Genomic DNA, 57230 nt, shown 5'->3' on the forward strand with positions numbered 1-57230 from the left:
AAATCCATCGGCAAAATGATCTGATTCATGTTATAATCTTTAAACATAAGGATACCTCCGGTTTTGTTATGACTTGGTCGTTCTAGCTTAACCTGAAGGTATCCTTTTTTTATCGAGAAATCAAGACCGTACGGTCTTTATCATGGGTTGATCGTGAAAAGACAAGAGACGCCTGCGGGAAAAGCAAGGGCTGAAGATCCACCGCCGCTGTTTTTGCGGCGGTTAGCTGAAGCCTTGCCCGCGGCAAGCGATTGGCATTGGAAGGATCAATCCCCCTCGTACAGAAAGCCCTTACCAAAAAATGGTAAGGGCTTCTTTTGATTATGGTTTTGTCCCAGCCTCCTTCCGTCGCGGGGAGATGAATGGAGGAGACCATCGTCTTCCGCGGCGACAGCCTGCTGCCGTCCTTCCATGACGACCGGGGTCATCGTACTGCATTTCTTCACCTGCCTGTGCCTCGAAAAATTGTCTCGGCTTCCGTTTTTGCTGGTTCGAATGCCGGTTTCTGAAACAGATACATTGTCTTTTTTCCCAGGAGACATAGGAAAACACAGCCGGCGGACGACGGAGCAAGCAGTAGACATCCTCCACGGCAGGTCTGCTGTGCTGCAGTGGCGGTTCTCTGCAGGACATGAACCTGGAAACGAGGGTAACAAGGAAAACGCTCCTGACCCCAGGTTCAGCCTGGATCATCAGGAGCGTCTGCTGTGCTGTTATAGAACAAAAGCGCAGAGCGCCTTTTGGTCGGAACGGCGTGTGGAAGCGCTGCAAGCTTTTTGAGGGAAGAAAACGTTCTTTGTTTCTTCCCGAGCAGCGCATGGAGCCGCCGTTACACTGTATGAAAACTTATACATTCTTATACTGGAACAAAAGCGCAGAGCGCCTTTTGGTCGGAACGGCGTGTACCGCAGGTTCTTTGAGGGAAGCATAGGTTCTTCATGCTTCCCGCGCACCGGGCTTCGCCGTCGTCCTACATGAAAACTTATCCATTTCTATCATCTAAAAGAAATGTGGTGCCTTCCCCGCCACTAGCTTTTCTTGTTCCTTTTCATTACTTCGGGGAGCCGCTTCTGTATTCCATACAGATAGATGATTCCTGCTCCTGCCGCAGCGGCTGTCATGTTCTCCCAGGAAGGCAGGGCGGCTGCCAGAAAGAACAGCGTCTGCACGATACCGGCCCGGAGCATCCAGTACTGCATGCCGGCGTCCTTCCCTTCCGGAGGCACCGGATACAGCGACACCATATCCATCGTATCGAAGTGCCTGTGCAGCGTTTCCAGCTGCAGCAGCGTCATAAAGGCGAACAATGCGGCAGCCACCGCACTTCCCCACCACGGTTCCACTGCTGTCACAAAAAGAATCCCGATGAAGGTCAGCCTCGCATAAATACCGAGATAGTCCCCTGCACGAAGAAAAGCTCTGCCGAACAAGTAACGGTACACCGATCCCGGCCGGAACGGAGGACGACGGAGCACAAACTGAAGCCAGTTCCGACGCTTCACGTGCTGCTTCAAATGCGGCACGTCGGTGAAATTGTTCGCAATTCGGAAAAACATCCTGACTGTGTTCATTTCAACGGCAATCAGGCGTCCCCATGCGAGCGGGTACCGGATGGGACGGAACCAGGCGAACCAGGCTGCTGCAAAGACAGCCGCTGCTGCTGCAGACAGAACGAGGGACTGACTGAAAACGGCCCAGGCAGCAGCCCCGTTGAGCAGCAGTCTGCCTGCTTTGTGCAGCGTCACCTGCCGATCATCAGGCAGCCGCATCTCCTGAAACCCTGCTGCGAGATTCCACAGCTTGAGAAGAGAAAGAGACCCGAGCACAAGCATAAACGTACCAAAGTCCCCGGCGATCCTGTCCAGGAACAGAGGCAGAAGAACAAACATTGCTAAAAACAACCAGAATGTCTCCATCATCCAGCTGTAGCGGAAGGAAGCCCGAAAGTACGATTTCATCCTGCTTTCCATCGGCAGGAGAAAGACGAGATCTGCTTCCTTCAAAAATGTACGTACTCTTCCCCTCGTCAACAAGAGCGTAAAAAGCAGCGTAAAGAACAGGACAGCAGGAAATGCCTCCGGAAGCCACTCCAAAAATTCGCCGTAATAAATACTCCCGAATAAAAAAAGGAGATACAGCGTAAAAACAAAGCCGCTGTTGGCAATCAGGCGGAGGTATTTTACAGCAAGGGTCCAGTATTCCCGCACCCGGCTGGACCAGAGAGATGCAGCATCACGCATCGTCATGTTCCTCCGTTACTGCAACATAAATATCATCAAGATCGGCCCCCGGCATCCCAGCCTGCTCCTGCAGCTCGCGGAGGGTTCCCTGCATCCGTACCCGTCCATGATCCAGAAAGACGAAGCGGTCGCAGTACTTTTCCGCAGTAGCGAGAATGTGGGTGGACATCAGCACCCCGCACCCCTGATCCCGCATTTCCTGCATTCGTTTCAAAAAGCTCTGAATCCCCACTGGATCGAGACCGACAAAAGGTTCATCCGCGATGTAGAGATCCGGTTCAAGCAGGAAAGCACTCATGATCATCACCTTCTGCCGCATGCCTTTGGAAAAGTGATCAGGAAACCAGTGTTTCATTTTCGTCATTCTGAATTCCTTCAGCAGTGCTTCAGCCCGTTCATGGAACGTGTCTTCCGGTACTTGATACGCCATGGCGGTCACTTCCAGATGCTCCCACAGCGTCAGTTCTTCATAAAGAATCGGCGTCTCCGGTATATAGGCGATCTGCCTCCGATACGCATCAGGGTCCTCCAGAATCGTTCTGCCGCCGACCGACACATCTCCCTGGACAGGCTGCATCAGCCCGAGAATATGTTTAATGGTTGTACTTTTACCGGCGCCGTTCAAGCCGATCAACCCTGTAATTTCTCCTCTTTCGACAGTAAAGGAGACATCATGAAGTACCGGTCTGGTACGCTGATAGCCTCCGTCCACGCCGTTTAGTTCAAGCAGTGCCATGGTCTTCCTCCTCTCGTCACTGCTTTTACTATAACGGAAAAACATCCTTATTGAAAAGAGATAGCAGGCTGTCGCAGCCGCCGGTGGTTTATGATATGATAATCGTTAACGTTTCAAAATTTTTCGACTCCGGGGTGATCGTATGTCTGAACAATCCTGTATATTCTGCAGCATTATTAAGGGGGATATCCCTTCCGCGAAAGTGTATGAAGATGAGCACGTTTATGCGTTTCTCGATCTCAGTCAGGTAACAAAGGGGCACACCCTGCTCATTCCAAAAAAACATGAACAGGACATTTTTCATCTAGAACCAGAAACAGCGTCCCGCCTGTTTCAAGCAGCTCCTGTTGTAGCCAAGGCACTCGATCGTGCGTTTGTTCCTGCCGGCCTCAATGTGCTGAACAACAACAAAGAGGCTGCAGGGCAGTCGGTGTTCCATTATCACCTGCACCTCATCCCGCGCTATGATCAGAGCGACGGGTTTCAACCAACTTGGGTGGAACATGGCGGAGACTATTCCCAGGAAGAGCTGCAGCAGCTGGCAGCCGAAGCGGCTTCTTACATTTAGAACGGAAACAACGTCCGCCGGATGACCCAGCGCCTGGACGAGGTGACGCTCGAATCCGTTTTTAGAAATGAACAGATTCATGCGTATAGTCAACAGCGGCAGGGGGACCGCCGCATGCTTCATGAAAGCGTCGGCCCTCCGTGATTTTCCTTGCTCTACTGCACCAATTCGATGCACACTATCTTTGTACATGACTACTTGAGGAGGCCGACCAGATGACGACCGTGTATAATTTCAATGCCGGACCGGGCCCGATCCCCGACCCGGTTTTAAAACAGGCACAAACCGAAATGTTCAGTTTTGAACAAACGGGAGCAGCAGTGATGGAACTGAGCCACCGCAGCGCTCCTTACGAAAAAATCCATTTTCAGGCGATGAAGCAGATCCGAACGATTCTCGACGTACCCGACGACTTTGACATTCTTTTTTTACAGGGAGGGGCTACGCTCCAGTTCTCCATGACCGCACAGAACTTCCTTCGACCAGAACAGCGGGCTGCCTTCGTGCTGAGCGGTTCATGGTCGGAAAAAGCAGAGAAAGAAGCTTCCGCGTTCGGCAGCACGACCATTCTCGCATCGACAAAAGAATCTCAGTACCGCTCCGTCCCGGAGATCGACCTTTCCTCGGCACCGGAGGACACTGCCTACGTACACCTCACATCCAATAACACCATTTTCGGCACCCAGCTGCAGCAGTTTCCAAAGAAAGCAGCAGCGCCGGTCATTGTGGACATGTCCAGCGACATATTGAGCCGACGCGTTCCGTGGAGCGATGTCGATTTCGCCTATGCAGGTGCCCAGAAAAACGCCGGCATGGCTGGAGTAACGATTGTGATTGCCAGAAAATCACTCCTCGCTTCTGGAAGTGACGCTCTGCCACCTTCCATTTCCTATAAACAGCACGCTGATAAAGACTCTCTGTATCACACGCCTCCGACCGGGGCCGTCTACATGACAAAACTCGTGACAGACTGGATTCTGGCTGAAGGAGGAATCGATGCGATTGCAGAGGCCGCTTCTAAGAAAGCGGAAGCGCTCTATGCCGCCATCGATCAATCCGATGGGTTTTATCGTGGACATGCTGACGCGGGCTCCCGCTCATCCATGAATGTCACGTTCCGCCTCCCGGATGAAGACCTGGAAAAGCAGTTTCTGCAGGAAGCAGCTGACGCAGGATTTCTCGGCCTGAACGGGCACCGGAGTGTCGGTGGATGCCGTGCCTCTCTGTACAATGCCGTACCGTTCCATCATGTAGAAGTACTCATCGATTTTATGGAGAAATTCCGCCATCGGCACAGCTGATCCCTCTTGGATTGCCTGTCCAATGGAAAGAGCCGCCTCATTCCGATGAGAGGCGGCTCTTTCTGGTTCTTTCGATTCCATCAGATTCTGCAAGACGTACATACGAATCGCAGCGTTCCGGTAATCCGCCTCAACCGGGTGGGACCGGCCATCGTCGGGCAGCAGCACCTTCGCTCTTTCCGAACAGCAGATGTAGAGACTTCCACCTTTTGATCGGAACGGCGTGCGGAGTCACCGTCTCCCTCGATGAGAACGTATATTCTCTCCTTCTATGAAAAACGTTGATTTTCTTCATCGACTAGAAAAACCAGGGCGCAGCAGGCGTCGTCTCCTGCTGCTTTTCTCCACGTCTGCTTCCCGGCCTCTCATTGTCGAATCCCCACAGCCGCGATACCTGCGCCGAATAAGCTTGTACAATAATATTCAAAGAAAATAAATAAACGCTCACCTATTTCCCCGCCTTCCTTCCCGATATTCGACATAATCCGAGAGCAGGACTACAGAGAGGGAACCGTGTATTTTTCAGAAAATACTGAAATGATATTGTGGCGTGCTTCTCTACTGTGTTATTATATGCTTATCATTTTCTTAATAAAGCTTTGAATGGGAAGAACGGAGGCGACGGCAAATGGATAAAGAATCACCGCATTCCATGAAGGAATCGATCATGTTTAGTCACAAGCTTGCCCAGCTGAGCAAAGCGCTCTGGAAATCCATCGAAAAAGACTGGCAGGCATGGATCAAACCATACAACCTGAATATCAACGAGCACCATATTTTGTGGATCGCCTACCATCTGGAAGGAGCTTCTATTTCCGACATTGCCAAGTTCGGCGTTATGCATGTTTCCACGGCGTTTAACTTCTCAAAGAAACTCGAAGAACGGGGCCTCCTCACGTTTTCTAAACAGGCAGACGATAAACGGAATACGTATGTCTACTTAACGAAAAAGGGAGAATCCCTTCTGCTCGAAACTTTTTCCTCCTATAATCCTGATACGTACAGCGTGTACACAGGCTCTCTGCCGATCAAGGAACTGTACGGGAAGTTTCCAGAGTTCTCCGAATTAATGAGTATCGTCAAGCATGTGTACGGTCCCGAGTTTATCGAGTTGTTTGAAACGTCTATGGAGAAATTTGAAGAAGATTTCTCCGAGAAAGAAGGAGAGCTGCATCCTGCTCCGAAACAGAGTGAGCCGACGAACGGCTGATTTCGTCAGCTGGCAACCTCTTTTACGGATACCGTCCCCTGCCGTCCCGTCAGAAGAAAAACTTCTGACGGGATTTTTTAGTCCTCCCCCTCACGAGAGGGACCTCCTGCTGGAATCTCGGTTCCCGGAAGAGATTTCATATGATTTTTGGAAAAAGGATTGATTTTTTTATCCTCAGGGAGTACATTGTCTAAGTATTGATGTTATATAACTTGCCAGCAAGGGAGGTTGTTCATGATGAACTGCCTGAAAACAGTCTCTATCGCGAAAGAAATCGGCCAGGGGCGTATGTGGAGTTTATCGCTTTTGGTGATGCTCCTGTACTTCCTGCTTTTCTATACACTTTTTCAAACGTTCGGCGCACAGACGGCACTTGTCGATTACGGCTTCTTGACTTTCACAGCCGGATTCGTTCTCATCATGCCTGTCCACCTGCTGCTGCACTGCCTGCCTCTCTGGTTAACCGGAAGACGCGCGTCTATCGGCGTCCGCAGGTCCCAGTGGCCTTACTTCTACTATTCTGTGAAAAGACCGACAGCAAGGATTCCTGGACTGACAGCAACACTCTGCCCAGCCGTTGTTATTACTGCTGCAGCCGTGCTGCTTGCCTTCCTATTCCCGGCGCACACGCACTTTATTGCGATCATTTCAGCTGTTAACTTTGGTCTGAGCACGTATGATTTCTTTGTTGCACGACAGATGTTCGCTGCACCGAAAGAAGCGTTGATTGAGGAAAACCCAACTGGATTCCACGTCATTCAGCAGACGGCAGAAGCGAAAGCGAAAGCCGAAGCGAAGACACTAAGCATCTGAAATCCCAGCTGAGTTCTCCGCATACGCAGAGCTTGGACAAAAAAGCTAGAACGAAGGTCGAAGACGCCGCATCCTTCTCGGTCAGTGGAAGAGAGCGATGCCGTCGGCAGAACCATCTGCCGCATGGTATGCTCTTCAAACGTAAAGATACCTCCGGTTCTGTAACGACTCGGTCGTTCCCGCAGAACTTGGAGGTATCTTTTTTATTTGATTTCCCTGTCTGCGTTCTTCTGCACGGAGACGGGGCGTCTGCTCGTCCAACGGTCAGCGGAAGTCCTGTCCGCAGCAGGCGGCTGCCCCGCGGGACAGTCAACCTTCCTGATACGCAGGGCCCTCACCAAAACACGGTGAGGGCCCCTTCCATACTGTTTTTCTTCCCGGTATCGACGGGATATACAGGCGAGCATCTTACCGTGGGACGGCAGCACCGGTTCAGGAAGCGGTAATGCTGAGCTCGATACCTTCTCCACGCAGGTCAATATCCTCTGCCTGAATGATATAATTATCAGTATCAAATTCACGAAGATCGATATAAAGAGAAGCTTCAGCTGCGTCAAGCGTCATAAAATCAGGGAGATCGATGTTGTCCCCAATCAACTGAAATACTTGATCTGCAGGGAGCTCAATAAATCCAAGTCGAAATCCGTCTTCCCTCAGCCATAAGTTTCCTCCGTCCGCCATTTCCGGTTCGAAGTCTATTTCAATCGGCACGTCTATACCGAATGCAGCCACCGAGGTTTGAAAGTGGACCTGTTCATCCAGATACAAATCAAAATCTTCTCCGTTTTCTTCTTCCAGCTCCCGCTGAAGCCAGGCATTCGCGTCTTCTGTAGAAGCCTGTACAAGAAAAGAAGGTCCTTCCACCGTTTCCGGTTCAGGAGCCTCGAAAGTTGCTGCCTCTTCGTCCGGCATCTGTGCCTGCAGCCAGAGCCATCCGCCTGCAACTGTCAGGACGATCAATCCGAGCAGCGAGAAAAAAGCTATTTTCCATACGTTCACAGCCACACCTCTTTTCTATTTGATTCATTTCCATTTTACATGGATTTTGGTACACTGAACATATGCAGTTATCATACCCGCAAATCCACCCTGTCAATCTTACATGAACGGATTATTCTTACTGCATGCAGGAGGCACATTATGTACATTCCATTTATATTATTTGCTTTGTTCTATTTGTTTGTGATTAACACAATGACGAATAACTTCTGCGTTTCGAAAGAGATTCCTGAAGAGAAACAGACCAAGATTTTTCGAACAGTGAACATTTTAATCACGATCCTGATTACCTCTTCTTTCTTTCGCATCTACTACACGTAAAAGTCCAGAAGCTGAAGTCCGGTGTCTCGTTCAAGCAGGGGCACCTTTTTTGTATCTTAATCTACGGGTTCAGGGAAGGGAGGCAGCGCTGTGCGGATTCCTCTGATCATGCTGTCAGCGGTTATGCTCCTGCTGACCGCTGCATGCACCAACGTTAATCAGACAGACAATAGTCAGGAGGAGCAGCCCCCTGACGTCAATGAAAACAATCCCGGTGAAGAAGAGAACGCAGAATACGAAGAAAACGAGCAGCACGAAAACGAACCGGCTGACAGCCGCGAGGAAGAGGAAGAGGAAGAAGCCGAACTCACTGCGGAGACAGAGGCTGGGGAGATATTCCGGGATGACTTTCTCGATACCCTCGAGGCAATGTATGGAGAGGAAGTGCTCCGCTTGATGATTACCCTCCACATGCTGGAACAGGAAGCGGAAGCGGCAGGAATCACAGAAGCCGATTATGAAGCAGAAATAGAGAGAATGCTCACCTCGATGGGACTGGAAGGGGGAGCAGGCACAGAAGCAGCAGTCGCTGCGGCTGGAGTGCATCATGAGAAAGAACTGCGCGCTGATATTCTGAAGCGCCTCGTTATTGAGGAGCGTCTCGATATCGAGACTGACATCGCCGAAACGGACCTGCAGGAAGCTTACGAAAAGGGAAGCGAAGCCAATGTCCGCCATATCCTCGTTTCCGAGGAAGAGCGGGCAGAAGAGCTTCTCGAGGAGCTGGAAGCGGGCGCTGACTTTTCAGAATTGGCTTCTTCGTACTCCCAGGACCCGGCTACCGCTGCAGAAGGTGGAGAAACCGGCTACTTCCGGCGCGGCACAATGACACCGATGTTCGAGCGGGCCGCCTTTTCGCTCGAGGAAGGAACGTTCTCTGATCCAGTGCCGAGCACATTCGGGTATCATATTATCGAAGTGATCGACAGACTGCCGTTTGAAGACTCGTACGAAGAAGTCAGTGACCAGCTCTATGCCTCGCTTCAGGAGCAGGTCATGTATGAAATGAGCGTGGAGGAAACCATCATGATGGATGAATTCGATGTATCCATCTATGATGAAGCCTACGACCATGTATTGGACGATGACGGCACGCAGCCATAGCGGCCCCTCCTTTCCTGCGCTTATGATGATGCGCCTCTTCGTTTTTTCCGCTGATGTTTGAATTTCCAGACGAAGGGAATAAGACCAGTACTAAACAATGGAGGGATCATCCATGCATACCACACCTTTGAAATCCTTGTCGTACGGTGAGTTTCAGCAGTTTCTTGTAGAAGAAGTGATGAACAAAATGACGACGGAATCTGTTGAAAGCCCGCTCGTTCATTTTCCTGCAGCCCATGACCATGTTGAAGGATTTCTCCTCGTACACTGGAAAGAAGTCTTTGAACACTGCCGGGACATGACTATTGAAGAATGGAAGCAGTCGCCGTGTTACGAGGTTTTTGAAAATGAGGTGCTGGAAGCCTTCAACAGCGGATATACGGCCTACTCTGTCCCACAGGAACAGTAAGCGTGGCTGTACGACATGGATCTGCAGCCACTAAAAATACGTTAAAACAGCCGGAGAAAGCTGCTGCACGTCATGCAGTGTTTTCTCCGGCTGTTTTTTATTTGCTGTCCGTGCTGCTCGATGGATCTTCCGGCTCTGACTGTTCCAGCGTCTTGGATAAGTACATGGTAAACGACACCCCGTCCTCCTCGTTCTCCACAACGGGATAGCCTTCATGCAGTTCACAAATCCGCTTGACGATCGCAAGTCCCAGTCCAAACTGTCCTTTGTTCCCCTTTCGGAACGGAGTGAACAGATGATCGATTTCATCATCCGGAATATTTTCTCCATTATTGCGTACACGAATAAACAAAGCATCTTCTGTTTCTCCAGCATCCATTTCAATCCAGTCGTCTGCATAGCGTAATGCATTCTCGGCAAGATTTTCGACGAGTACATAAATCTGATCTTTATCGCCGTATATCTCGGTTTCAGCCCCGTGAATGGTAAAACGGACGTTTTCTTTCGCCAGGCGGAAACGCTGTTCCACCTTATAAGCAATCGATCCGAAGGGGAACGTCGTCATCTCCATCGGCGTTTCTTTCAGCGAATCGAGCTTGGTATAGTAAAGCATGTCCCTCACTCGTTTCTCCATTCTATCGGCTTCGTCAATGATCACATCCATCGTCTCGTCCATGTTCTCTTTCGTCGTCACACCATCTTTAACAGCCTGCGCATAGCTTTTCACGACCATCAGCGGCGTTTTCAATTCATGGGACGCGTGCTGCATGAATGTTTTCTGGGCGGAATCGTAGCGGATCAGGTTCTGCCTCATTTTTTCGAACTGATTCGAGAGCTTCTCAAAATCTTCATCGCCACGCCAATGAAAAGGCTCTTTCCAGTTACGCTCGGCGATCTGTTCGAAATGGTTCCCCAGCGAGATGAGCGGCTGACGCAGATAATGCTTCAGCCAGAAAGCCGGCAGCAGACTCATCAATCCGGCGAACAGCATGATGTAGCTGAGTCTTCCCCACAGCCGGTCCACCATCTGGTCGCGGTACGTATCCCACATGTAGGAAATGTGGTACGCTTCCCCACTCGTCGTATAGACTTTATAGACAACGTAAAAAAGCGTTGCTTCGTTATATGTTAATTCGTAGCGGCCGCGCCGGGTCATCTGGTCCTGTGCACTCTGGGCCATTTCCTGAAGCACTTCATTCGGTACCGGATCCCCTTCCAGCGTCGCCATTTGGTTCATCAGAAAAAAATGAAACACGGAACGTTCCTGTTCTCTTCTTTCTATGAATTCAAGCTCGGATTCGGGCGGAATGATGTGTTCTCCCTGAGGGTCCGCAAAACGCATCTGTTCCTGCTCGATGATCCGATACGTCTCTTCTGTTAATGCTCCCTGCAGCGACACCGGATAAATAATGCCAATCAGAAGCGCAACCAGAAGAAGGATCGAAATAAAAGAAAACCAGATGCGCTGCGTCAGATTGAGCCGGATCATGAAGAGAGGACCCGGTACCCATAGCCGTACAATGTTTCCAGGTGTATGCGTGGAAGTTTCTTACGCACCCGGCGGACGACATCGTCAACGGCCCGCTCAGAGCCGAAGTAATCTGTGCCCCACACATATTCAATAATCGTTTCACGGGAGAGGGCATCGCCGATATGCGATGTCAGCAGGATGACCAGATCCATTTCCTTCGTCGTTAGTTCAATGTGCTCTTCCCCATCATGGACCGTTCTCGACGTGGGGTCGATCGTATAGCCGTTCAGCGTAATATCTTCCTTCTGCTGCTCTTCCGGAGGATAGAAACGCGCCAGCATTTTTTTTGCACGGATCACCAGCTCTTCCGGCAGGAACGGCTTGGCCAGGTAATCATCGCTGCCAAGCTCCAGTCCGAGAACCCTGTCCAGGTCCTTGTCCCGTGCTGAGATGAAGATGACAGGGGTGTCTGCCTCTGCCTTGATCGACTTGAGCAGCTGATACCCGTCCATGCCCGGAAGCATGATGTCGAGAACCCAGAGATGCGGCTGATCATCGATATGTTCGGAGGCTTCCCTTCCGTCTGTAAACAGCGAAACGGACCACCCCTCTTTTTCCATGTATGCTTTGATGACTTTTCCGAGGTTTTCTTCATCCTCAACTAGATTTACCTGAAAGTTTGCCATCGTACCCCTCCTATAGCCTATCTTTTTCTATATTTTAATACACTTTTAAGGCTTTTTGAAAACATCCATCTTGTTTTACATGATATTCGAGACTTTTCGACAGCTGGTGCCTGCTTCTCTTCCATCCGCATCCCTGCTGTCAGCTGTGTGCTGTCATAGAAGGTATTCTCTTCCAGAAGCGGCTTCTCTCCATTCCTCCTGCAGGTGCTCGTGGCAGGTGAAGAACAGCATCTGCACAGGAAGATCAGCAAGTTCCTTCCAGAGTGCCGCTCTGCGCGGCGCATCCATATTGACTAGAGCTTCATCCATGAAAAGCGGAAGCACCGGATTTTCTTCGACAAGCGCCAGCCGCAGGCTGAGATAAAGCAGCTCTTTCGTTCCCCGGCTGAGCTCTTCCGGCTGGAACGACACTCCGTCGCTGCGGTGGACAGTAAACTGTCCGTCGTCCGGACCCGCCGTGATTTGTTTGTATTCCGTCATGCGGGCAAACCGGTCCGCTGCTCTCTGCAGGACGGCAGGCTGCTTCTCTTCTTCATACCGCTTTCTCAGCGTTGTCGTTAAAGCCTGCGCTGCTTCGATCACCATCCACCGCTCCAGCAGGTCATCCAGCAGTCGTTTCTCTGTTGTGTACTGCTGTCGTATTTTTTCGTACGTTCCTTCTTCTTCCATTTCTTTCAAGGAGAGAGAAATGCTCGTTTCCTCTTTAACCAGTTTCTCGCGTTCCGCTGCAAGTGCGGTCTGCTGTTCATGAATGTTCTCCGGGGAGGGCATCTGATCTTCATCAATGAGCTGCAGCACCCTCGTCCGCTGTGATTCTACAGGAATCAGCGTGCAAATGCGGGTCCAGATATCTCTTACTTCTGCCTGGCGCTCCCGAAGTGCTTCTGCTTCTTCCACTACTGCCCAGAAATGATCTTCATCGGTCCCGGCTTTCTCCAGCCAATCCTGCTTCTGCGCTTCGCGGAAGGCGATCTTCGTTTCAATTTCATGCTGGCGCTCCTGCAGCCAGTCCCTTCGCTCCACGAGCTGTGTAAAGGTTTTTTCCTCCTGCTTCGAATCCTCCCACCGCTGCTTGACGTAGGCAGGAACATCTGCAGAAGAAGTTCCAGGCGGCAGGAAGGCATCCGCCTGCTGCCGGTATTCGTCCATCCATGCCGAAGCCGTCTGGCGCTTTCTTTCGTGGTACCGCCGCTGGTCGAGAATGCCTGAGGCCGTCTCCAGCATGGACACTGCTTCCCGGTACTCGGTCAAATCCCACCCAGGTGGTAACCCGCTTTTGCGGCACCACTCATCCACTTCTTCATAAAATTGATCCCAGGACCGTTTTAATCCAGCCATCTCCGAATCATGGAACGTGAAGAGCGAGCGGCGCAGCAGCGTAATCGTTCCCGCCAGCGCGGCAAGGAACAAGGCCCCCGTCCAGTCTCCGAACAATAGGGCTGCAGCGAGCAGTACATACGGCAGAATCAGGACCGTTCTCGCTGCATTCGATACTGGTAATGTTTTCGGTCTCTTTTCCATTTCCTGTTCCTGCTTTTTCAGCTGGTCCTTCTGGTCAAAAAGGCGCTGCAGCTGTTCTCTCGCAGCGCTGCCCGCAGTGGAAACAGTTAAATCGATTTTTTCCGGCAGGGGCTTCTGCAGGTCTTCTTCTTTGTCCTGCAGTAGTTCCAGCTCGCTGCCTGCTTCATCATACTGCTGAAGACACATATGAAAATGGGAGGCATCCTCATGCAGTCTCTCCAGCTGGGCTGCCTCCTCTTTCGTTAAGGAGGGAGCACTGATGTCAGGAAACTGCTCCTTCACGACAGCTTTTTCTTCACTCAGTTCCTGAATGATTTCTTCGATGGTCTCCATTTCTCTTCTAGCATGCGAGGGCAGCCGCGGTTCTTTTTCCAGCAGCTCCTTTTCTTCTTTCCATCTCGTATACAGAGCAGCGGTCCGCACCGCTGTTTCCGCCTCTTCCTGCTTCGTCCGGAGAGAAGCTGCTTCCTCATCAATTTGAGCCATTCTTGTTGAAATAGTATCTTTCCGCTGGTTCAGCAGTTTGTATTCGTCAAGTTTGTCCTCCCAGCGGCTGATGGACGCAGCAAGCTCATCGAGCGAGACAGCCGTCCGATTCGCTTCTGCTTTCTGTCCTCTCGGCTTAAATAATTTTTCTCCTTCTTTCCGCAATGCTTCCGAGCGCTGCAGTACCGGGGCTATCCCTGCAAGCGACGTGTCCAGCAGCATCCGGTTCATGTCATCCGGACTGAGGTCATCCATCCGCTGAAGCTGATCGAGATCAACCCTGCACGTTAATTGGAACGATTTCCGCGTCATGCCCTGAAAAAATTCTTCCTCTTTTACTGTTTGTCCATCCTTCGTGATGCGGAGATCCCCCGACTTCGTGCGGCCCTGACGCCGCTCCAGCAGCCAGATGCTCCCATCCTTCCCGACAAACTGCAGGGAGCCGGCTGAACGGGCTTCTGTGGAAACAGTGAAGCCGAAAAAAACACTCTCAATAAACGAGAGAATGGTGGACTTCCCCGCTTCATTCCAGCCAAAGAACAGCGTCGATTTTTCGTCGGCTTCCCACGTCTGATGCTTCCACCTTCCAAAGGATTCAATATGAATTCGATACAGCCTCATTCTACCTCCTCCTCCAGTGTGAGAAGCAGTTCGTCGGCTGCCTGCTTCAGCAGTTCTTCTTTCGTTTGTTCATCCGGAAAGGCCGCGTGGCGGCGGATGCTGCCATGCATATGAAGCCCCTCCAGGCGCTGGTCCAGCTCTTTTCGCGTCTCTTCCCTGCCGCTCAAGTCCAGAATATCCTGAACAACGGGAGAATTCGTGTCTCTCGTCGATGAAGCGGTCTGGACATCCAGCCGCATCAATGTGCAGGAGAAGGAATGCAGCTCCGATTCGAGCACAGCAGCCGTTTCTTCCCGCTGCTGACGGAACAGCTGGTGCAGTCTCCCGCTGCCTTTCACCTGCACCGTGAGTAGGATATGAGCTTCGGTCTCCGGCAATGCCCGTTTGACGGATTGAATCCATTCGTCCATGTGATAGAGGTGCTGGATGCTGGTGACAACAGTGTGCTGAAGGACATCCGCGCATGGCAGGAAGTACAGATCCGGCCGACCGGACGATGGCATCCTGACTTCATAAACCCCTTTTTCTCCTGTTTCTTTCCTCGTCAATCCGGTCAAAGACCCTGGATACACGATCGGTGGGTCTTCCATCAGCAGCTGACGTTGATGAATGTGCCCGAGTGCCCAGTAATCCATCTGCAGCTGCCGGAGTTCAGACGGCTGAAACGGAGCGTAGGGAGCGTGGCTCGTATCCGAACCCGCCTGTCCATGGAGCAGGGCAATATGGAAGTCTCCGCCGTGCTGCTTTATGTAATGGTGATACGGCGTCTCTGTATAGGCCGGCTCAGGATAGCTGAAGCCGTAGATCCATCCGCCCCCCGTCTTTGTCCAGTGCCAGACAGCCTCCCCTTCTGGAGGGAATACATGCACATTGGCGGGGAGTTTGAAATAGTTTGTCCCTGCTGATACCGGGTCGTGGTTACCGTGTATCATGTAGACGGGAATGGCAGCATCCGACAGGCGTACCATCTGGTTTCGGAATGCCCAGAATGCGTGAACCGACCGATCGGCTTTATGGTAGATATCCCCGCTGATCAGCACGAAATCAACCTGTTTTTTCACCGCTGCCGTCACCGCTTTTTCCAGTGCGCGCAGAGGCGCTTTCCTCAGCCAGTCCTGCTTGTCGTCATCAAGGCCCGGAGGCAGTGGCAGCGGGCGGTCCAGATGCAGGTCTGCCATGTGAAGAAAATGTACCAAAAGATCACCAGCTTTCTTTTAATAAGTCAAAAAAATATCAGGCACAAAATGAATGGTCGTTCATTTTGTGGTACACTCATATGTACAGAGAAGAGGAAGGAGATGATCTGCAAGTGTCCATTTACTACTTAACTGCCTACAGTAAAAAAGGGGAGCACCTGCTCAACGAGACGCTGGAAGCCTCCAGCGACAGCGAAGCAAAAAGCGCAGCCGTTCAGCGGCTGGAAGAAGAATCACTGTCGGACATGCCGAGCCGGCTCGTCCGTTCTGAAGCCGGCCTCGTCCATTTTCACCCTTGATCAAGGGCGTAAAAAGTTCCAGTGATCACACTCATCAAGTTGTCTTCTTCATCGTAGATGCTGCACTCCGTAAACTGAATGTTCTTCCCCTTCTTTAAAAAAGAAGCCTCCGCGCGGAGAGTGCCTGATTTCTTGGAACGCAGAAACTGCGTTTTCAGTTCAAGCGAAACAGATGGAGTCTCTGTAAAGGCCGCACAAAGATGTCCGAGTGCAGAGTCTGCGATATAGGCGATCAGGCCGCCGTGGATAAAACCGATCGGATTGAGCATCATTTCCGTCACCGGCACGTGCAGGTGGACTCGTTCCTGCTCGGTGTCGTAATCAAAGGCAAAGTCAAACAAGGAATATAGGAATACATCCGGCCCGCCGTCTCTATGAGCTTCCAGAGCGGCGGCTGTCTTTTTCTGCAGTTCTTCTTCTGTCATCGTTGTCACCTCTTTCCTTCTATTTTATCACGAAAATGTGTTCCCGCGCGACGGCTCCTGCCAAACAAAAGCCACCTTTTCCTGCGGGAACACTTGAAGATGCAGAGATAGACCAAAAAGAGCGAAGCTCCTTTTGGTCGGAACGGTGCGCGGAATCGCTGCAAGCTTTTCGAGGGAAGAAAAAGGTTCTGTTTCTTCCCGTGCAGCGCATGGAGTCTCCGGCACCTTGTATGAAAACTTATACATTCTTATACTTTAAGCTCTGTTAAAGGCTGGTGTTGATATAAAAAGGACGCCTGCAGCTCCTTTTTCTTCGCTTGCCGCGGAGAAATCCTTCCGCTGTCCCTTCCTTTCGTCCGGGATGATCGTCACGCTTTCTTTTTCCGCAGGCGTCTCGAAACATCGCCCTGCCTGGCTTTTTTGATAGAAAATGGGAGAAAGAGATCACCTCTGTCTTTCTATTGCAAAGCAAGAACGAAGCGGAAACCGGCGGAGCTCATCCACGGCAGGCATGCCGAGTGGAAGGGAAGGATCCTTGTATCAACAAGGAACAGGAACAGCGCCTTTTATTTAAAGCTGCCTTGAAAATAGAACATAGCAGTCTATGTTCATCTATCATGGTGCAACGAGGTTGCATGAGTGTCTCTGTGCAAGCTTGTTGTTGTTATTTGATGAAAGCAGCAATAGGCGGCGACGCTCAATGGATAAGCGCCGAAAGCGGATGAAATCAACAAAGCACGATAACATAGCCATTCTTTAAAAAAACCGCGTGCAGCACTTGTGCCGCACGCGGTTTATCTTTACTTGACTACTCGTTCTCGCTTCCTTCGACGCCGTAAAGCTCTTCCAGCGGCTCTGTAACAATTTTGTTGAGTTCGCCGACGAACTGGCTCATGCGCTGCTCTTCTTCCATCAGCTTCATGATCTGTTCGTGCTGCTGCACTACTTCAAACTGCTTTTGAGCCTGCTGTACTTCATCTTCGGAGATTTCTTCTCCGTTCATCTGCTTCTGCTGCAGGGACATCTGCAGTTCGCGGAAGTTATCGAGCATTTTCTTAGCAACTTCATCGTTGTTTACTTCGTCATGAAGATTTTTCAGTGTTGTGAACTGTTCACTTGCTTTCAGCTCTTCTTTCAGTTCCTGGGCCTTATCAAATGGGTTTGCCATGAATAGTTCCTCCTTGGTTTTGAGCAATACCGTTCGACTTTAACATAGTTGAGAAAAGAATGCATCCATTAGAAGATAAACAGCAGAAGAAATCCTTGTATCAACCCGACAAACGAGCCAATCAGCGCACCGAGGATGGCAATCATCTTCAGCTCCCGTTTCGCGATGAGAAGGAGCATCTCCTCCAGCCTGGACAATGGAAAGGTGTTTACTTCTTTCGTGACAAGCTCACGGATCCCGATACGCTGCATGATGGATTTCATATAGCGGGAAAGGATCATCGAAGCGGAAGCCATGACTGATGGGACAACCGTTTTATTCAGCAGCTCTTCATACCGGCCGCTCCAGGCGGATAAGGGTTCACTCCACTCCCCGATCACCGGCGTTCGTCCAACCACCGTCATCGTCATCCGTTCTACCTGTTCATTGAGTTTTTCTTCTGTGATGTACTCAGACGGCGTAGACTGGAGCATGCCGCGCCATTCTTCCATGAGCAGCTCTTCCATGAGTTCTTTCGTTTCCTTCTCCAAAAGAAGCCGTTTCAACTCGCGTGAAATCATTTCCGCGATATGCAGACGCTGGGCCATTCTGCTGAACATCGAGGTCATGTTCCCTTTAGAATGAAGGTAATTCGTCAGCATGCGGTCGATCTCCCTCTGACCGCTCTCCGAACCAATCCATTCGGCCCCTTTACGTGCAGTTTCATCGATGACTTTCGGGATTTTCCGCTCCACTGCTCCGATGAGATTTTCCGGAACCCACTCTTCAAAGGAGCGGTGTTTATAATCATTGAACAAACTGCGCAGCTTGTCCTGGAGCCCCGTCTCGATCGTCTCGCGGAAATGCAGAAGCTGATCTTTTCTGCCGAGGTGCTCTTCCATCCACTCATCGAGGGTTCGATCTTCCTCCAGCAGTTCTTTGATACCGTCTTTCAGCCGCTGCTCCACCTCCTCAAACAGGACGCCTTCACTGATCTTCTCCTGCATGCCTTCTGGTGTTACGAGGTGGGTTTCTACGAGCCTGCCGAGATTCTCTGCAATCTCCTCCCGCCTTTTCGGAATCAGCCCCGGGGTGAAGGGGACATGGAAATTCCCGATAAACCAGGCTTTGTATGGTCTGAACAGCATTCTAATTGCTATAATGTTGGTGCCCCCGCCGATGACAGCACCAAGGAGTATGATAATAACAAGCAGGATCCATTCGTTCATAAACAACCTCCTCCAGACATCCGCGCGTTACGTTTTCTTCCCTTAGTATAGCGCAGAGCGTTCTTCTGCACCAAACGGGGATGATTTGCACCTGCTTCCATCCATGATAGGATATGGTAGGCAGCGTTTCACGACCTGGATTTTATTACTTACATTTTCCGTTCAGTCCGCGTGGCTGCTCGGGTCCAAGAAAGGAAGATGCAGCATGATCGAGCATTTTCAATGCCGGCGGCGCCCTCCGTACGGCTGGCAGTTCACTTTTTATTACAAGCAGACGAGACACCGGGGCATCTACCATCAGGACGGCCGTATAGAATGGCGGCAGCCGGAAGAACCGGAGAAAGAGTCGCTCGAACACGCCGTGCATGACCTGATGCTCTACCATGTGTACGAAGACCACTAGGAGGTGGGACACGATGATTACGCTCACATACGGACGTGTCACGAAACAGCTGGATGAAGCCGAGCTCACAACGGAAGAGCAGGCACTTCTGAAACGCCTCGTGCACGAGGATGATATGCCGGCGCTGCATCCTGCTGACGAGAACCTCCGGGACTACCTGATTGATGAAAAAGAGGTGCCCCAGTCCCTGTGGGCTGCTTCCCTTACCTTTCCCCTGCGGATTATATCTGTCAAACTTACTTCTCCAATCGACGATGAAGATGGTTTTGCCGAAGCTGTGCAGTCGTTCTTTCCGGGAGGAAGCACGTTCCTCTGGCGTTCCCGAAGAGAAGGCTTTCTTCTGCAGTCTCATAATGAAGACGTGGATCAGGACGATTCTCCAGGGGCTATCATCGATACCCTCGCTGCTGACTTCTACCAGCGGCCATCCATCGCCGTCGGTACCTTTGTGACGAAGCCCGCCAACGTAAAAAAACAGCTGGACTGGGAAACCCATGTATTCCGGGAGGCCGCTGCAGCCTTTCCTGAAAAACATGTATACACCGAACAGGAGCTCACGCTCTACTTTATGCTCAGCACTTTGTCAGAGCAGACGTTGAAGGATATCCGCGTCCTGCTGGAATCAGTCATGGATGATACCACGCTCCTGGAGTCAATCAGAATGTACCTTGAATGCAACATGAATGTTTCCATGGCGGCAAAGAAATTGTTCATGCACCGGAACACAATGCAGTACCGGGTCGATAAATTTATTGAGAAAACGTCGATTGATATTAAGAAATTCGCCAATGCAACCGCTGTGTACCTGCTCCTTCTTGCGGTGCCTGTGCTCTACCGCGAAGACTGAGCCGCGTGACGCAGACTTTCAGAGAAAAAGAGTTCTCCTTTTTCCCGCGAAGCGCGCGAATCTGCCGTCTTTCCGCTATGACATCTTTCACTTCTTACGCACTTTAACCAAACGGTCACGCCGGTAGACCGGCGTGATTTTTTCTGTACCCGGTCCAAGCCTCCAACGCTGGCTGAAGTGTCGATACGAAGACCGTGACAGATGCGGTCTCTCCCCTATTCCGCACAGTGCACAAAGTTGTAAGCGTTTTTTTGTGCACTGTGCCAATAGATATGAAACCCTTTTCACGTTACACTGACATCAGTTCAGAAAAACAGAGAATGAGTTTGGGAGGAGTTTTAACATGGCAGATATTACGTTCAGTAACCTTTATAAAATTTACGATGGAGAAGTTCAGGCAGTAACGGATTTCAACCTCAACATTGAAGACAAGGAATTTATCGTCTTCGTAGGGCCGTCCGGTTGCGGAAAGTCCACTACTCTCCGGATGGTAGCCGGCCTGGAGGATATCTCTAAAGGGGACCTCTACATCGGCGAAGACCGGGTGAACGATGTGGCCCCGAAAGACCGCGACATTGCGATGGTATTCCAGAACTACGCGCTGTATCCGCACATGAACGTCTACGAAAACATGGCATTCGGCCTGAAGCTGCGTAAGTTCCCTAAAAACGAAATTGATGAGCGCGTCCAGAACGCGGCCAAAATTCTCGGCCTTACAGAAATGCTCGACCGTAAACCGAAAGCAATGTCCGGTGGTCAGCGCCAGCGTGTTGCCCTCGGACGAGCGATCGTACGAAATCCGAAAGTATTTCTCATGGATGAGCCGCTGTCCAACCTGGATGCTAAACTCCGTGTTCAAATGCGTGCAGAGATCATCAAGCTCCACCATCGACTGCAGACGACGACCATCTATGTTACGCACGACCAGACTGAGGCAATGACAATGGCGTCCCGGATTGTTGTCATGAAGGACGGGCTGGTCCAGCAGGTCGGCGCTCCGAAGGATATTTATGATTATCCGGAAAACATTTTCGTCGGCGGCTTCATCGGCTCTCCTGCGATGAACTTCCTGCACGGAAAGCTTACCGGCAACACGTTCGAAATGAACGGCCATAAAGTACAGGTGCCTGCCGGCAAAATGAAAATGCTTGAAGGGTATGATCAAAAGGATCTCATCCTCGGCATTCGTCCAGAGGATATCCATGATGAGCCGGTCTTCCTCGATGCTTCGGAAAACACGAAATTTGAAGCAACGATCGAAGTATCTGAGCTGATGGGTGCTGAATCCTACCTTTACTCCCGAGTAGGTGACCAGGAATTCGTAGCACGTGTCGATTCCCGTACAGATGTCTACAGTGGTTCGGCTATGGAACTTGCGTTTGATATGAACAAAGCGCATTTCTTTGATCCAGACGACGAACAGCGCATCCGCTAATACCCTATTATTTGGTAATATAGATTCATTCCCCCTTTGCAGAAAGCCGGCCTTCCCGCCGGTTTTCTGCTTTTTTATCTACATTTTTATGAAGGAAGACGTCAGTAGGGGCCGCTCCCCGTCAAGAGTGAATGCCTTTGTTTTTTCGGCACGCCGTTCCAATCAAAACGGGGATCCATGCCTTTGATCTGCTGCGCCTGATTCTAGTTCAGAACCCCCAGGAAGCAGCAAATGTCGTCCGTTCCATGTTGTCTCTTCTCACTGCACAACAAGCTGCATGCAAAAACAGGAGGACTCGTCCTTTTCCAGCGGGCGGTCATCTGCTACAATGATAGGAAACATACGTTTGGAGGATCACGATGAATTTTACCGCGATTGATTTTGAAACGGCATCCAGAGAGGCGGGAAGTGCCTGCGCTATCGGCTTTGTCCACATACGGAACAGCGAGATATACGAAACCGGCTACTCTCTGATCCGTCCGTACACGTCTTACTTTGACCCTGCCTGCGTGCGCGTGCACGGCTTGACATGGGACGATGTCAAAGATGCACCGACTTTCGATGAGCTGATGCCGGACCTGTCCCCTTATCTGGAAGGCCAGCTGCTCGTTGCACATAATGCGTCTTTTGATATGCGTGTCCTTCGCTCCGCTCTGGATGTTCATCAGCTGAAGTATCCTCGCGCATCCTATAATTGTACGGTTCAGATCGCCAAAAAGACGTGGCCGGAGTTTTACAATTTCAAGCTCTCCACTGTCGCCCATGAGCTGGGGGTATCTTTTCAGCACCACCACGCACTGGAGGATGCACAAGTATGTGCAGAAATTATGCTGCGCGCCGAGGAGATTCATCAAGCTTTTGATGAGGAAACGTTTCTTCAGCGGCTGCAGCTCTCCAACGGTACGCTGGCACCAGGTGCGCACATCACACCCGGCAGGAATAAGAAAATGCGGAAAAGTGGTGCTTCTCCTGCTTTTCTCGAAGGAAGGTAACGGCATCCTGCTCTGCGAGTAGCTCCCCCTCTGAATGGAACTCTGAGCGAGGCTGGGACAACATCGTTTTCCTGCACGTAAAAAACGCTTTCGATGACCCAAGTGGGATCGTCGAAAGCGTTTTGTTTTTACATAACGTTCACTGCCAGGAGTGCAAACCCGAGTTCCTGTTTTACCTTCGCTTTGCCTCTCACCGACATGCTGGTGACTTCAGAAATCCAACAACGGCTTCCACGTCGGTTTTACGCCGATGGTAGATGGTTCCCGGTTTCTCTTCCGAAAGCACCGGTATCGATGCAACATGGCCGACTTCTACGGATCGCTGACGCTCCAGTCGTCCTATCGCAAACACGCGCAGCAACCGATTCAACCTTCCTCTCAGGACAGCAGCGGCGGTCCTGTCACTGCCTGAATCTCTTCAAAGCTCGACCCGTCGAGAATTTCTTTTAATTTCAACCCCTGCGGCGTCACATCGATGACAGCCCGGTCGGTGATGATGCGGTCTACTACGCCTTTCCCGGTTAAAGGCAGACTGCATTCCTGTACGATTTTCGGAGTCCCATCTTTGCTCACATGATCCATGATGATGATCACCCGCTTTGCTCCGTGGACCAGATCCATGGCACCGCCCATCCCTTTGATCATTTTACCCGGGATCATCCAGTTGGCGAGGTCCCCGCCGGCTGCCACTTCCATTGCTCCGAGAATCGCAACGTCAATATGGCCGCCCCGGATCATCGCAAAAGATTCTGCGCTGCTGAAAAAGGCGGCTCCCTTCGCTGTAGTCACCGTCTCTTTTCCGGCGTTAATCAGATCGGCATCCAGTTCTTCTTCCGTCGGATAAGGTCCAATACCGAGCAGGCCGTTTTCGGACTGCAGCATCACCTCTTTTTGTGGATCGAGATAGTTCGCCACCATCGTCGGCATCCCGATGCCGAGATTGACATAATCTCCACTCTGGATTTCTTTTTCTGCTCTCCTCGCAATGGTTGCCCTTTTTTCCTGTTTGTCCATCGGAATCCCTCCTTATCCTTCTTTTACCGTCCGGCGCTCGATTCGATTCTCCTGCTCTGCCTGCAGCATGCGGTCAACGTAAATCCCCGGAGTGTGGATGTGATGCGGATCAATCGTGCCCGGCTCCACAAGATGCTCCACTTCGGCAATCGTCAGCCTGCCGGCTGCTGCAATCATGGGATTGAAGTTTTGAGCAGTTTTTCGGTAGACGAGGTTGCCGAAGGTGTCTCCCGTATGGGCTCGGACGATACTCACATCCCCCGTAATCGCCTCCTCGAGCAGATACGGCCTGCCGTGAAATTCACGCACTTCTTTCCCTTCTGCAATCTTCGTTCCGACGCCGGCAGGAGTATAAAAAGCAGGGATTCCTGCTCCGCCTGCCCTCAGCTTTTCCGCGAGCGTCCCCTGCGGTACGAGCTCTACTTCCAGCTCCCCGTTAATCACCTGACGTTCAAATTCTTTGTTCTCCCCTACGTAGGACGCATAAATTTTATCAATCTGCTTTTTTTCGAGCAGCAGCCCGAGACCCCAGTCATCCACACCGCAGTTGTTTGATACAATCGTCAAGTTTTTCAAGTTTTTATCGGCTATCGCCTGAATGACATGTTCTGGAATGCCGCAGAGGCCGAATCCCCCTGCAAGAATCACCGCACCATCTTCCAGGCCGTTAATAACCTCTTCCGCTGATTGAAATAGTGGTTTCATGAAGATCCTCCTCTACACTGGATAGACTGGATGTTTCCGCTCTGAGAAAACAACCTCTTTGTTCTCATAGAGATGATACCGTTCTGTCAAGACGTCCCGAAGCTGATCGGGCGGAACAACGTCATCTACGATCAGCTCCGAGGCGAGGCGGTAAATATCGATGTTCTCCTGGTATTCTTTTCTCTTTTCAGCCGTAAAAGCCGGACGCTCCTCTTCTGGGAGAGAGGCGATTTTATTGGCATACACCGCATTGACGGCCGCTTCAGGACCCATAACGGCAATCTGAGCAGAAGGCAGGGCAATACAGGCATCCGGTTCAAATGCGGGCCCTGCCATCGCATATAGACCTGCTCCGTATGCTTTCCGCACGATGACGGAGATTTTCGGCACAACAGCCTCGGACATGGCTGCTACCATTTTCGCCCCGTGCCGTATGATGCCCGCCTGTTCAACCCTTGTCCCGATCATGAATCCCGGAACGTCTACAAGGAAAAGAAGCGGGATCTGAAACGCATCACAGAGAGTGATGAAGCGTGCGGCTTTATCGGCTGAATCATGGAAGAGCACGCCCCCCTTCTGCTTCGGCTGATTGGCAACGATACCAACAGCCCGGCCGTCGATCCGTGCAAACCCAGTAATCAGTTCTTTGGCGAAGAGAGCTTTTATTTCATAGAAACTGCCTTCATCAATAATACCGTCAATAAAGTCATGCATGTTAAACGGCGCATTTTGATTTGCAGGGATCATGCCTTCCAGGTCTGTTTCGACAGCGGGAACCGATGGAGCCTCAGGAGGGCGGCTGCTGTAGCGTTCCGGCATGTAGGTGAAATACGTCCTGGCTGAAGCAATCGCCGATGTTTCATCCTCGGCCAGGACGTCGCCACAGCCGGAAACAGAACAGTGCATCGATGCCCCGCCCATCTCTTCCAGCGACACTTTCTCTCCGATAACCATCTCCGCCATCCGGGGAGAACCGAGGTACATCGATGCATTGCCTTTCACCATAATCACGACGTCACAAAAAGAAGGGATGTAGGCACCTCCTGCTGCTGAGGGTCCAAACAGCACACAAATCTGTGGAACCATGCCGGACATCTTCACTTGATTATGAAACAGACGGCCGGCTCCTCGCCGGTTGGGGAACATCTCAATCTGATCGGTAATCCGTGCGCCGGCGCTGTCCACTAAGTAAAACATCGGCGCTTTCAGCTTCATCGCCGTTTCCTGAATACGGATCATCTTTTCCACCGTGCGCGATCCCCAGGAGCCGGCTTTCACAGTGGAGTCATTTGCCAGAACGCACACGGTTCGGCCGTCTACTTTTCCGACAGCTGTGATTACCCCGTCTGCCGGCAGCCCTTCCGTTTCGGCATTGGCAAACCTGCCGTCTTCTTTCCAGGCTGCATCATCAAACAGCAGCGCGAGCCGTTCACGCACAAACATTTTTCCTTTGGCTTCATTTGCCTCGTGATACTTCGCAGCGCCGCCTTTTTCAATTTCTTCCACTCGTTCCTTCCAGGAGCGGTCCAGCTTCATCGTCATATACAGTCCTCCCGTTCTCACTTTCCTTCATAATGGGGCTTTCGCTTTTCCTTGAATGCGTTCAACCCTTCCCGCCGGTCTTCTGTGCCGATGGTTTTTTTGTATTCGCGTTCTTCTATCTTCATGCCCTCATCCAATGGAACCTGCAAGCCGCTGTTGACCGCTTGTTTGGCATACTGAACAGCCAGTGGAGCACGAGCAGCAATGTCCTGGGCAAGTTCCTGAGCGGCTGCGTATGGATTGTCCGAAGTACAGAGAAACAGGCCGGTCGACACTGCTTCCTCCCCATTCAGGCTGCGGCCGGCGAGGATCATGGCCTTGGCGTTCTGTTCGCCGATCAATCTCGGCAGCCGCTGCGTTCCGCCCCCGCCGGGGATAATGCCCAGGCCGGTTTCCGACATTGTGAACGTGCTGTCTGCCCGGCCGATTCTGAAATCACAGGCGGCAGCCAGTTCCAGTCCTCCTCCGAAAGCAGCGCCGTTCAAGGCAGCAATGACTGGTTTCGGCATCGCATACACCTGCTCAATCAGGCTTCTGATGGATGACACTGCTGTCCATACTTCAGATTCCGGCACTTGAGCGCGCTCCTTTAAATCGGCGCCGGCCGAAAACACTTTCGCACCGCTGCCGGTAAGGATGACACATCGAATGTCTTCCCTTCCAGCCCAGGATGCAAGAACGGAGGAGAGTTCTTCCAGCACTTGTTTGGAGAGTGCATTGGCTGCCTCCGGGCGGTCGATGACAGCCGTGGCAGTATATCCTTCGATCATCGTCTTGATCATGCGCCGTCCTCCCCTCTTGGTACGAGCGCTGCCTGGTAACTGGCCAGTCCACGCGCGGTATGCGGCTCGATAAAAGCCGCCGCCTCTATCAATCTGTTCAGGTCCGCCCCGGTGGCAATACCCATGGATTCCATTAAATACTGGACATCTTCTGTAGCAATGTTGCCCGAAGCCCCGTCCGCATAAGGACAGCCGCCGAGACCGCCGGAAGCGCTGTCAAAAATCTGAATGTTCTGCTCCAGTCCGGCTACGATGTTCGCTGCAGCAAGGCCTCTCGTATTGTGGAGGTGAAGCGCCATTCTCCCTGTTGGAATGGTTGTTTTCAGCTGCCGCAGAACGTGCGTGACCTGCTTTGGATTTGCTGTTCCGATCGTGTCGCCGAGAGACAGCTCGTCGATTCCGCTTTCCAGCAGAGCATGGCTGACTTTCTCTACCTGCGGGGTGCTGATCTGCCCTTCATACGGACAGCCGAAGACCATCGAGACGTAGCCGCGCACTGTTTTTCCTGCCTTCTTTGCCTCCCTGGTCACCTCTTGGAGAACAGGCAGCGTGTCTTCTATGGATTTATTGACGTTCCGGCGGTTATGGGTATCTGAAGCCGAGATAAATACACTCACTTCATCCACCTCCGCCCGCAGTGCACGCTCCAGTCCTTTCGGGTTCGGCACGAGCGCGGCGAGGGTGACTTCCTCCCGCCGGGTCAGGTAGCGGAACACATCGTCAGCATCGGCCAGAGCAGGAATCCATTTAGGCGAAACAAAAGAAGACACTTCAATGTAGCGCAGTCCTGCATCCATCAATTTTTCGATCCAGGCTACTTTCTTCTCTGTTGGAATAATCGCTTGTTCGTTCTGAAGACCATCTCTCGGCCCTACTTCACGGAGCATTACTTCCGCAGGCATTGGCATCGAGGCACCTCCTAAGACTGGATTTTTACAAGTACATCGCCTTCGTTAATAAAGCTTCCTTCCTCTACGACGATCGATTCCACCGTACCTGCTGATTCAGCAGCTATCGGGATCTCCATTTTCATCGACTCCAGAATCACAACTTCATCCCCCGGCTTCACTTCATCTCCGGTATTCACCGTGATTTTCCATACGTTCCCTGCCATTGATGCTTTTATTTCTTCCATGCCGCTTCCTCCTCTTTTTTATCGGTTAAAAAATGCGTGGTCACTTTCCCCTGTTGAAACGCAGAATCCTGCAGGATATCGAGCAGCAGCGGGACATTCGTTTTAATACCGGAAATGGATGTCCTCTCCAGCACTTGTATCATCCGGCTGATCCCCTGCTCTCTGGATTCGGCGTGCACAATCAATTTTCCTGCCATCGGATCATAAAAAGGGGTGATCGTATCTCCGTTCGTAAATCCGACATCGCACCGGAGAAACGGAAAGTCAGGAATCTCCCATTCGGTGATCGTTCCCGGAGAAGGGAAGAACGTCTTCGGATCCTCGGCGTACAGGCGGACTTCCAGGGCATAGGCGTGTGCTGGCTGCGTATACTGAAGCTCATCCAGTCGTTTCCCCTCCGCCACTGCCAGCTGCCATGCAACCAGATCGGCTCCCGTCGTTTCTTCCGTCACAGGATGTTCGACCTGCAGGCGCGTATTCATCTCGAGAAAATAGATGTTCTCTTCTTTATCCACGAGAAACTCTACCGTACCGGCGTTTTTATACTGCAGGTGAGAAGCGGCACGGACCGCGGCGGTCTGCAAGGCCTCTTCGGTCTGTTTACTCAGTCCAGGAGGCGGCGCTTCTTCGATCACTTTCTGATGACGCCGCTGAACAGAACAATCCCGAAGCCCGATGCAGGACATACTGCCACGGTCGTCCCCGAAGATTTGTGCCTCAATGTGACGGGGTTCTTCCACGTATTTCTCCAGATATAACAGGGAGGAGGCAAAGAAGGTTTCTGCCTTTTTGGCGACCGATGCAGCTGCTTTCAAGAGTTCCGTTTCATTATCGACCCGCTGCATACCAATGCCCCCTCCTCCGGCTGCTGCTTTCAGCATGAGCGGAAAGGAAACAGCTGCTGCTGCCTCGTTCAGGTCTGCTTCCTCGATCGACGCCAGCTCTCGGCCGGGAACTACCGGCACTCCGGCTTCTTTCATCACATTTCTCGCCTGAATCTTATCCCCCATCTGCGCAATCACGTCTGGCTGCGGTCCGATGAATAGAAGCCCTTCCGCCTCTACTCGTTCGGCGAAGGCTGCGTTCTCTGAAAGCAGGCCGTACCCGGGATGAACGGCCTGGGCCCCGCTGTCTTTCGCGGCCTGCAGAATATGTTCTATGTTCAGGTAGCTTTCGTGCACTCTTGAACCACCAATATGGCAGGCGCGGTCAGCCAGTTTCACGTGCTGACTCTGTTCATCAGCATCCGAGTAGACGGCGACACTCGTAATACCCAGCTCTCGGCACGTTCGGATAATCCGGCATGCGATTTCTCCTCTGTTGGCAATCAGCAGTGTATGCATTCTATCGCTCCTTTCATTCTGATGGGCATCCAATCTCACGGGCGATCACGAGCCGTTGAATTTCCGAAGTCCCTTCGCCGATCTCCATCAATTTCGCATCACGCAGGAAGCGTTCAATTTTATATTCACGCATATACCCGTAGCCGCCGTGGATCTGGAGAGATTCATTACAGGCTCTTGTTGCCGCTTCCGATGCGTACAATTTAGCCATCGCCGCTTCTCTTTTGAACGGTTTCCCGTGATCTTTCAGCCAGGCCGCTTTACGGACCATGTTTTCAGCGAGCTCCAGTTCCATTGCCATGTCGGCGAGTTTAAACTGAATCGCCTGGAAGCTTCCGATGTGGCGGCCGAACTGTTTTCTTTCCCGGCTGTAGGCGAGCGCTGCTTCATACGCTGCCTTGCCAATGCCGAGTGCCAGCGCAGCTATCGAAATCCTGCCCCCGTCCAGCGTGTGCAGAAACTGACCGAACCCCTTCTCGGGACTGCCGAGAATATTTGCTTCCGGTACCCGAACATCGTTCAGGAGAATTTCGGTCGTATTGGAACCGCGTACCCCCATCTTTTCGTATTCTGCCCGGATCGACATGCCGGGAGTATCGGTCGGAACGATGAAGGCGGAGATGTTTTTCCGGCCGTCCGGACGTTCCCCGGTAACAGCCGTCACGATGACGGTGGACGCATACGTGGCGTTCGTAATCCAGCATTTCTCTCCATTAAGCACATACTCCGCCCCGTCTTTAACGGCCTTCGTTCTCGTACCACCTGCATCCGATCCGGCATTCGGTTCCGTCAGACCGAAAGACCCGAGCGATGCGCCGGAAGCCAGCGGAACGAGGAAGCGCTCCTTCTGCTCTTCGGTGCCAAAATGATAAATAGGTGATGCTCCGAGGGACACTGCTGCTGCGTAGCTGAGACCGGTGGATCCGCAGGCTTTCCCGATTTCTTCCACTGCCAGGATATAAGACATCGTATCCCCGCCCGATCCCCCGTAGGCTTCTGGAAAGGGAATACCGAGAAATCCCAGCTCCCCCATCTGTTGAAACAATTCCTCCGGGAAACGTTCCTCTTTGTCAATCGCTTCCGCTTTTGGTGCTACTTCCTTCTCTGCAAAATCTTTGGCCATCTGCTGAATCATCTGCTGTTCTTTCGTCAGATCAAAGTTCATTACAGCCGCTCCTCTCATGATTATGTAAGGGCTTACAAAACATCCGGAAAAAGAACGACTGACTGAACACTCGCTCAGAAAGCCGCCGCTTTTTTTCATTATATAGTAAACGACCTGCCGTGTAAACGCTTTCTCCTAGAGGTTCTGTTGATGCGTTCAGATCGTCCAGAAGGTCATGATATCCAGTATACCGTATAAAATCATGAAGGCGCCTGCCGCTTTCTGAACAGCTTCTCCTATTTTTCTGCTTTTGCGGACCGCACTTCCGCCAAGGTCAAGAAACCAGATGATGCCCATCATAAGCAGAAAGGGCAGGGCTGTCCCCACAGCGAAAAGAGCAGGAAGAAAGACGCCGCCGGTTGACTGAACAGCTGCCGGCATGAGCAGCAGGAAGAAAAGCAGAAACATCGTCGGACAGAACCCGAGAGAGAAACTGAATCCGAGCAGGAAAGGACCTGTTTTTTTTCCGCGGAATATCGACGGCATGGTCCGGAACCGGAACGTCAGCTGCAGAATTCCCAGCATGTAAAGTCCGACGAAAATCAGCACCGGTCCGAGCAGCTGGCGCATCGGTTCAAAAAAGATAGGCAGCTGGCGCTGAAATTCCTGACCGAGCAGAAAAACAATCAGTCCGAGCATAGAAAAAGCCGTCACTTTCCCCATCAGGTACCAGAGCGTATCGCTCCAAGATATTTTATCTTTCATCGACTTTGTTCCATACAGCGTCATGGCACTGACGTTCCCGGAAATCTGACACGGGGCCAGTGCACCAACGATACCTAGTAAAAATGCAAACAGAATAGGCAGGGATTCCGCCTGTCTCGCTGCATTCATGAAGGGATCACGGATCACCTGCGTCACTGCATCCACTGTTTCAAACACGATCATCCCTCCCCCTTTTTCATAATTCGGGTTCATTATAGCAGAGAAGAACCGTGTGGACGACGATTAACAACCCGCTCAGAAGGGAATTGCCGGAGCAGGAGGGATTACATGAAATTTGCCATTTTCGGAAGTACCGGTAGAGTAGGGAAAGATATTCTGACACGGGCTGTTCAGGACGGCCATACGTGCACGGTGCTCGTCCGTTCGCCTAAGCGGCTGCCTTCAGAACTGCAGGAGCACCCGAATGTCCAGATCATCGAAGGAGATGCCAAAGATGCCGGTATCGTCCGGCGGATGTTTGAACAAGACACGTTTGATGCTGTAGTGAGTGCTCTGTCTACAGATAAAAGCGATACGCTCACTGCCGCTGTTCCGCTGATCATCAGCGGCATGAAAGACCAGGGCGTCAGTCGAATTGTAACCATCGGCACTGCAGGAATTCTCGATGCCCGGGATGAACCGGATGTGTACCGTTTCCAGTCCAAAGAGTCACGCAGAACGACCACACGCGCGGCAGAGGAGCATGCTGCCGCTTATGAATCACTGCGGGATGCTGGACTCGATTTTACGGTCATCTGTCCGACGTACCTCCCGGACGGCCCGGCAGACGAGAATGTAGCCTGGGATATCCAGGTGCTTCCTGAGGACGGATCCCAGGTGACCACCGGCAACACCGGATGGTTTGCTTATACGCATCTTTGGAACGAAGACTTCTACCGAAAAAGAATCGGTATCGTTGAGCCGGGAACGGCGCGTTCACACTAAGGCAGCCAGCCCAGCGCGGCTGCCTCTTTGATCCAGTCCTGATTGTTTTTCAACTGTCGCTTTTTAGCGATATTCCTCCGGTGATTCTCCACCGTTTTCGAGGTGATGCCTAACAGCTGAGCACTGTCCCGGACGGAATAGCCGTTCACTTTCAATCGAAAGACTTCCTCTTCACGCCTCGTCATCTCCCCTTCCTGCGGGCCAGCTGCTGCAATCTCCGTCGAAGCAGCGGTCCTTTTCATCGACCTCCAGTTTTTCTCCCACCCCTCTATTCGTGTGTCTGCCGCCATTCGATAATGAAAATACATACTGTCCACACCCGGCTGCTTCTCATAAAGCAGGATAAACAGCGCACGTCCGGCCTGTTTCCGGAGACTGACGATCGGAAGAACGCCGCTCAGCCCATCGTGCAGCACCACCCGGTCAAACGGGAACTGCTGCAGCTTTTTCAATGCGTCTTCTTTTGTTTCTACGGTCACCATGTACTCAATACTCTCCAGATCCCGGAGCAGCTGCTCCAGTCCGTACCGGATCAACGGATGGGTAATTCCGAGCAGTATACGCATGTATATTCCTCCGTTCACAAATTTGTATCCTGTCGTTCAACAATTGCTCACAAATTCACATTAAGTAGGGGTTATCCCCTATGACGTCTTTTTCACATTATCTACTATGATTAATCTGCACGCAAGAAATGACATTGACATTCCGGGGGGAGACACCATGTTTTTTGAAAATGATCCCGTCCTCTTAAGTCGTATATTAACGTATTTGACACTTGGCTTTCATGCTATCTTTGCTACGATCGGGGTCGGCATTCCGATGATGATCGCTATCGCAGAGTGGATGGGAATCAAGCGTAACGACCCTCACTACACGCTTCTGGCCAGGCGGTGGGCCCGCGGCTTCGTGATTACGGTAGCCGTCGGTGTCGTGACAGGAACCGCCATGGGACTGCAGCTGAGCCTGCTTTGGCCGAACTTTATGCAGGCGGCCGGCCACACCATCGGCCTTCCGATGTTCATGGAAACGTTCGCCTTCTTCTTCGAAGCGATCTTTCTCGGTATTTACCTGTACACGTTCGACCGGTTCAAATCTAAGATGAAGCACTTCCTGCTTGTTATTCCGATTGTGATCGGAGCCACTGCAAGTGCTTTCTTCATTACTACGGTGAATGCGTTCATGAACGCGCCGCAGGGATTTGAAATGGTGAACGGTGTTGTCACAAACGTCAGCCCAATCGAAGCCATGTTCAATCCGGCAACACCGACGAAAGTGTCTCATGTGATTATCACCTGTTATCTGACCGCTGCGTTCGTGCTCGGTGCGATTGCAGCAGTGAAGATCATCCGTGGCAATAAATCTGTTTATCACCGGAAGGCGCTGCATCTTACGATGATCGCTGGTGCTGTTTTTGCGCTCGGGACCGCGGCAATCGGGGATTTCTCCGGCAAGTACCTGCACGAATACCAGCCGGAAAAGCTCGCCGCTGCCGAGTGGCACTTCGAAACAGAAACCGAAGCACCCTTAATTCTCGGAGGTATCTTAACTGACGAAGGGGAAGTCGAATACGCGCTGGAAATTCCTTATGCGTTAAGCATCCTTGCTGGCTTTTCTCCGGATACGGAAGTGACCGGTCTGAACGATTTTGATGAAGATGAACTTCCACCCCTTTTCGTACATTACTTCTTTGACTTGATGGTGGGTATCGGTATGTACCTGGCCTTTGTCAGCATGCTGTTCGTCTTCATGAACTGGAAAAAGGGCTGGAACGCGTTTAACAAACCTCTGCTGATGATGATTGCTGCCGGCGGTCCGCTGTCGATTGTAGCGATGGAATCCGGCTGGATTTTTGCCGAAGTCGGCAGACAGCCATGGATCCTGAACGGCATCATGAGAACATCAGAAGGAGCTACCACGTCGGACCACGTCGGTCTTATGCTGATTCTCTTCGCCCTTCTCTACACCGTACTCGGCGTGACCTGTATTACGGTACTGAAGAAGATGTTCCAGCGTAATCCTGTGGAAAAAGAAATGCATAAACGCGGCATCGACAACTACGACATCCGCTAGAGAGGAGGAGGCACATGTCCTATGAAATCATTGGTATTACCGTACTCTGGCTGTTCCTGTACGGATACCTGATCGTCGCATCCGTGGATTTCGGTGCTGGCTTTTTCAGCTACTACACGAAGCGGACGAAAAAAGATCATAAAATCCATTCTATTATTCAGCGTTACCTTTCTCCTGTCTGGGAAGTCACGAACGTCTTTCTCGTATTTTTCTTTATCGGCATCGTCGGATTCTTTCCGGATACCGCCTACTATTACGGAACGGCGCTCTTGATACCGGGAAGCGTGGCGATTATCCTGCTCGCCATCCGCGGCTCGTATTACGCATTCGCAACCTACGGGGCGAAGGAAAGCAGCTTCTATAATTTTCTCTACGGTGCTACGGGACTGCTGATTCCTGCCTCCTTGACGACGGTACTGACCGTGTCTGAAGGCGGTTATATTCAGGTGCAGGGAGACAATGTCCAGCTTCTCTATGGGGAACTCTTTACCAGTCTTTATTCCTGGGGAGTCGTCATTCTTGCAGTCGTCAGCGTGCTGTTTATCTCGGCTGCGTTCCTCACTTATTATGCTGCAAGAGCGAAAGACCAGACGGCACTGGAGCTGCTCCGTAAGTACGCGCTGATCTGGGCGGGACCAGCCATCGGTATGGGTATCATTGTCTTCTTCCTTCTAGGCAGAAGAAATCCGACCCATTTCGAAGGCATGCTCGATCTCTGGTGGATGTTTGCCGTCTCCTTTGCTGCTTTCGCCGGTGCTCTCTATTTCATCTGGAAACGAAAAAAGTACGGTACAGCATTCATTCTCGTCATGGTGCAGTACTTCGCGGCTTTCTTTGCTTACGGAGCTGCCCATCTGCCGTACCTGCTTTATCCGTATTTGACGATTTATGATGGCTTTACAAACGATGCGATGGCGCTGGCACTTGTCATTGCTTTCATCGCAGGACTGCTTCTGCTAATCCCTTCTCTCTATCTGCTGATGCGTCTCTTCTTGTTTGATGCAGAGTACGTAGAAGGCCGCAGGTAAAGGAGGATTCTGATGACTGACATTGCCCCGCCGCTCGTACTGATTGGCTGCCTGCTCCTCTTATTCTTCTGGGGAGCAAAACGGAAGAAAAATAACACGAACAGAAAGGAAGATCGTCCATGACCTTAAATGATTTTCTCATTCTTGTTGCACCGCAGCTGACGCTGTTTGCTTGTGTTGCTCTCGTCTTCGTCTGGGCCACAAAAGCAAAAGCTCCTGCGTTTCTCGATAACCAAGTTCCTGCTCCTTATGAAGAAGAAGTGCTGCACGAAAGCGAAAAAACGCATACTGCATCATAAATAAAACAACGCAGGAAAGTGATCACTTCCTCCAGGGCATATTCCCGCTTCCAAGGTATGCTGGTCAATGCAGATCTATTCTTATTTCAGCAGCCAGATCTCTCTCTTGGATCAAAATCGCGGAACGGGTCGTGCTGCAGGTTTTTAAAGGGAAAAACGGGTGATTGCCCTTCCCGGGCGGTGCACGAAGCCGCCGTCACCCTATATGAAAACTTCTACATTCCTATCATGGAACAAAAGCGCAGAGCGCCTTTTGGTCGGAACGGTGTGCGGAAGCGCTGCAAGCTTTCCGAGGGAAGAAAAAGGTTCTGTTTCTTCCCGTGCAGCGCATGGAGCCGCCGTCACCTTGTATGAAAACTTATACATTCTTATAATGCAAGAAAACGCCGCCCCCTTCACCAGCGCCAGGTGAGGGGGGCGGCGTTTTTAACGCTTCTTACGTGAACGGATAGCCATCCGGCTGCATGGCGCATCCTTTTCTTGTGTCATAAAAGAGCGAGAAGGAGCCCCCCAAGGACACCGACAAGGACAATCCGCCAAGCCGGCTGCTTCCAGTGATAGAGCAGCGTGAACATCAATACGGCAAACGCGAGATCCACCGGTGTTTCTACTGCTGTCGTAAAAATCGGATCATAGAAAGCAGCGAGCAGCACACCGATCACCGCCGCGTTCACGCCCATCAGCGCAGCACGCATCGGGGCATACTGCCGAAGCAGCATCCAGAACGGGAGGGCTCCGATAATAAGGAGAAAGGCCGGCAGGAAAATAGCTGCTGTGGCGGTTACTGCACCTGGAATCCCATCCGCCGCCATCCCGAGATAGCTTGCGAACGTAAAAAGCGGTCCTGGTACAGCCTGGGCAGCTCCGTAGCCGGCTAAAAATGTATCTTCTGTCACCAGTCCGGCAGGAACTACTTCCCGCTCGAGCATCGGAAGCACGACGTGCCCGCCGCCGAAAACGAGTGCGCCTGCTCGATAAAAGCTGTCGAAGATCTGCACATGCAGGCTGTCCGCAAACGCCCGCAGCAGCGGAAGTGCGCCTAGGAGAAGGAAGAATATCGTGAGGCTGCCGGCACCGATTTTCTTCGATAATGCTGCCGGCATCCCGCTTCCGGTCTCCGGCTTTTCATGCCGATACAGCAGCCATCCGGCTGCACCACCGGCGAGAATGACAACGACCTGCATCCACGCGGACGGAAGCAGCAGCAGCAGGATCAGTGCGGCAGCGGCGATCGTGACACGCGGGCGGTCCGGAGCGAGTGATTTCCCCATACCGAGAACAGCATGGGCTACTACGGCTACGGCTACAAGTTTGAGGCCGTCGATGATACCAGCTTCGATCCAGCCCTGCTGCTGGAAAAAAACAGCGGCGGCCATCAAAAGCAGGACGGAAGGCATCGTAAAGCCGAGAAAGGAAATAAAGCCTCCGACAAGCCCTCCGCGGGTAATGCCAATGCCGATGCCGACCTGACTGGAAGCCGGACCGGGAAGGAACTGACAGAGAGCCACTAAATCTGCATACTGCCTGTCGCTGACCCACTGCCTTCGTTCAACGTACTCATGCCGGAAGTAGCCGAGGTGCGCTACTGGGCCACCGAACGATGTCAGACCGAGCCGCAGGGAAATCAAAAATATTTCTGTTAAACGCTGTATGTAGGACACAAAGTTGACCTCCTTCTTGTTCACTGGGGATCCATTCTGGATGAAGCTGCGTCCTTATTTGTTATTTACTGTCTGCCTTCGCCATTCGTTTGTAAAACGAAAGCGCTGTTCAAGCTTGATGTAGTTCTTTGATGAAAGCAGCGATAGGCGGCGACGCTCAAGGGACTAGCCCCGGAGCAAGCGTCCGGCGCAAGCGGATGAAATCAACAACGAACGATAACATAGACAAAACGAAACAAAAACAGCGGAGGTGGTTCCTCTCCGCTGTTTATTATACATAACACCGCCTTTATATGCATAGAGGTTTATGCAAGTTTGTAAACAAGTGCTTCGTACGGCCGCATTGTTCTTCCGTGGAGAGAGGCCCCTGTCTGATCATAATTGCTGAGAAGCAGGTGAGCGGCTGCTTCGTTCAAACCATCAGGAAGATGGAAGACCGGTGTACCGGCGAAGAAATTCAACACAACCAGCACCTGCTCCTTGCCGAGCGTTCTCGTGAATACATACAACTCTTCATGATCCGGATCATAAAGCTCATAATCCCCGTATACGAGGACGTCCTCCTGCCTGCGCAGCCGGATCAGCTTTTTGTAATACGACAAGATCGATGCCGGATCGTTCATCTGGGCTGCCGCATTGATCGACGTATAATTCGGATTCACTTCGATCCACGGGGTTCCCGCAGTAAAACCAGCATGAGCAGACGCATCCCACTGCACCGGGGTGCGTGCATTGTCGCGGCCGGTAGTCCAGATCCGCTGCATCACGTCCTCATGGCTGTGCCCCCGTTCCTGCGTAAATTCTTTGTACATATTGAGGATCTCAACATCACGATAATAGGAGATATCCGGAAACTCAACGTTCGTCATGCCCAGCTCTTCCCCCTGATAAATGTAGGGAGTGCCTTTCATCGTATGAAGGAACGTTCCCAGCAGTTTAGCCGAAGTCTGATGATACTGCTGATCATCTCCGAAACGGGATACTTGACGGGGCTGATCATGGTTGTTGAAGTAGAGACTGTTCCATCCCCTCCCCTGCATTTCTTTATCCCATTTTGTCATAATCTGCTTGAGCTCAGGCAGCTTCCATGGTCGTGTTTCCCACTTTCCCGCATGCGTGCCTGGTTCAGCATCTACAGCCATATGTTCAAACTGAAAGACCATATTTAAATAGCCGCTCTCTTCGTCCACCATGTCGGCCGCTGAGGATAAAGGCAGAAAAGCAGTTTCCCCGACAGTAATGGTGTCATAGTGACGAAGCACTTTGTCCCTCATTTCCTCCAAGTATTCGAACAGCCGCGGCCCGTCTGCAAAATGTTCAGCAGCAAACTGGTAACGAGAGGCCGGATCTTTGATGGACGCGTCCGGGAGCCCCGGCGTCTTGGAAATATTATTGATTACGTCCATTCGGAAGCCATCTACTCCCCGGTCCAGCCACCACGTCATCATGTCATATACCTGCTGTCGTACTTCTTCCCTCTCCCAGTTCAAATCCGGCTGTTTTTTGGTGAACAAATGCAGATAGTACTGCCCGGTTGTCTCATCCCATTCCCAGGCGGAGCCGCTGAAAAAAGAAACCCAGTTGTTCGGCTCGGATCCGTCCGGAGCTGGATCGCGCCAGATGTAATAATCGCGGTACGGATTATCCCGCGAACTGCGCGATTCGATAAACCAAGGGTGTTCATCCGACGTATGGTTGACAACGAGGTCCATCATCAGTCGAATCCCCCGGTCATGCAGAGCATCAAGCAGCTCATCCCAGTCCTCCATCGTGCCGAATTCCTTCATGATTCGCTGATAGTGGGAAATATCATACCCATTGTCATCATTCGGGGATTCATACACTGGGGACAGCCAGACCACATCGATCCCGAGTTCCGCCAGATAGTCTACTTTTTCAATGATTCCTTGAATGTCGCCAATACCATCTCCGTTCGAATCTCGAAAGCTTCTTGGATAAATTTGATAAACGACCGCTTCTTTCCACCATTGCCGCTTCATTGGCTCCTCCTTTATGCGTGTTTTCGCCTATGCTCACGATCCTTCGTGATGATGATCCTTCACCTGCAGCTCCGTTTCGTTCTTCAAGCACTGAAGATTTGGCGCTCTCCGTGTGGATCCCTTCAAACGATCGTGAACAGCACGATGAGAACCTCCCAGGCACCATCATCGGAAAAGCTCCTCGTGTGCATGTACAACTATTGTATCTTTCCCTTCTCGATTTGCAAGCACTGCGTCAGGCATCATCCATTCGAGTGGATCCGATACCCGGAAACGTCGCACGCTGGGTCCGATCGAATCTTTCCAGTACCTTGATTCTCCCAGGAATCCGTATTGACACGGAGCAAGGACAGGTGTGATAAAATATAGAAAAATCAGGATACATACTATCGAAAGGGGTGCGCTATGTACTTCCGCATTGATACTTCAAGCGGCGTCCCGGTGTACGAACAGATCGTGCATCAAGTGATATCGATGAGACGTGCCGGTCTGCTCCAGCAGGGGGAAACACTGCCCTCCGTACGGGAACTTTCCTCCCATATGGTCATCAATCCTAACACTGCTGCAAAAGCCTACAGGGCCCTTGAAGATTCCGGGATGGTCCAGATGCAGGGCCGCAGTGTAATTATCACCGACCAGCTGCCACCGGAAGCAGCCGAGCAGGAAAAAGAAACGATGAAAAGAAAGTTGAAACGGCAGCTGTTCGAAGCACGTGCAGCGGGAATGAGTGAAGAAGAACTGCTCTCCTTCACCCGCAGCTGCATGGAGGAATGGGGGGAATCCGCTCCATGAAAGTGAAGCACCTTTCTAAAAAAATTCACCGCAATTATATTCTCGAAGACATCAATTTCCATGTCGAACCGGGAAGCATTACCGGCGTTGTCGGCCGGAATGGCGCCGGCAAAACTACGCTGCTGCGGACGATGGCGGGGATCCTCATTCCCTCCAGGGGGGATGTCTCCATTGACGGGCGCTCCATTTTTCAGCATCCGGAGATGAAAGCCGCCACTGCCTTTGTACCGGACTCTTCAGAAGCGTTGAAAAATTTCAGCACTGATGAGATCAAACGGCTCTATCAAAGTCTGTATCCACGTTTCGATCCATCCTACTTTGACCGGCTGATGGATCGGTTCGGCCTGGAAAAGCGTAAAAAAATCGGACACTATTCCAAAGGGATGAAGGCGTTATTCGGCTTGATTACCGCCTTTTCTACAAACGCCTCCTACATCCTCCTTGACGAGCCGACGGATGGTCTCGATGTGATCGTAAAAAAACAAGTCATGCAGCTGCTGATCGAAGAAGCTTCTGAATCGAATGTCTCTATCATCCTTTCCTCTCATCGGCTGGACGAGCTGGAAATGATGGCAAACGATATCATTCTTTTACGACATGGACGAGTGGAAAGCCATTATGAGCTCGACAAACTGAAAGAACGATATAAAAAGCTCCAGGTTGTTTTTGAAGAAACGATGCCTGCGGCCCTGGAAGCGTCCGTCCACATTCTCGACCAGACAGGGCGAGTCTATACGATCCTCGTCCCTGAAAGTGATCCTGCTGTCATCGAACAAATTCATAACAGCGGACCGCTCCTTTATGAGGAACTTGCTATGACGCTGGAAGACTACTTCGTTGCCAGGCTGGGGGGCGATACGTATGATGCATAAAGGACTTCTGCAGCAGAACTGGAAGCAGATCAAACTCGTCGTCTGGATTCTGCTGGTTATTTTCGTCCTGCACATGCCGCTGCAGGCGGCGCTGTCGATCGAGACCTGGAACGAACGAGTCGAACAGGCTGAACAATCGGAGGAATATGTATATGAAGTGCAGGCGTGGGAAGTGCAGCAGATTTTCTCGGAAGGCCTTTTTTCCTTTTTTGCCGCCTTCACCATCGCGTTTCTGGCCGCGGTCCTGATCGGCCTTGAGCGGAATACGCGAAGAAACGATTTCACCTTTTCGCTGCCCTTCTCAAGAAAACAGCTGTTTTTATCAAAATGGCTGCTCGGCTCCGGGACCATCGCTTTGTTTTTTCTTATTAATTTCTTTCCCGCCTACTGGATTATCAGCCAGTCTGAATTCAGCTATGCGCTGACTACCGTGACCTGGATTGAGATTTTCTGGGGACCGCTTTTCGGGTATGTTTTCTTCTTTACTTTCTGTCTGTTTGTCGGAACGATGACCGGTGAGATGATCTCACAGATGATCCTGAGCTTCATTTTGGCGTTTCTGCCTCAGATCATGCTTATCCTGATTCAGGAACTGATGCGGGTCCATGATCTGCTTTACTATCTGGTCAGTTCGCATCCACGCTGGGTCGACTACCTCACCCCTTTCTACTACGCCATTGGAGAACTGGGGGAGATTGCCGGCCTGCTGCTTTCTATTTTATTTACTGCGGCGGCTCTTTTTGGCGGCATTGTCCTTTACGAGCATAACAAACTGGAATATAACGGGGAGTTTCTCATTTTCAAATCTTTGACGGTGCCTTTTCTCGTCATGATTACCGTTATTATTTCGTTGTTCGGTGGTCTCGTCGTCTCCTCCCTGGCACCATGGGGCGCGGATGCACTTCGCATCATCTCCTATTGGATCGGCTTCTGCACGTTCCTTCTCTTTGCCGTGCTTATCTTGAAACGTATCACTGCAATGAACGTCAAATTCAGCGGCAAAGCCATTTGACGTAGACAAAAGCTTAGAGTCTCTTTTGGCCGGAAAGCGTGTGCTGCTGGTTTTTAAAGGGAAGAACACGTTTTTCGTTCTTCCCTTGGAGTGTAAAACTGCCTCCATCCTGCTGTAACACCTTATCCGTCCCTACGAAGTAAAAAGGCAGCTCGATGCCAGCCGTTGGAATCGGCGCCGGAACTTTCAGGCGCCGCTCCAGCTGCTGGCTTTTTTTCATCATTCCTTTTGTACCGGAGCCGTCCGCCTCCACGCCTCGACCCGGGACACCTTTTCATGTTGAAAACACACTGCTGTAAGAGGAAGGGGTATGGACGTTTACAGTCGTTTTTATAGGAAGCTCTGTGATTGTTTATTGTTGATAATGACAGAAAACGCCGCTGCAACTCGGCAGGCTTGCCGTGGAGGAAATCTCCAGCTTCCTCGGTCTTACGACCTGCGGGAACTTCCGATCTCCTTCTTCCACAGACGTCCGCCGGTCTTCGCTGCGTCCTTCTGAAAGAAAAGAAACGTTTATGAAACGGAGCAGGCCCAGGCTCTTTTTCGAGACGCCTGCGGATAAAGAAAGCGTGAGATCCTCCCGGACGTAAGGGAGGGAAAGCGGAAGGATGTCCCCGGGGCAAGCGAAGAAAAAAAGCCGCAGGCGTACTTTTGTTATAACAACACTAGGCTTTAATAAAGCCTTATAGAAAAGGACTACGTTTGGAGAATCAGGGTATCTCTCTCTATAGAACATGACCTGCAGCATTTCTCCTGGAGGTTGGGAAAACATAATAAAACGGTTGCAAAACTTGTATATACAAATTATAATATACGTGCAGTCGATTTTTGTATATACAAGTCACATTTTCTTGAAAACGTTTTAGGAGGGTTTTCCATGGCAAAGTACGAACAGGAAGTTCGTGATATTCTGGAAGCCATCGGCGGCGAGGAAAACATAGAAAAAGCAACACACTGTGTGACGCGCCTCCGGCTTGCGCTGAAAGATGAAGACGTAGTGGATGTCGAAAAACTCGAGGAACTGCCAATCGTCAAGGGGTCGTTCTCTACGAACGGTCAGTTCCAAATCATCATCGGACAGGGAACCGTAGATCAAGTATACAAAGACTTGATCGAAATGACATCGATTGGAGAAGCGAGCAAAGCAGATGTCAAAGATGCTTCGGCCCAGAAGATGAATCCATTCCAGCGGGCGATTAAAACGCTGGCCGATATTTTCATCCCGATCCTTCCAGCGATTGTAACGGCGGGTCTGCTTCTCGGTCTTCATAACATTCTTACGGCAGATAATATTTTCTTTGATGAAGCATCGCTCGTCGACGTTTACCCGCAGTGGGCCGATCTCGCTGAAATGATCTTCATCATTGCCCACGCCGCCTTCCAGTTCCTCCCTGCATTAATAGGGTGGTCGGCCGTCCGTCGTTTCGGCGGCAGTGATTTATTCGGGATAGTCCTCGGGCTGATCCTGGTCCATCCGAACCTGCTCAGTGCCTGGGAGTACGCGGATGCTCAGACTGCAGGAGAAGTGCCGGTATGGAACCTTTTCGGTCTTAACATCGAAGCCACGGGGTACCAGGGGCAAGTGCTGCCAGTGCTGGCGGCATCGTTTATTCTCGCTAAAATGGAAGTGTGGCTGCGCAGCAAAGTGCCTGATGCCATTCAGCTGCTTGTCGTAGCTCCAGTTGCCCTGCTTGTCACTGGTCTGGTAACCTTTATCGCCATCGGGCCAATCACGTTCACGCTCGGTAACAACATCACCGACGTTTTTGTCTGGCTCTTTGATGTAGCGCCTGCTCTCGGCGGCCTGGCATACGGTATTCTTTATGCACCGATGGTCGTTACAGGCATGCACCATGCTTTCCTTGCTGTAGACCTGCAGCTGACAGGGGCTGGAGACGGAACGTTCCTCTGGCCGATCCTGGCGCTGTCTAATATTGCTCAAGGTTCTGCCGCCTTTGCGATGTTCTTCGTATCGCGCAACGAGAACATCCGCGGACTCGCAGGAACATCCGGTCTCTCCGCATGGCTCGGTGTGACAGAACCGGCGATGTTCGGGGTGAATATCCGCTTTAAGTTCCCATTCATCTGTGCCATTGCCGGTTCCGCGGTCGCTGCGGTGTATATCTCCATCAACCATGTTCTTGCCAATGCCATAGGTGTCGGCGGCGTACCCGGAATCTTCTCGATTCAGGCAGGTGACTGGCTCAATTTCTTCATCGGTATGCTGATTGTGATCATTGTTCCGTTCGCACTCACGATCGCCTACGGAAAAACCGTTGCGAAAGCACAATTCAAGTAAGATCCCGGATGGAACGGTCATCCTGCTTACTGATCGCGATCCTACGGCTTTCAATGCTGGTCTATCGTATTGAAAGACAAAACACTTCCGGTTGTCCAAGATGGACATCCGGAAGTGTTTTTTTCTTGAGAGCCTGATTCAAAGAGTTGGTTATACGCTTTTTTTCATTATGCGAGTCCATGACGCTGACGCGCATAGGCTTTCGCGACAGCAGCTCCCGTCGCGGCATTATGTTTGACGAGAGCAATGTTCGTCTCGAGCGTTGCGCCTCCGCTTTTTTCGTACAGGCTGGAAAGCAGAAACGGCGTTGTTTCTTTACCAGAAATATGCTGCGTCTCCGCTGCTTTCAATGCCTCCTGTATCCACCTGTCCACCTTCGATTGGTCGAGTGCTGCCTGTTCTGGGACCGGGTTGCCGATGACAATCCCGCCCTTCAGGTTCAGATCCCACTTCGTCTTCATCATCGCAGCCGCTTCCTCCGGCTCATCTATTCTCAATGGGGCTGCAAATCCGCTGTCCGGCGTATAGAATGCAGGAAAAGCAGACGTTTGATAACCGAGCACAGGGACGCCTTTCGTTTCCAGATACTCCAGCGTTTTCTCGATGTCGAGTATTGATTTAGCGCCGGCGCAGACAACGGCAACGTCGGTTGATGCAAGCTCCTCCAAATCGGCGGAGATATCCATTGTACTCTCTGCAAACCGGTGCACCCCTCCAATACCGCCTGTTACAAAGACACGTATGCCTGCCAGTTCCGCGCAGATCATAGTTGCGGCGACGGTCGTTGCCCCTTCTTTTTTGGACGCAATTACATGAGCCAGGTCTCTTCTGCTTACTTTTTCCACTTGATCCGAAACAGCAAGGCGTTCAATTTCTTCTTCTGTCAGCCCTACTTTGATTTTTCCATCCAGTACTGCGATCGTTGCAGGAACGACTCCTTCATCGCGGAGGATCTGTTCCACTTCTTTTGCCGTAGCCACATTTCTCGGGTACGGCATTCCGTGGCTGATAATCGTAGACTCGAGCGCCGCTACCGGTCGTCCTGCCAGCAGTGCTTCCTCTACCTCCTGTTTCAACTCAACATATGCCTGCATGCCTATCCCTCCCTTTCTTTTCGTTTGTTCGATGCTTCTGCTCGGTATGTCCAGCTTGCTTACATGGTAACCGTTCAGGACAATCACGCTTAGTCAGAATACACATCCCATTGACCGGATACCACTGCAGCCGAGGCCTCGGCTGCCTCTTTCATCGCCTCCTGCCATGTCCGGCCGTCCAGCAGTGCTTCCGTCATAACTGCTGCCGAAGTATCTCCCGCTCCGGTCACATCGGCTGTCTCCACAGGTACCGCCGGCTGTTCATAGACGTGTCCTTCTGCGGTAAAAAGTTCGGCTCCCCTGCTCCCTTTTGTCTTCATGACAGCAGCGGCTCCGGATGCGCGGATGGTGTCACTCAGCGTCGAACAGTGATGTTGTTCCATCCAGACCTCTGCTTCTTTCTCATTCAGAATGATCAGATTCAACCCATGCAGTTCAAGTGGAATACGCTCCATTTTCGCCGCAGATACTGGAACGAGAACGGTCATCTGGGAATCCGCTGCCTGCGACAGCAGCCAGCGGATGGTTTCCTGAGGAAGATTGCTGTCCATCAATAGAGCCGAAGCCCCTTTGATGGAAGGCTGGTGGCGGCTGAGTTTTTCCGGAAGCAGCTGATCATAGACCGCCATATCAGCAAAGGCTGCCTCCATTTCCCCCTCCTGAAACACAGCGGTATACGTCCCTGTTGGTGCCGTGTCCGTTTTCAGGGAATAGCTCGTGTCAAAAGGGATCTGCTCCATCAGCTGCCTCCCTGCCGCATCCTCTCCCGTCATCGTTACAAGCGACACCGTCCGCTCCCGTCGATACAGCACGTACGCTGCGTTGAGTGCTGTGCCGCCTATACTCTGCGTGGACGAAGCTGGGTTGGAATCCCGCCAACGCAGAGCCTGTACATGAAGTTTCCGATCGATATTCGCCCCGCCGATGCAAAGAATCTGCTTCTCCGGTGGGAAGACATAAGCCTTGCCGAGAACAGCTCCCTCTTTCATCAAGCGGGAAATGTAGCCCGCAGCTGCCGAGCGCGACAACCCGACCCTTGCAGCAAGTTCATCCTGGCTGATCATCGGCTGCCTTTTGATAATGTAAAGAATCTCCTCCTTCTTTTCCATAGGCCCTCCTAAACAATTGTTTTATATTAAAACTAATGTTTATATAAGAATAACAGATTGGCGACATATAAAGCAATACATTAGGGTAGAATATAGAGATAGGTAGTTTTGGAAGTCAGGAGGGGTGGAGTGAAAAACTTTTCTTTGTACCGCATTACCATTATCGTGGTCATGTTCGTAAAATTTGTACTGCAGCTCTATATATTTAACAAAAAAAATCCGGCATGGGACAGCTTCACCCAGGAAAAATGGGAGAATCTCGTCCAGAAACAAGCGAGAGAATATAGAGAAAAAGCCCTCCATCTGGAAGGGCTGATGATCAAAGTAGGTCAGTTCCTGAGCACAAGAGCAGACATTATGCCGGAAGTTTTCTTAAAAGAACTTGCCGACTTGATAGACCAGGTACCTCCGGTCGACCCGGAAGTATCAAAGGGAATTCTCGAAAATGAGTGGGGACAGCCTATTGAGAACCGCTTAGAGGACATCAGTGAACGACCGGTAGCCTCTGCCTCTATTGGAGAAGTTTTTAAAGCGACGCTTCATAACGGCCAGGAAGTCGCGGTAAAAATACAGCGCAGCAAAGTAGACCGGATTATTAAAACGGATTTTAAAGCGCTCCGAATCGTCCTCTGGATCACGAACAAATTCACGAAGTTCGGAAAAGAAATTGATACCGCTGCGCTTTACAAAGAAGTTGTCCAGATCATCGGGGACGAACTGGACTACTACAAAGAAATGAAAAACGCACAGAATTTCCAACGACGTTTTTCCGAGTCAGATGCCTACTACATCCCCCAGATCTTTGAGGATTACTGCACCCGGCGCGTGCTTGTTATGGAATGGATGGAAGGCAGAAAAGTAACGGATCTCAGCTTTATGCGGGAACATAATATCGACCGTAAGGAAACGGCTTCCCGCCTCTTTCAGTTTTTTGCCGATCAGTTGTTCGACCAGGGTCGTTTTCACGCTGATCCGCACCAGGGCAACATCCTGCTGACCAAAGACGGGATGATTGTCATCCTCGATTTCGGCATGGTCGGCTATATTTCCGGAGAAGATTCCGCCAGCATACGACGGATGATCCAGGGCTTTGTTCTGGACGATTATCAGCTCGTTCTCGATGAACTGCAGGCTCTCGGCTTTTTACTGCCGCATGCAAACAAATCCCAGCTGGAATCGGTTTTACGCAATTATGTCAATATGTACTTATCTTCTGATATCTCTCAGCTCGACCAGGAAATTGTGGAAGAAATCTTTGAGGATCTGCAGAAGATTGTCAGAGACCAGCCGATTCAGCTGCCCGCAGAATTCGCGTTTCTCGGCCGGGCCGCTTCGATCGGACTCGGTGTGCTCACGATCATTGATCCGGAAATCGATTTTATTGAACTTGGTAAACCTGTTGTCACCGAATGGCTCGAAGAATCAGACGAAGGCGCTGGAAGCCTTCAGGCCCAGGTTTTGCGTGATTCGTTGAAACCACTCTTGTCGCTGCCCCGTAATCTGACTGAATATCTGGAAGAACCCTCCTATGAGCGCCGCTCTAAAAACCGGAGGCAGTTTCAGCAGTTTCACCATCACCGTTATTTATGGGGCTTCTCGTTCACCAGTATTTTTACGTTCCTCAGCCTCCCGTTCGTTTTTGCGGCTGTCTGGATAGAACATCTGATGCTGTTGTACACGGCAGGTGGAACTGCAGTTTTCGGAGCTTTGACTTCGTTACTGATATACAGAAAACATAAGCGGTGGATTCAATCTTTCCGCGAAGAGAATTCTTAATCTGAATCTGGAGGGATCGTCATGAACAACCTAATCAAAACAGGATTTCTGCTTGGACTCGGTGCAGCCGTATCGAGCAAGGAAAAAGTGGACCGCTATATCGATGACCTGCTTGCTAAAGGAAAAGTCACCCCGGATGAAGCTGACGAACTGTATCATTCACTGCTGAAAAAGGGCGAAGAAACGGAGACGGAGTGGAACAGCCGGATGAAGCGGCGCCTGCAGGAAATGCTGCAGCAGGAAGCCGATATGGTGACCAAAGAAGAACATGATGCACTGAAATCGCGGGTCGAAGCATTGGAAGCACGCCTTGACGATCAGCAGAAACGCCCGCCCGAAGATCAGTAACCTGATCCTCAACCGCACAGCTTGAAGACCTGAGAATAAACAGAAATGAAACACAAAACGCTTCCGGCCATCCAACGTGGATGAACGGAAGCGTTTTTTTACTTATATGGCTGTGTTATCCACATCCTTGTTGCTTCATAGGAATCTATGCCTTCGCCTCCAGGAAGTAACAGCGTCGGAGGTTTGACTTCGCTTTAAGAAGAAAATCCGTCGACGCCGCCGTCTGATTTCCTTTCGGCAGGATCAGGCTCCATCCCTTCAGCAGTAAAGGCAAATTCATAAGAGATACCCGCAGGTTCAAATCCTAGTTTTTCATAAAGGAATTTGGAAGGGAGGTGATCGTCATCGGTATTGACGCTGCAGAAACGGAATCCCTCGTTGATCAGCCTCTCGGCCAGCGCTTTGACACACGCTGTCGCATAGCCCTGCTTCTCATGCTGTTTCGGCGTATAGACGTAATTCATGACAACCCCGTTGGTCAAATCCCTTGCTCGTTTAGCCATTGATTTTGGCGTGTACGTATCGTCCCTCCACAGAAAAACCTGATTGTTGCGGATTTCCCTGAGAACCGTCGCTTCCAGTTCCTGAACATCTTCTTTACGCAGGGAACCCATAGCAAATTTTTCTGTCCAGAACATAACAAGGGCCGCGTCATCTTCGTTGGCGAATGTTAATTTTCCCGGTGGTGTATCCACGTACCGAACGTCATCGAGACGATAGATGATCTGCCGTTTTTTCAGCTCTGCACCCTCGCCGGTCTCTGCTGTCCAGGCACGTACGAATGCATGTACGGCGGGCTCGCATCCAACGACGCCGGGTACGCTCCCTGTATGGGAGGCGAGCCACCCAGAAGCGGCTTCCATCGATGCTGCACTGCCGCATACAATCGCATTTCTGGGGGGCGTCTGCAGCAGCAGTCCCTGCGTGACGTGATCCTCTTCTATGCTCACTAGAACAGCATCGGAAAAAATGCCCCGCTCCTCTTCCATGCTCAGCTGACGAAGAATTCCTAAAGGAAGGTTATGCTTCACTTCTTCTTGAACAAGCATCGGCTCGACCCGGGCGAGCAGTTCCCCTGCACGCTTCCAGCGGACTGCTTTCATCTGCACTCCCTCCTCACTTCCTATTTTGTCTGCGTATCCACCTGCAGGCCGATTTTCTTTAACGCCTGCGGCAGGCTGCTTACCACTGTTATCTGATCAAACGAAATACCGAGATGCACCATCGTTTGTGCCAGCTCTGGACGAAGACCGGAAAACATCACTTGAATACCGATAATTTTTAACGCGTCATTCAGCTGAAACAAATGCTGGGCAACATACGTATCGATCATGTGAACCCCGCTCAAGTCAAGGATCATGGTAGACAGTTCCCGCTCCCTGCTCTGCTCCAGCGCCTGTTCCAGAAGCTGGTGCGAACGCGAGGAATCCACACTTCCTACTATTGGCAGGATTGCCACGTCCTGCGTGACCGGTACGACCGGTACAGACAGTTCAAGGATTTTATCCTGCGCTTCCTGAAATTTTTTGGCGTTATGTTCCACATACGACTGAGTGAAAGCGTAAATCGCCCGGTCGATCATCGGATTCAATGTATCTGCGACGGCAAAGTAGGCTTCCATGGTGCCATGCTGCTGCAGAAATTCTTCCCGGATATAGCCATAGATGGTCTGCCTGAGTGCCGGCAGGACCAGCATGGCTTTCTCTGCCGAAAGCTGCAGTTCCGCTGCTTCGGCCCCGAATGCGGTGCCCCATTCCTCCGTCTCTTTCATTCCAGTATCTTCTTCACTCTGCATGCCTCTAGCAAAGCGCATGACAAGCGATTGAATATGATCCTGGATACGGGAGCGCGACAGCTTCCGATAATGAATATGATGGTCTTCCTGGAAATTGGTTTCGATTTCTTCAGCAATTGCTGGCGCAGAAGCCTCCAGTTTCCTCCCGATTTGCCGGGTTATATCAAGTGTATGCATGAATGAGCCGCCTCCTTTGTAAATACGTGACGAGCATTGGTGTTCGTCCATCCGCTCTCTTTATAATGCAGGCAGGCCTTCCTGATCCTGGTCTGTCGTGATGATCGGCTTGCCTTTTTGAACCACAATGGTGTGTTCATACTGAGAGGACAGGGAGCCGTCTTTTGTACGGGCGGTCCACCCATTGCTATCCATTTTTGACTGCCATCCCCCGGTATTAATCATCGGCTCAATGGTAATGACCATGCCTTCTTTTAACCGGGTTCCTTTCCCTGGAGCGCCGTAATGTGGAATATTTGGTTCCTCATGAATCGTCGGTCCAATGCCGTGCCCGGCAAAGTCACGGACAATACCATATCCGTGCGGCTCCACGTACTCTTGAATGGCCGCACCGATATCACCAATTCTGTTCCCGTGCACCGCCTGCTCAATTCCCTTATACAGCGCTTCTTTCGTTACTTTATTGAGCGCAGCCGCTTCTTCACTGACGCTCCCCACTTCATATGTCCAGGCCGAATCGGCGAGTCCACCGTTCAAGTCCACGACGAAGTCCATCGTTACTATATCTCCTACTTCGAGCTTGTCACGGCGGGGAAAACCATGGCAGATTTCATCGTTAATCGACGCACAAGTAGCATACTCATACCCCTGATACCCTTTCTGAGCTGCCTTTGCCCCGTGTTGATCAAGGGTCTGTTCGACAAAATCATCGATATCTTTCGTCGTGATCCCTGGTTGAATCATGGCAGCTATGCTCCGGTGCAGAGAAGCCACAAGCTTCCCTGCTTCTTTCATTAATTCGATTTCTCTGGCTGATTTTCGTTGAATCATATAGACACATCCTTTGCTTCATCTTTATCTATCATATCAATTCCGGCTATTGCGCTCAATATAGGTCATGATTCTCTTTTCCATCACGAGGAGCAGCAGTACTCCAGCAAGGCTGCAGACATAGAACCACACAGAAGGGAATCCTGCCACCCTCGCTGCCGGTCCTGCGGCTGCCATGAGTAGTGCTGCTGCATACAGGATGCCTCTTTTTTGTTCCATACTCATTTGCACAGCCTCCATTGATTTCTTTCTCTCCGTATCGAACCTGCTTTTAGGAATCTCTTATCAATGATACAACAATGACATGCAGCTCGTACGCTCGTTGCTTGTTCCCTGACCCACGGTAGACAATCTGCGCTGCGAGCAGGCCGCTTTCTGCTTCAGCTGCAAATGAACGTCTGTAAAAGGAGCATCTCTATTGTACCGTATTCTTCCTTTTGAAGAGAGTCATTGGGACATGTTTCTCCTGCAGCATACAACCACGGACCTTCGGCTTGATCTATTCGGATTGGTTTGACATGCCCGGAGCCGTCGCTCTCTGATCGGCACGCCGAAAAATCGTATACCATCTTCTTTTTTCAAGAGTGGCATACGGCCGGTCACGCTTCTTCAGAGTTGAAGACATAGACTACCTGCATCGGCCCTGCCTAGGCAGGTCATGCTTCGGGATAGGTGGCTCCCTTAAAGGCACGTTGGCACGGCTTTCATCAAATACTGGAGGTGAGCATGCACATCCGGTCTGCTCGGTTGAACGCGTCCAAGACTCATGGGCAGTAGGTGCTTTTCGATGATACGTCCGGCTGCTGTGATCTTTCGTATTTATACAGTCTTTCGGGCTCCTCCCCCATACCAGATCAGGAGAAGCTTGCATGATTCTTCTTATCTCGCCGTTATTCTTCATATAGAAAAAGGGGCTTCGATAATCTAATGCTGACCACAGTTACGTCTATGAGCACAGACGATATGCAAGACCGTCTCCTTCTCGGAGCAGTATGTGGGCAGGAACGCATTTTTACGGGTTTTTACGGGCGCGCGGGCAATATACCCGCAAAGAGTGGTCCTGCCGCATCTCTTCCCGTTTTACGTTCCTGTGGAGGGTGCTTTCGGGATATGATATTCGCACATAATACCTACTTGTATATGGTATAAATGTTGATCACCTCCTATAGATTCGACACTCTCCGACAAAATGTGTGAGAATGTTGGCTTTTTAACAGGGAGATTTCACGCTGTGACAATCCGATTTCCTTATATTAAATAACCTGCAAAGCCCTTGCCCCTTCCTTGGCAGGCTGTTAAAGTCATCAGTGTTGGACGAAACGAAAGCAAGAAAAAAGGAGGTTCATGACATCATGAACAAAGTATTTACACTAACATCCATTAAACAACTAGGTTTCACTGTTGCTGCCGCAGGTGCAGTTCTTTTCGCAGGTGGCACAGCAGCTGGGGCAGAAGAAAATAAAGATTTCGGTGAAAACCTACTCCACGAAGGCAAATCCCACGCTAACGTAGTAGAGCTGGAAGAGCTTCTCGGCGAAAAAGGTTACTTTGACGAAGCGCCTGACGCACAGTACACCGGAGCTACAGCACAGGCTGTCCAGGCATTCCAAGAAGATAACGGCCTGATTGTAGACGGTCTTGCCGGCGTTCAGACAACCGGCGCTCTTGCTGAACTGCAGAACGGCGATAACGGATTTCTCGTAGAAGAACTACAGCAGGATCTTGCATCCCTTGGACTTTATGACTTCGACATTGACGGCCTTTTCGGTCCAATCACTGAAGAAGCATTGACAACGTTCCAGAGCAACCACGGTCTTGAAGCTGACGGAGTAGCAGATGCTGCAACGTACGCTGCACTGCACGATGTTACCCGTTACGGTTCTTCTGAGTCTGTACAGGAAGAAGCACCAGCTGAAGAAGCACCAGCTGAAGAAGCACCAGCTGAAGAACAGGCTGCCGCTGAAGAGCAGGTTGCTGCTGAAGAACAGGCTGCTGCTGAAGAACAGGCTGCCGCTGAAGAGCAGGCTGCCGCTGAAGAGCAGGCTGCTGCTGAAGAACAGGCTGCTGCTGAAGAGCAGGCTGCTGCTGAAGAGCAGGCTGCTGCTGAAGAGCAGGCTGCTGCTGAAGAACAGACTTCAAGCGAACAGCCGGACGGTCAGACTATCACAATGGAAGCAACCGCTTATACAGCGAACTGCACGGGCTGCACCGGCGTTACTGCAACAGGCATCGACTTGAATGCGAACCCGAACCAGAGCGTCGTAGCAGTTGACCCTAGCGTGATTCCACTCGGTTCTACAGTCTACGTTGAAGGCTATGGCGAAGCTGTTGCCGGCGACACAGGCGGTGCAATCAACGGAAACCGCATCGATCTTTACATGCAGTCTAACCAAGAAGCAGTAAACTTCGGTCGTCAGACAATTGACGTAACGGTTGTCGACACACCGTAACAGAAAAAAAGTCATGGCTGTCCCAGCATCTGCTGGGGCAGCCATTTTTAAATTTGGTCATAAGCTCATACTGCTCCGCGCAGGATAGACGAGCACATCATCTTCTTTTGTCCCCTATTCGACGAGAAGCAAGCGTCATCTCCCCCGGCCGTGCTTAATTGCGCAAGAAACTAGCCTTCGTGCTTAAGGATGTGTTGCCGGCCCAGATAGACAGCGCCTCCTTTTCCAGCTACACTGGTACAAAAGGGGGATCACGATGACATTTTACCAGCAGGAAACAGATATACATAATCTCGACGCCATGGAGGACATGTGCCGTCAGCTGCTCGAGCAGGACATCAGCACGACAGCTGAACTGGAAGCATGGATCGCCGACGTTTCGACGTTTCAGGAGAAAGTGGAAGAAATCCTCACCGGCCACTACATTGAATTTCAGTGCCGGAGTAATGACGAGTCAGCTAAAAAAGCAGTGGAGTTTGACCAGCAGTACGTTGAACCGCTCCGGAAAACGTATACCGCAGCCTGGGACAAGAAACTGCTGCAGCACCCGCTCACTTCCTCTCTTCCGGAAAGCTATGCATTTTTAATGAAGAAAAAAATCAATGCACAGGAGCTCTACGATGAAGAAAACGTTCAATTAGAAATCAAAGAAGATGAGCTGGCCAATACTTATTTCGAATACACCGGCGGTCTGACGGTTTCCTGGGATGGCAGAGAAATGTCCCTCAGCGAACTAGCTCCTTTTTTTGAATCCAAAGACAGAAACATAAGAAAACAAGCATTCCTTCTTCAGAAGGAGGCTTTTATGGGCATCGCCGAAGAATTGCAGGCTATTATGAGCCGGCTGCTGACGCTTAGAAAAGAGAAAGCTGCGAATGCCGGTGTATCTGACTACCGATATTACATGTTCAAACAGTATGAGCGGTTTGACTATACTCCAGAAGACTGCCGGACGCTTGCTTATGCCATTCGTGATCATGTTCGTCCGTGGAAGGAAAAGCTGCAGGAACAGCATCAGTACAAACTCGGCGTCGACACCTACCGTCCATGGGACGTGCGGGCAACAACAGACGAGGAAGCTTCCCTCAAGCCTTTTCAGACAAGGGGAGAGCTGGTGTCACGAGCTTCTTCCGTTCTCGCAGAAATTCACCCACCTTTTGCCGATCTGCTTGAGACGATGGACAAGCAGGAGATGCTTGACTTGACCGGCAGACAGGGAAAGGCGCCCGGCGGCTTCTGTTCGTTCCTTCCAGTGTCAAAACTTTCGTTTATTTTTATGAATGCTTCGGGAGTACACGATGACATGATCACGCTGCTGCACGAGATGGGGCACTGCATTCACAACGACTACATGAAGTCGCTTGAGATACCAGAGTACAAAGATGTGCCGATGGAAGCAGCAGAGCTTGCCAGCATGTCCATGGAGCTGTTGACGATGGACTACTGGCACTACTACTACCCTGATAACAAAGAACTGCGTCAGGCTAAACTGCATCATCTGAAAGACATCATTCACTTCCTCCCCTTCGGGATCGTCGTCGATCAATTCCAGCACTGGATGTATGAAAATCCAGAACACACCGAGCAGGAACGCGCGGAGAAGTTTCAGGAGCTGGAACAGTTCTTTGATGCCGGCGGTGTAGACTGGTCCGAAGTAGAAGAATGGCAGCAGCTCTCCTGGCTGCGCATTCTGCACATATTTGAAGTCCCTCTCTATTTCATTGACTATGTCATTGCCCAGCTCGGCGCCCTTCAAGTGTACAAACGATACCGGCAGGAACCAGAGGCTGCTGTGGAAGATTTGACGGCCGCGCTTGCGCTCGGCTCGTCCGTCCCACTCCCCGAAATCTATGAACGAGCGGGCATCGCCTTTGATTTCAGTTCAGATAAGACCGAAGAACTGATGACCTTTCTGCAGGAAGAAATAAACCAGCTGGAACAATAGTATGAATCATAGAAGGGGCTCTGCGCCTCTTCCAGCAGGGTCCTGCCACAGCTGGCGCAGGCACCAACTGCTTCCTTATTCCAGACCAAAAGCGCCTTTTTGTCGGAACGTCGTGTAACGCAAGCTTTACGAGGGAAGAAAGAGGTTTTCTTTCTTCCCGTGCAGTGCAAGAAGCCGACGTCTTCTTGTATGAGAACTTATACATTCCTATATTTTGAAAAGAGGAGGCTGGGACAACATCGTTCTCCAGTACGTAAAAAACGCTTTCGACGATCCAGATGGGGTCATCGAAAGCGTTCTGTTTGTCAGAAATGATAACGAATCTGTTCCATGACCGCTGTTTTTCATCATGAAAAAGCGAATTGCGTATAGGCGCAACAAAAATACTTCCATCATCATTTTCGGATGGTGGGGAGGCCGTCCACTGAAAGCATCAAAGGCTTCTTCCGGTATGAATGCCATGAGGTCGTTCACCGCAAATGGCCCATCATGTTTTTGCCATTGAAAGGACAATTCCACCGGCAGCACCAGTTGATTTCAGTTGTACTCTTCAAGCCTGAGGACACCTACAGTTTTGTTATGACTTGGTCGTTCTAACTGAACCTGAAGGTCTTTTTTTATGGAGAAATCAAGAACGTTAGGTCTCTATCAGGTACTGATCCTGAAAAGGCAAGCCCGCGGAAAAAGCAAGTGCTGAAGATGCCCCGTAGCCGTTTTTGCGTCGGTTAACTGAAGCATTGCCCGCGGCAAGCGATTGTCATTGGAAGGATTAACCCCCCTCATACAGAAAGCCCCCACCAAAAGTAGTAAGGGATTCCTTTTTATTTTCGTTTTGTCCCAGCCTCCTTCCGTCTTCAGGAGGTTGATTGGTTCACGTAACAATCGTCTACCGCGGACAGGTCACATCCGTGGCCTTCCTTGATGAACGTGTATCGATGCCTATCTCCCGATCAAGAGGCCTGCTTTCTCGGCTTCGTGAAAGCTTGCTTCTCCAGCCCCTTTTCCCCGGAGCGGCAGCAGCCTAGTAAGCGCCGCGGATCAGCGGATGAACTTCTTCCTTATAAAAGCTTCGCAGCTTCGCCTTTTCTTCTGCAGTAAACGACGGTACATCGGGTGCTTCCAGCAGCTCTTTCACTTGATCCACCCGTTTGAATCCGGGAATGACAGCGGAGACCGCCTCTTCATCGAGAATCCATCGAAGCGCTGCTTTGGTCATCGAACCACGATTTTCTGCTATCCATTCCAGCTCCCGGCTCAACGTAATACCCGCTTCGAACGGAATTCCGCCGAATGTTTCACCAACATTGAACGCTGCGCCATCCTGGTTGAATAATCGATGGTCATCCTCTTCAAACTGATGATTGTGCTGGAATTTCCCGGTAAGGAGTCCGCTGGCAAGCGGAACGCGGGCAATAATGCCGATTTCTTTTTTCAATGCTTCAGGAAACAACGTATCCTGCGGTTTCTGACGGAAGAGGTTGAAAATCACCTGCAGCACGCTCACCCTGGATTGATCCATCGCGAGCAGTCCTTCCTCAACCGTTTCCACGCTTACGCCGTACTGACGAATCAGTCCTTCATCCTGCAGTTTATCAAGCACCCCGAATACCGATCCGTCCCGGATGATGTGTTCAGGAGGGCAGTGAATCTGATACAGGTCCAGCTGCTCGCGGCCGAGCCGTCTCAACGTGCCTTCCAGCCATCCTCGGACGGCACCTTCGCTGTAAGTCTCTGGATCATCAATATCTCCCGCTCTGCAGAATTTACTCGCGATATAGATGTCCTGGTCTGCTCCGCGGACCGCCCGTCCGATCAGCTCCTCTGCGTGACCATCACCGTAAACATCCGCCGTATCAAAGAAATTAACTCCGGCG

General features: G+C 51.1%; 55 protein-coding genes (1 of these 55 running past the window's edge). 25 read left to right on the top strand and 30 right to left on the bottom strand.

Annotated elements, in window-relative coordinates:
• Window positions 1-1028 precede the first annotated feature (1028 nt).
• Together G477_RS19425 and G477_RS0111230 are read right to left on the bottom strand one after the other, a co-directional pair.
• Window positions 1029-2240: an ABC transporter permease gene (locus G477_RS19425; RefSeq protein ID WP_051287945.1), complete on the bottom strand. Its 1212-nt coding sequence runs from the start codon at window positions 2238-2240 to the stop codon at window positions 1029-1031.
• Window positions 2233-2976, bottom strand: coding sequence for an ABC transporter ATP-binding protein (locus G477_RS0111230; RefSeq protein ID WP_035211895.1), 744 nt, complete (start codon window positions 2974-2976; stop codon window positions 2233-2235). The genes G477_RS19425 and G477_RS0111230 overlap by 8 nt, the downstream gene beginning before the upstream one ends.
• Before the next feature lie 142 nt (window positions 2977-3118).
• On the opposite strand from G477_RS0111230, the gene G477_RS0111235 reads away from it, so the two are divergent.
• The 4 genes from G477_RS0111235 (at window position 3119) to G477_RS0111255 (ending at window position 6868) form a co-directional block, all read left to right on the top strand.
• The gene (locus tag G477_RS0111235) at window positions 3119-3544 is read left to right on the top strand and encodes an HIT family protein (RefSeq protein WP_026698027.1); all 426 of its coding nucleotides are present in this window, start codon (window positions 3119-3121) and stop codon (window positions 3542-3544) included.
• Window positions 3545-3759: 215 nt separating this feature from the next.
• On the top strand, window positions 3760-4845 hold the full coding sequence (serC, locus tag G477_RS0111240; RefSeq protein ID WP_026698028.1) for a 3-phosphoserine/phosphohydroxythreonine transaminase: 1086 nt from the start codon (window positions 3760-3762) through the stop codon (window positions 4843-4845).
• 628 nt (window positions 4846-5473) lie between these two features.
• Window positions 5474-6055 (top strand): HTH-type transcriptional regulator Hpr, encoded by a 582-nt coding sequence (locus G477_RS0111250; protein ID WP_026698029.1) that lies wholly within the window; start codon window positions 5474-5476, stop codon window positions 6053-6055.
• A 234-nt stretch (window positions 6056-6289) separates the two neighbouring features.
• A complete protein-coding gene (locus tag G477_RS0111255; RefSeq protein WP_026698030.1) occupies window positions 6290-6868 on the top strand; it encodes a DUF3267 domain-containing protein in 579 nt (192 codons plus the stop codon).
• Window positions 6869-7300: 432 nt separating this feature from the next.
• Here G477_RS0111255 and G477_RS0111260 read toward each other — a convergent pair whose 3' ends face one another.
• Window positions 7301-7867, bottom strand: a complete 567-nt coding sequence (locus G477_RS0111260; RefSeq protein WP_026698031.1) for a YpmS family protein — start codon at window positions 7865-7867, stop codon at window positions 7301-7303.
• A gap of 141 nt (window positions 7868-8008) precedes the next feature.
• Here G477_RS0111260 and G477_RS0111265 point away from each other — a divergent pair, with 141 nt between their 5' ends.
• The 3 genes from G477_RS0111265 to G477_RS0111275 all read left to right on the top strand — a co-directional run bounded on the left by G477_RS0111265 (window position 8009) and on the right by G477_RS0111275 (window position 9701).
• Window positions 8009-8188: a hypothetical protein gene (locus tag G477_RS0111265; RefSeq protein WP_026698032.1), complete on the top strand. Its 180-nt coding sequence runs from the start codon at window positions 8009-8011 to the stop codon at window positions 8186-8188.
• Window positions 8189-8278: 90 nt separating this feature from the next.
• Entirely contained in the window at window positions 8279-9292 is a 1014-nt protein-coding gene (locus tag G477_RS0111270; protein WP_026698033.1) for a peptidylprolyl isomerase, read from the top strand.
• A 112-nt stretch (window positions 9293-9404) separates the two neighbouring features.
• The gene (locus G477_RS0111275) at window positions 9405-9701 is read left to right on the top strand and encodes a hypothetical protein (protein WP_026698034.1); all 297 of its coding nucleotides are present in this window, start codon (window positions 9405-9407) and stop codon (window positions 9699-9701) included.
• Window positions 9702-9798: 97 nt separating this feature from the next.
• Here G477_RS0111275 and G477_RS0111280 read toward each other — a convergent pair whose 3' ends face one another.
• The 4 genes from G477_RS0111280 to G477_RS19430 all read right to left on the bottom strand — a co-directional run bounded on the left by G477_RS0111280 (window position 9799) and on the right by G477_RS19430 (window position 15682).
• Complete coding sequence (locus G477_RS0111280; RefSeq protein ID WP_026698035.1) at window positions 9799-11190, bottom strand: sensor histidine kinase; 1392 nt, start codon at window positions 11188-11190, stop codon at window positions 9799-9801.
• Window positions 11187-11858, bottom strand: coding sequence for a response regulator transcription factor (locus G477_RS0111285; protein ID WP_026698036.1), 672 nt, complete (start codon window positions 11856-11858; stop codon window positions 11187-11189). Before G477_RS0111285 ends, G477_RS0111280 begins: the two co-directional genes overlap by 4 nt.
• 153 nt (window positions 11859-12011) lie before the next feature.
• Window positions 12012-14486 (bottom strand): ATP-binding protein, encoded by a 2475-nt coding sequence (locus G477_RS0111290; RefSeq protein ID WP_026698037.1) that lies wholly within the window; start codon window positions 14484-14486, stop codon window positions 12012-12014.
• Window positions 14483-15682, bottom strand: a complete 1200-nt coding sequence (locus tag G477_RS19430; RefSeq protein WP_156897338.1) for a metallophosphoesterase family protein — start codon at window positions 15680-15682, stop codon at window positions 14483-14485. The genes G477_RS0111290 and G477_RS19430 overlap by 4 nt, the downstream gene beginning before the upstream one ends.
• An 80-nt stretch (window positions 15683-15762) precedes the next feature.
• Here G477_RS19430 and G477_RS0111300 point away from each other — a divergent pair, with 80 nt between their 5' ends.
• A complete protein-coding gene (locus G477_RS0111300; protein WP_051287957.1) occupies window positions 15763-15981 on the top strand; it encodes a YhzD family protein in 219 nt (72 codons plus the stop codon).
• On the opposite strand, the gene G477_RS0111305 is transcribed toward G477_RS0111300, so the two are convergent.
• The 3 genes from G477_RS0111305 to G477_RS0111315 all read right to left on the bottom strand — a co-directional run bounded on the left by G477_RS0111305 (window position 15972) and on the right by G477_RS0111315 (window position 18782).
• Window positions 15972-16406 carry a PaaI family thioesterase gene (locus tag G477_RS0111305; protein ID WP_026698039.1) on the bottom strand — a complete coding sequence of 145 codons (435 nt, stop codon included), beginning with the start codon at window positions 16404-16406 and terminating at the stop codon, window positions 15972-15974. The two genes, G477_RS0111300 and G477_RS0111305, sit on opposite strands and share 10 nt — an antisense overlap.
• Window positions 16407-17214: 808 nt before the next feature.
• The gene (locus G477_RS0111310; protein ID WP_026698040.1) at window positions 17215-17574 is read right to left on the bottom strand and encodes a YlbF/YmcA family competence regulator; all 360 of its coding nucleotides are present in this window, start codon (window positions 17572-17574) and stop codon (window positions 17215-17217) included.
• A 68-nt stretch (window positions 17575-17642) separates the two neighbouring features.
• Window positions 17643-18782: a DUF445 family protein gene (locus G477_RS0111315; protein ID WP_026698041.1), complete on the bottom strand. Its 1140-nt coding sequence runs from the start codon at window positions 18780-18782 to the stop codon at window positions 17643-17645.
• A gap of 205 nt (window positions 18783-18987) precedes the next feature.
• Between G477_RS0111315 and G477_RS0111320 the strand changes: the two genes are divergently transcribed.
• The 4 genes from G477_RS0111320 to G477_RS0111335 all read left to right on the top strand — a co-directional run bounded on the left by G477_RS0111320 (window position 18988) and on the right by G477_RS0111335 (window position 22459).
• A complete protein-coding gene (locus tag G477_RS0111320; protein ID WP_026698042.1) occupies window positions 18988-19185 on the top strand; it encodes a DUF5342 family protein in 198 nt (65 codons plus the stop codon).
• A gap of 13 nt (window positions 19186-19198) precedes the next feature.
• Window positions 19199-20032, top strand: a complete 834-nt coding sequence (locus G477_RS0111325; protein WP_026698043.1) for a PucR family transcriptional regulator — start codon at window positions 19199-19201, stop codon at window positions 20030-20032.
• A gap of 343 nt (window positions 20033-20375) precedes the next feature.
• Window positions 20376-21467, top strand: a complete 1092-nt coding sequence (locus G477_RS0111330) for an ABC transporter ATP-binding protein (protein ID WP_026698044.1) — start codon at window positions 20376-20378, stop codon at window positions 21465-21467.
• A 359-nt stretch (window positions 21468-21826) separates the two neighbouring features.
• Complete coding sequence (locus G477_RS0111335; protein WP_026698045.1) at window positions 21827-22459, top strand: 3'-5' exonuclease; 633 nt, start codon at window positions 21827-21829, stop codon at window positions 22457-22459.
• A gap of 190 nt (window positions 22460-22649) precedes the next feature.
• On the opposite strand, the gene G477_RS21215 is transcribed toward G477_RS0111335, so the two are convergent.
• The 10 genes from G477_RS21215 to G477_RS0111380 form a co-directional block, all read right to left on the bottom strand.
• Window positions 22650-22820, bottom strand: a complete 171-nt coding sequence (locus G477_RS21215) for a hypothetical protein (RefSeq protein ID WP_170203876.1) — start codon at window positions 22818-22820, stop codon at window positions 22650-22652.
• 17 nt (window positions 22821-22837) lie between these two features.
• Window positions 22838-23473 (bottom strand): 3-oxoacid CoA-transferase subunit B, encoded by a 636-nt coding sequence (locus tag G477_RS0111340; protein WP_026698046.1) that lies wholly within the window; start codon window positions 23471-23473, stop codon window positions 22838-22840.
• A 12-nt stretch (window positions 23474-23485) separates the two neighbouring features.
• Window positions 23486-24178, bottom strand: coding sequence for a CoA transferase subunit A (locus G477_RS0111345; RefSeq protein WP_026698047.1), 693 nt, complete (start codon window positions 24176-24178; stop codon window positions 23486-23488).
• Between the two features lie 12 nt (window positions 24179-24190).
• The gene (locus tag G477_RS0111350) at window positions 24191-25720 is read right to left on the bottom strand and encodes an acyl-CoA carboxylase subunit beta (protein ID WP_415783281.1); all 1530 of its coding nucleotides are present in this window, start codon (window positions 25718-25720) and stop codon (window positions 24191-24193) included.
• 17 nt (window positions 25721-25737) lie between these two features.
• Window positions 25738-26502, bottom strand: a complete 765-nt coding sequence (locus G477_RS0111355) for an enoyl-CoA hydratase-related protein (RefSeq protein ID WP_051287949.1) — start codon at window positions 26500-26502, stop codon at window positions 25738-25740.
• Window positions 26499-27410, bottom strand: a complete 912-nt coding sequence (locus G477_RS0111360; protein WP_026698050.1) for a hydroxymethylglutaryl-CoA lyase — start codon at window positions 27408-27410, stop codon at window positions 26499-26501. Before G477_RS0111360 ends, G477_RS0111355 begins: the two co-directional genes overlap by 4 nt.
• An 11-nt stretch (window positions 27411-27421) precedes the next feature.
• Window positions 27422-27637, bottom strand: coding sequence for an acetyl-CoA carboxylase biotin carboxyl carrier protein subunit (locus tag G477_RS0111365; RefSeq protein ID WP_026698051.1), 216 nt, complete (start codon window positions 27635-27637; stop codon window positions 27422-27424).
• Entirely contained in the window at window positions 27625-28980 is a 1356-nt protein-coding gene (locus tag G477_RS0111370; protein WP_026698052.1) for an acetyl-CoA carboxylase biotin carboxylase subunit, read from the bottom strand. The genes G477_RS0111365 and G477_RS0111370 overlap by 13 nt, the downstream gene beginning before the upstream one ends.
• Window positions 28981-28993: 13 nt before the next feature.
• Entirely contained in the window at window positions 28994-30145 is a 1152-nt protein-coding gene (locus tag G477_RS0111375) for an acyl-CoA dehydrogenase family protein (protein WP_026698053.1), read from the bottom strand.
• Window positions 30146-30301: 156 nt separating this feature from the next.
• Window positions 30302-31027, bottom strand: a complete 726-nt coding sequence (locus G477_RS0111380) for an urease accessory protein UreH domain-containing protein (RefSeq protein WP_026698054.1) — start codon at window positions 31025-31027, stop codon at window positions 30302-30304.
• Between the two features lie 111 nt (window positions 31028-31138).
• Between G477_RS0111380 and G477_RS0111385 the strand changes: the two genes are divergently transcribed.
• Window positions 31139-31795, top strand: coding sequence for an NAD(P)-dependent oxidoreductase (locus tag G477_RS0111385; protein ID WP_026698055.1), 657 nt, complete (start codon window positions 31139-31141; stop codon window positions 31793-31795).
• Here the strand turns inward: G477_RS0111385 and G477_RS0111390 are convergent.
• Window positions 31792-32361, bottom strand: coding sequence for a response regulator transcription factor (locus tag G477_RS0111390; RefSeq protein WP_026698056.1), 570 nt, complete (start codon window positions 32359-32361; stop codon window positions 31792-31794). The two genes, G477_RS0111385 and G477_RS0111390, sit on opposite strands and share 4 nt — an antisense overlap.
• 157 nt (window positions 32362-32518) lie before the next feature.
• Between G477_RS0111390 and G477_RS0111395 the strand changes: the two genes are divergently transcribed.
• The 4 genes from G477_RS0111395 to cydS (G477_RS0111410) are packed head-to-tail and all read left to right on the top strand — an operon-like array spanning window position 32519 to window position 35195.
• Entirely contained in the window at window positions 32519-33868 is a 1350-nt protein-coding gene (locus G477_RS0111395; RefSeq protein WP_026698057.1) for a cytochrome ubiquinol oxidase subunit I, read from the top strand.
• Window positions 33869-33882: 14 nt separating this feature from the next.
• Entirely contained in the window at window positions 33883-34896 is a 1014-nt protein-coding gene (locus tag G477_RS0111400) for a cytochrome d ubiquinol oxidase subunit II (RefSeq protein ID WP_026698058.1), read from the top strand.
• Between the two features lie 12 nt (window positions 34897-34908).
• Window positions 34909-35019 carry a cytochrome bd oxidase small subunit CydS family protein gene (gene cydS / locus G477_RS21710; protein ID WP_415783282.1) on the top strand — a complete coding sequence of 37 codons (111 nt, stop codon included), beginning with the start codon at window positions 34909-34911 and terminating at the stop codon, window positions 35017-35019.
• Entirely contained in the window at window positions 35016-35195 is a 180-nt protein-coding gene (gene cydS / locus G477_RS0111410; RefSeq protein ID WP_026698059.1) for a cytochrome bd oxidase small subunit CydS family protein, read from the top strand. The genes cydS (G477_RS21710) and cydS (G477_RS0111410) overlap by 4 nt, the downstream gene beginning before the upstream one ends.
• A gap of 485 nt (window positions 35196-35680) precedes the next feature.
• On the opposite strand, the gene chrA is transcribed toward cydS (G477_RS0111410), so the two are convergent.
• Both chrA and G477_RS0111420 read right to left on the bottom strand, forming a co-directional pair.
• Window positions 35681-36856 carry a chromate efflux transporter gene (chrA, locus tag G477_RS0111415; RefSeq protein WP_026698060.1) on the bottom strand — a complete coding sequence of 392 codons (1176 nt, stop codon included), beginning with the start codon at window positions 36854-36856 and terminating at the stop codon, window positions 35681-35683.
• Between the two features lie 305 nt (window positions 36857-37161).
• Window positions 37162-38856, bottom strand: a complete 1695-nt coding sequence (locus tag G477_RS0111420) for a glycoside hydrolase family 13 protein (protein ID WP_026698061.1) — start codon at window positions 38854-38856, stop codon at window positions 37162-37164.
• Between the two features lie 405 nt (window positions 38857-39261).
• Between G477_RS0111420 and G477_RS0111425 the strand changes: the two genes are divergently transcribed.
• The 4 genes from G477_RS0111425 (at window position 39262) to treP (ending at window position 43831) form a co-directional block, all read left to right on the top strand.
• Window positions 39262-39648: a GntR family transcriptional regulator gene (locus G477_RS0111425; RefSeq protein ID WP_026698062.1), complete on the top strand. Its 387-nt coding sequence runs from the start codon at window positions 39262-39264 to the stop codon at window positions 39646-39648.
• Entirely contained in the window at window positions 39645-40520 is an 876-nt protein-coding gene (locus G477_RS0111430) for an ABC transporter ATP-binding protein (RefSeq protein WP_026698063.1), read from the top strand. The genes G477_RS0111425 and G477_RS0111430 overlap by 4 nt, the downstream gene beginning before the upstream one ends.
• On the top strand, window positions 40510-41532 hold the full coding sequence (locus G477_RS0111435) for an ABC-2 transporter permease (protein ID WP_026698064.1): 1023 nt from the start codon (window positions 40510-40512) through the stop codon (window positions 41530-41532). The genes G477_RS0111430 and G477_RS0111435 overlap by 11 nt, the downstream gene beginning before the upstream one ends.
• 877 nt (window positions 41533-42409) lie before the next feature.
• On the top strand, window positions 42410-43831 hold the full coding sequence (gene treP / locus G477_RS0111450; RefSeq protein ID WP_026698067.1) for a PTS system trehalose-specific EIIBC component: 1422 nt from the start codon (window positions 42410-42412) through the stop codon (window positions 43829-43831).
• Between the two features lie 167 nt (window positions 43832-43998).
• On the opposite strand, the gene G477_RS0111455 is transcribed toward treP, so the two are convergent.
• Together G477_RS0111455 and G477_RS19435 are read right to left on the bottom strand one after the other, a co-directional pair.
• Window positions 43999-44925, bottom strand: coding sequence for a pseudouridine-5'-phosphate glycosidase (locus G477_RS0111455; RefSeq protein WP_026698068.1), 927 nt, complete (start codon window positions 44923-44925; stop codon window positions 43999-44001).
• An 89-nt stretch (window positions 44926-45014) separates the two neighbouring features.
• A complete protein-coding gene (locus G477_RS19435) occupies window positions 45015-46034 on the bottom strand; it encodes a carbohydrate kinase (RefSeq protein WP_051287951.1) in 1020 nt (339 codons plus the stop codon).
• Window positions 46035-46163: 129 nt separating this feature from the next.
• Here G477_RS19435 and G477_RS19440 point away from each other — a divergent pair, with 129 nt between their 5' ends.
• Together G477_RS19440 and G477_RS0111470 are read left to right on the top strand one after the other, a co-directional pair.
• Window positions 46164-47810, top strand: a complete 1647-nt coding sequence (locus tag G477_RS19440) for an ABC1 kinase family protein (RefSeq protein ID WP_035211899.1) — start codon at window positions 46164-46166, stop codon at window positions 47808-47810.
• Between the two features lie 21 nt (window positions 47811-47831).
• Window positions 47832-48158, top strand: a complete 327-nt coding sequence (locus tag G477_RS0111470) for a phasin family protein (RefSeq protein ID WP_026698069.1) — start codon at window positions 47832-47834, stop codon at window positions 48156-48158.
• 194 nt (window positions 48159-48352) lie between these two features.
• Here G477_RS0111470 and G477_RS0111475 read toward each other — a convergent pair whose 3' ends face one another.
• The 4 genes from G477_RS0111475 to G477_RS0111490 are packed head-to-tail and all read right to left on the bottom strand — an operon-like array spanning window position 48353 to window position 51186.
• A complete protein-coding gene (locus G477_RS0111475; protein WP_026698070.1) occupies window positions 48353-49261 on the bottom strand; it encodes a GNAT family N-acetyltransferase in 909 nt (302 codons plus the stop codon).
• 20 nt (window positions 49262-49281) lie between these two features.
• Window positions 49282-50130, bottom strand: coding sequence for an STAS domain-containing protein (locus tag G477_RS19445; protein WP_051287953.1), 849 nt, complete (start codon window positions 50128-50130; stop codon window positions 49282-49284).
• A 60-nt stretch (window positions 50131-50190) separates the two neighbouring features.
• A complete protein-coding gene (gene map / locus G477_RS0111485) occupies window positions 50191-50961 on the bottom strand; it encodes a type I methionyl aminopeptidase (protein WP_026698071.1) in 771 nt (256 codons plus the stop codon).
• A 36-nt stretch (window positions 50962-50997) separates the two neighbouring features.
• Window positions 50998-51186, bottom strand: a complete 189-nt coding sequence (locus tag G477_RS0111490) for a hypothetical protein (RefSeq protein ID WP_026698072.1) — start codon at window positions 51184-51186, stop codon at window positions 50998-51000.
• A gap of 1127 nt (window positions 51187-52313) precedes the next feature.
• On the opposite strand from G477_RS0111490, the gene G477_RS0111495 reads away from it, so the two are divergent.
• Both G477_RS0111495 and G477_RS0111500 read left to right on the top strand, forming a co-directional pair.
• A complete protein-coding gene (locus tag G477_RS0111495; protein ID WP_026698073.1) occupies window positions 52314-53411 on the top strand; it encodes a peptidoglycan-binding protein in 1098 nt (365 codons plus the stop codon).
• Between the two features lie 256 nt (window positions 53412-53667).
• Window positions 53668-55356 (top strand): M3 family oligoendopeptidase, encoded by a 1689-nt coding sequence (locus G477_RS0111500; RefSeq protein ID WP_026698074.1) that lies wholly within the window; start codon window positions 53668-53670, stop codon window positions 55354-55356.
• Window positions 55357-56377: 1021 nt separating this feature from the next.
• On the opposite strand, the gene G477_RS0111510 is transcribed toward G477_RS0111500, so the two are convergent.
• Window positions 56378-57230: the 3' portion of an aldo/keto reductase gene (locus G477_RS0111510; protein WP_026698076.1), read on the bottom strand. It continues 125 nt past the right edge of the window; only the last 853 of its 978 coding nucleotides appear in the window; the start codon falls outside the window, past its right edge; it ends in the stop codon at window positions 56378-56380.

This window comes from Alkalicoccus chagannorensis DSM 18086 (assembly GCF_000429725.1).
Classification (GTDB): Bacteria; Bacillota; Bacilli; order Bacillales; family Salisediminibacteriaceae; genus Alkalicoccus; species Alkalicoccus chagannorensis.

Bases quoted from the DNA above. Each gene is read 5' to 3' on its own strand.
- G477_RS19425 (WP_051287945.1), bottom strand. From the start codon at position 2,240: ATGCGTGATGCTGCATCTCTCTGGTCCAGCCGGGTGCGGGAATACTGG.
- G477_RS0111230 (WP_035211895.1), bottom strand. From the start codon at position 2,976: ATGGCACTGCTTGAACTAAACGGCGTGGACGGAGGCTATCAGCGTACC.
- G477_RS0111235 (WP_026698027.1), top strand. From the start codon at position 3,119: ATGTCTGAACAATCCTGTATATTCTGCAGCATTATTAAGGGGGATATC.
- serC (WP_026698028.1), top strand. From the start codon at position 3,760: ATGACGACCGTGTATAATTTCAATGCCGGACCGGGCCCGATCCCCGAC.
- G477_RS0111250 (WP_026698029.1), top strand. From the start codon at position 5,474: ATGGATAAAGAATCACCGCATTCCATGAAGGAATCGATCATGTTTAGT.
- G477_RS0111255 (WP_026698030.1), top strand. From the start codon at position 6,290: ATGATGAACTGCCTGAAAACAGTCTCTATCGCGAAAGAAATCGGCCAG.
- G477_RS0111265 (WP_026698032.1), top strand. From the start codon at position 8,009: ATGTACATTCCATTTATATTATTTGCTTTGTTCTATTTGTTTGTGATT.
- G477_RS0111275 (WP_026698034.1), top strand. From the start codon at position 9,405: ATGCATACCACACCTTTGAAATCCTTGTCGTACGGTGAGTTTCAGCAG.
- G477_RS0111280 (WP_026698035.1), bottom strand. From the start codon at position 11,190: ATGATCCGGCTCAATCTGACGCAGCGCATCTGGTTTTCTTTTATTTCG.
- G477_RS0111285 (WP_026698036.1), bottom strand. From the start codon at position 11,858: ATGGCAAACTTTCAGGTAAATCTAGTTGAGGATGAAGAAAACCTCGGA.
- G477_RS0111290 (WP_026698037.1), bottom strand. From the start codon at position 14,486: ATGAGGCTGTATCGAATTCATATTGAATCCTTTGGAAGGTGGAAGCAT.
- G477_RS0111300 (WP_051287957.1), top strand. From the start codon at position 15,763: ATGTACAGAGAAGAGGAAGGAGATGATCTGCAAGTGTCCATTTACTAC.
- G477_RS0111305 (WP_026698039.1), bottom strand. From the start codon at position 16,406: ATGACAGAAGAAGAACTGCAGAAAAAGACAGCCGCCGCTCTGGAAGCT.
- G477_RS0111310 (WP_026698040.1), bottom strand. From the start codon at position 17,574: ATGGCAAACCCATTTGATAAGGCCCAGGAACTGAAAGAAGAGCTGAAA.
- G477_RS0111315 (WP_026698041.1), bottom strand. From the start codon at position 18,782: ATGAACGAATGGATCCTGCTTGTTATTATCATACTCCTTGGTGCTGTC.
- G477_RS0111320 (WP_026698042.1), top strand. From the start codon at position 18,988: ATGATCGAGCATTTTCAATGCCGGCGGCGCCCTCCGTACGGCTGGCAG.
- G477_RS0111325 (WP_026698043.1), top strand. From the start codon at position 19,199: ATGATTACGCTCACATACGGACGTGTCACGAAACAGCTGGATGAAGCC.
- G477_RS0111330 (WP_026698044.1), top strand. From the start codon at position 20,376: ATGGCAGATATTACGTTCAGTAACCTTTATAAAATTTACGATGGAGAA.
- G477_RS0111335 (WP_026698045.1), top strand. From the start codon at position 21,827: ATGAATTTTACCGCGATTGATTTTGAAACGGCATCCAGAGAGGCGGGA.
- G477_RS0111340 (WP_026698046.1), bottom strand. From the start codon at position 23,473: ATGGACAAACAGGAAAAAAGGGCAACCATTGCGAGGAGAGCAGAAAAA.
- G477_RS0111345 (WP_026698047.1), bottom strand. From the start codon at position 24,178: ATGAAACCACTATTTCAATCAGCGGAAGAGGTTATTAACGGCCTGGAA.
- G477_RS0111350 (WP_415783281.1), bottom strand. From the start codon at position 25,720: ATGACGATGAAGCTGGACCGCTCCTGGAAGGAACGAGTGGAAGAAATT.
- G477_RS0111355 (WP_051287949.1), bottom strand. From the start codon at position 26,502: ATGATCAAGACGATGATCGAAGGATATACTGCCACGGCTGTCATCGAC.
- G477_RS0111360 (WP_026698050.1), bottom strand. From the start codon at position 27,410: ATGCCAATGCCTGCGGAAGTAATGCTCCGTGAAGTAGGGCCGAGAGAT.
- G477_RS0111365 (WP_026698051.1), bottom strand. From the start codon at position 27,637: ATGGAAGAAATAAAAGCATCAATGGCAGGGAACGTATGGAAAATCACG.
- G477_RS0111370 (WP_026698052.1), bottom strand. From the start codon at position 28,980: ATGCATACACTGCTGATTGCCAACAGAGGAGAAATCGCATGCCGGATT.
- G477_RS0111375 (WP_026698053.1), bottom strand. From the start codon at position 30,145: ATGAACTTTGATCTGACGAAAGAACAGCAGATGATTCAGCAGATGGCC.
- G477_RS0111385 (WP_026698055.1), top strand. From the start codon at position 31,139: ATGAAATTTGCCATTTTCGGAAGTACCGGTAGAGTAGGGAAAGATATT.
- G477_RS0111390 (WP_026698056.1), bottom strand. From the start codon at position 32,361: ATGCGTATACTGCTCGGAATTACCCATCCGTTGATCCGGTACGGACTG.
- G477_RS0111395 (WP_026698057.1), top strand. From the start codon at position 32,519: ATGTTTTTTGAAAATGATCCCGTCCTCTTAAGTCGTATATTAACGTAT.
- G477_RS0111400 (WP_026698058.1), top strand. From the start codon at position 33,883: ATGTCCTATGAAATCATTGGTATTACCGTACTCTGGCTGTTCCTGTAC.
- cydS (WP_415783282.1), top strand. From the start codon at position 34,909: ATGACTGACATTGCCCCGCCGCTCGTACTGATTGGCTGCCTGCTCCTC.
- cydS (WP_026698059.1), top strand. From the start codon at position 35,016: ATGACCTTAAATGATTTTCTCATTCTTGTTGCACCGCAGCTGACGCTG.
- G477_RS0111420 (WP_026698061.1), bottom strand. From the start codon at position 38,856: ATGAAGCGGCAATGGTGGAAAGAAGCGGTCGTTTATCAAATTTATCCA.
- G477_RS0111425 (WP_026698062.1), top strand. From the start codon at position 39,262: ATGTACTTCCGCATTGATACTTCAAGCGGCGTCCCGGTGTACGAACAG.
- G477_RS0111430 (WP_026698063.1), top strand. From the start codon at position 39,645: ATGAAAGTGAAGCACCTTTCTAAAAAAATTCACCGCAATTATATTCTC.
- G477_RS0111435 (WP_026698064.1), top strand. From the start codon at position 40,510: ATGATGCATAAAGGACTTCTGCAGCAGAACTGGAAGCAGATCAAACTC.
- treP (WP_026698067.1), top strand. From the start codon at position 42,410: ATGGCAAAGTACGAACAGGAAGTTCGTGATATTCTGGAAGCCATCGGC.
- G477_RS0111455 (WP_026698068.1), bottom strand. From the start codon at position 44,925: ATGCAGGCATATGTTGAGTTGAAACAGGAGGTAGAGGAAGCACTGCTG.
- G477_RS19435 (WP_051287951.1), bottom strand. From the start codon at position 46,034: ATGGAAAAGAAGGAGGAGATTCTTTACATTATCAAAAGGCAGCCGATG.
- G477_RS0111470 (WP_026698069.1), top strand. From the start codon at position 47,832: ATGAACAACCTAATCAAAACAGGATTTCTGCTTGGACTCGGTGCAGCC.
- G477_RS0111475 (WP_026698070.1), bottom strand. From the start codon at position 49,261: ATGAAAGCAGTCCGCTGGAAGCGTGCAGGGGAACTGCTCGCCCGGGTC.
- G477_RS19445 (WP_051287953.1), bottom strand. From the start codon at position 50,130: ATGCATACACTTGATATAACCCGGCAAATCGGGAGGAAACTGGAGGCT.
- map (WP_026698071.1), bottom strand. From the start codon at position 50,961: ATGATTCAACGAAAATCAGCCAGAGAAATCGAATTAATGAAAGAAGCA.
- G477_RS0111490 (WP_026698072.1), bottom strand. From the start codon at position 51,186: ATGAGTATGGAACAAAAAAGAGGCATCCTGTATGCAGCAGCACTACTC.
- G477_RS0111495 (WP_026698073.1), top strand. From the start codon at position 52,314: ATGAACAAAGTATTTACACTAACATCCATTAAACAACTAGGTTTCACT.
- G477_RS0111500 (WP_026698074.1), top strand. From the start codon at position 53,668: ATGACATTTTACCAGCAGGAAACAGATATACATAATCTCGACGCCATG.